The sequence below is a fragment of the Vreelandella rituensis genome, assembly GCF_003336665.1.
Taxonomy (GTDB): domain Bacteria; phylum Pseudomonadota; class Gammaproteobacteria; order Pseudomonadales; family Halomonadaceae; genus Vreelandella; species Vreelandella rituensis.
The window spans coordinates 54,885-106,131 of the sequence record NZ_QPIJ01000006.1; the positions used below are offsets into that span (position 1 = coordinate 54,885).

41 protein-coding genes and 4 tRNA genes (1 of these 45 running past the window's edge) are annotated in these 51,247 nt (G+C 57.8%); 20 read left to right on the plus strand and 25 right to left on the minus strand.

Annotation, left to right across the window (positions count from 1 at the left end):
- From rpoC to DU506_RS04790, 14 genes are all read right to left on the minus strand, one after another.
- On the minus strand, positions 1-1,632 hold the 5' end (the start) of the coding sequence (rpoC, locus tag DU506_RS04725; protein WP_114485794.1) for a DNA-directed RNA polymerase subunit beta'. 2,586 nt of this gene lie to the left of the window's left edge; only the first 1,632 of its 4,218 coding nucleotides appear in the window; the start codon lies at positions 1,630-1,632; its stop codon lies off the left edge, out of view.
- 10 nt (positions 1,633-1,642) lie between these two features.
- Positions 1,643-5,719 carry a DNA-directed RNA polymerase subunit beta gene (gene rpoB / locus DU506_RS04730; protein ID WP_114485795.1) on the minus strand — a complete coding sequence of 1,359 codons (4,077 nt, stop codon included), beginning with the start codon at positions 5,717-5,719 and terminating at the stop codon, positions 1,643-1,645.
- Between the two features lie 214 nt (positions 5,720-5,933).
- Positions 5,934-6,302, minus strand: coding sequence for a 50S ribosomal protein L7/L12 (gene rplL, locus DU506_RS04735; protein WP_114485796.1), 369 nt, complete (start codon positions 6,300-6,302; stop codon positions 5,934-5,936).
- A 98-nt stretch (positions 6,303-6,400) separates the two neighbouring features.
- Positions 6,401-6,904: a 50S ribosomal protein L10 gene (rplJ, locus tag DU506_RS04740; protein ID WP_114485797.1), complete on the minus strand. Its 504-nt coding sequence runs from the start codon at positions 6,902-6,904 to the stop codon at positions 6,401-6,403.
- A gap of 286 nt (positions 6,905-7,190) precedes the next feature.
- Positions 7,191-7,883: a 50S ribosomal protein L1 gene (gene rplA / locus DU506_RS04745; protein WP_114485798.1), complete on the minus strand. Its 693-nt coding sequence runs from the start codon at positions 7,881-7,883 to the stop codon at positions 7,191-7,193.
- Positions 7,884-7,885: 2 nt separating this feature from the next.
- A complete protein-coding gene (gene rplK / locus DU506_RS04750; RefSeq protein WP_114485799.1) occupies positions 7,886-8,317 on the minus strand; it encodes a 50S ribosomal protein L11 in 432 nt (143 codons plus the stop codon).
- Between the two features lie 159 nt (positions 8,318-8,476).
- Positions 8,477-9,010 (minus strand): transcription termination/antitermination protein NusG, encoded by a 534-nt coding sequence (gene nusG, locus DU506_RS04755; protein ID WP_114485800.1) that lies wholly within the window; start codon positions 9,008-9,010, stop codon positions 8,477-8,479.
- Positions 9,011-9,018: 8 nt separating this feature from the next.
- Positions 9,019-9,387 carry a preprotein translocase subunit SecE gene (gene secE, locus DU506_RS04760; RefSeq protein ID WP_114485801.1) on the minus strand — a complete coding sequence of 123 codons (369 nt, stop codon included), beginning with the start codon at positions 9,385-9,387 and terminating at the stop codon, positions 9,019-9,021.
- Between the two features lie 86 nt (positions 9,388-9,473).
- Positions 9,474-9,549, minus strand: a tRNA-Trp gene (locus tag DU506_RS04765).
- 221 nt (positions 9,550-9,770) lie between these two features.
- Positions 9,771-9,845 (minus strand) — tRNA-Thr (locus DU506_RS04770).
- A gap of 10 nt (positions 9,846-9,855) precedes the next feature.
- Positions 9,856-9,929: transfer RNA gene (locus DU506_RS04775), tRNA-Gly, on the minus strand.
- Between the two features lie 134 nt (positions 9,930-10,063).
- Positions 10,064-10,147, minus strand: a tRNA-Tyr gene (locus DU506_RS04780).
- A 137-nt stretch (positions 10,148-10,284) separates the two neighbouring features.
- Positions 10,285-11,124, minus strand: a complete 840-nt coding sequence (locus tag DU506_RS04785) for a type III pantothenate kinase (RefSeq protein ID WP_114485802.1) — start codon at positions 11,122-11,124, stop codon at positions 10,285-10,287.
- Positions 11,121-12,104 carry a biotin--[acetyl-CoA-carboxylase] ligase gene (locus tag DU506_RS04790; RefSeq protein ID WP_114485803.1) on the minus strand — a complete coding sequence of 328 codons (984 nt, stop codon included), beginning with the start codon at positions 12,102-12,104 and terminating at the stop codon, positions 11,121-11,123. Before DU506_RS04790 ends, DU506_RS04785 begins: the two co-directional genes overlap by 4 nt.
- A gap of 274 nt (positions 12,105-12,378) precedes the next feature.
- Between DU506_RS04790 and typA the strand changes: the two genes are divergently transcribed.
- The 6 genes from typA to DU506_RS04820 all read left to right on the plus strand — a co-directional run bounded on the left by typA (position 12,379) and on the right by DU506_RS04820 (position 19,904).
- Entirely contained in the window at positions 12,379-14,229 is a 1,851-nt protein-coding gene (gene typA, locus DU506_RS04795; protein ID WP_114485804.1) for a translational GTPase TypA, read from the plus strand.
- A 240-nt stretch (positions 14,230-14,469) separates the two neighbouring features.
- Entirely contained in the window at positions 14,470-15,915 is a 1,446-nt protein-coding gene (locus tag DU506_RS04800) for a sodium-dependent transporter (protein WP_114485805.1), read from the plus strand.
- Positions 15,916-15,960: 45 nt separating this feature from the next.
- On the plus strand, positions 15,961-16,731 hold the full coding sequence (locus tag DU506_RS04805) for an ABC transporter ATP-binding protein (protein WP_114485806.1): 771 nt from the start codon (positions 15,961-15,963) through the stop codon (positions 16,729-16,731).
- 132 nt (positions 16,732-16,863) lie between these two features.
- Positions 16,864-17,568, plus strand: coding sequence for an ABC transporter ATP-binding protein (locus tag DU506_RS04810; protein ID WP_114485807.1), 705 nt, complete (start codon positions 16,864-16,866; stop codon positions 17,566-17,568).
- A 24-nt stretch (positions 17,569-17,592) separates the two neighbouring features.
- Positions 17,593-18,597 carry a branched-chain amino acid ABC transporter permease gene (locus tag DU506_RS04815; RefSeq protein ID WP_114485808.1) on the plus strand — a complete coding sequence of 335 codons (1,005 nt, stop codon included), beginning with the start codon at positions 17,593-17,595 and terminating at the stop codon, positions 18,595-18,597.
- Positions 18,597-19,904 carry a branched-chain amino acid ABC transporter permease gene (locus DU506_RS04820; protein ID WP_114485809.1) on the plus strand — a complete coding sequence of 436 codons (1,308 nt, stop codon included), beginning with the start codon at positions 18,597-18,599 and terminating at the stop codon, positions 19,902-19,904. Before DU506_RS04815 ends, DU506_RS04820 begins: the two co-directional genes overlap by 1 nt.
- A 110-nt stretch (positions 19,905-20,014) precedes the next feature.
- On the opposite strand, the gene DU506_RS04825 is transcribed toward DU506_RS04820, so the two are convergent.
- The 3 genes from DU506_RS04825 to DU506_RS04835 all read right to left on the minus strand — a co-directional run bounded on the left by DU506_RS04825 (position 20,015) and on the right by DU506_RS04835 (position 23,120).
- Positions 20,015-21,223 (minus strand): ABC transporter substrate-binding protein, encoded by a 1,209-nt coding sequence (locus DU506_RS04825; RefSeq protein WP_114485810.1) that lies wholly within the window; start codon positions 21,221-21,223, stop codon positions 20,015-20,017.
- A 113-nt stretch (positions 21,224-21,336) separates the two neighbouring features.
- Positions 21,337-22,830, minus strand: a complete 1,494-nt coding sequence (locus DU506_RS04830) for an SLC13 family permease (RefSeq protein WP_114485811.1) — start codon at positions 22,828-22,830, stop codon at positions 21,337-21,339.
- A gap of 41 nt (positions 22,831-22,871) precedes the next feature.
- Positions 22,872-23,120: a hypothetical protein gene (locus DU506_RS04835; protein ID WP_114485812.1), complete on the minus strand. Its 249-nt coding sequence runs from the start codon at positions 23,118-23,120 to the stop codon at positions 22,872-22,874.
- Positions 23,121-23,252: 132 nt separating this feature from the next.
- On the opposite strand from DU506_RS04835, the gene DU506_RS04840 reads away from it, so the two are divergent.
- Entirely contained in the window at positions 23,253-24,056 is an 804-nt protein-coding gene (locus DU506_RS04840) for a TlpA disulfide reductase family protein (protein WP_114485813.1), read from the plus strand.
- A gap of 111 nt (positions 24,057-24,167) precedes the next feature.
- Positions 24,168-27,116, plus strand: coding sequence for an RNA polymerase-associated protein RapA (rapA, locus tag DU506_RS04845; protein ID WP_114485814.1), 2,949 nt, complete (start codon positions 24,168-24,170; stop codon positions 27,114-27,116).
- Between the two features lie 5 nt (positions 27,117-27,121).
- Here rapA and DU506_RS04850 read toward each other — a convergent pair whose 3' ends face one another.
- Entirely contained in the window at positions 27,122-28,024 is a 903-nt protein-coding gene (locus DU506_RS04850; protein ID WP_114485836.1) for a TIGR01777 family oxidoreductase, read from the minus strand.
- A gap of 134 nt (positions 28,025-28,158) precedes the next feature.
- Here DU506_RS04850 and DU506_RS04855 point away from each other — a divergent pair, with 134 nt between their 5' ends.
- The 9 genes from DU506_RS04855 to DU506_RS04895 all read left to right on the plus strand — a co-directional run bounded on the left by DU506_RS04855 (position 28,159) and on the right by DU506_RS04895 (position 36,931).
- Complete coding sequence (locus tag DU506_RS04855) at positions 28,159-29,211, plus strand: NAD(P)/FAD-dependent oxidoreductase (protein ID WP_114485815.1); 1,053 nt, start codon at positions 28,159-28,161, stop codon at positions 29,209-29,211.
- Positions 29,212-29,245: 34 nt separating this feature from the next.
- The gene (locus tag DU506_RS04860) at positions 29,246-29,620 is read left to right on the plus strand and encodes a sirohydrochlorin chelatase (RefSeq protein ID WP_114485816.1); all 375 of its coding nucleotides are present in this window, start codon (positions 29,246-29,248) and stop codon (positions 29,618-29,620) included.
- 170 nt (positions 29,621-29,790) lie between these two features.
- Entirely contained in the window at positions 29,791-30,711 is a 921-nt protein-coding gene (locus tag DU506_RS04865) for a MerR family transcriptional regulator (RefSeq protein WP_181870692.1), read from the plus strand.
- Between the two features lie 38 nt (positions 30,712-30,749).
- Positions 30,750-32,162 (plus strand): deoxyribodipyrimidine photo-lyase, encoded by a 1,413-nt coding sequence (gene phrB, locus DU506_RS04870; protein WP_114485818.1) that lies wholly within the window; start codon positions 30,750-30,752, stop codon positions 32,160-32,162.
- Between the two features lie 80 nt (positions 32,163-32,242).
- Positions 32,243-32,677, plus strand: coding sequence for a nuclear transport factor 2 family protein (locus tag DU506_RS04875; protein ID WP_114485819.1), 435 nt, complete (start codon positions 32,243-32,245; stop codon positions 32,675-32,677).
- 39 nt (positions 32,678-32,716) lie between these two features.
- Positions 32,717-33,514, plus strand: a complete 798-nt coding sequence (locus DU506_RS04880) for an SDR family NAD(P)-dependent oxidoreductase (protein ID WP_114485820.1) — start codon at positions 32,717-32,719, stop codon at positions 33,512-33,514.
- Positions 33,511-34,866 carry an NAD(P)/FAD-dependent oxidoreductase gene (locus DU506_RS04885; RefSeq protein WP_114485821.1) on the plus strand — a complete coding sequence of 452 codons (1,356 nt, stop codon included), beginning with the start codon at positions 33,511-33,513 and terminating at the stop codon, positions 34,864-34,866. The genes DU506_RS04880 and DU506_RS04885 overlap by 4 nt, the downstream gene beginning before the upstream one ends.
- Positions 34,863-35,624, plus strand: a complete 762-nt coding sequence (locus DU506_RS04890) for a DUF1365 domain-containing protein (protein WP_114485822.1) — start codon at positions 34,863-34,865, stop codon at positions 35,622-35,624. The genes DU506_RS04885 and DU506_RS04890 overlap by 4 nt, the downstream gene beginning before the upstream one ends.
- Positions 35,624-36,931 carry an SAM-dependent methyltransferase gene (locus DU506_RS04895; RefSeq protein WP_114485823.1) on the plus strand — a complete coding sequence of 436 codons (1,308 nt, stop codon included), beginning with the start codon at positions 35,624-35,626 and terminating at the stop codon, positions 36,929-36,931. The genes DU506_RS04890 and DU506_RS04895 overlap by 1 nt, the downstream gene beginning before the upstream one ends.
- 49 nt (positions 36,932-36,980) lie before the next feature.
- Here the strand turns inward: DU506_RS04895 and DU506_RS04900 are convergent, their stop codons facing one another.
- Positions 36,981-38,843: a putative bifunctional diguanylate cyclase/phosphodiesterase gene (locus DU506_RS04900; RefSeq protein ID WP_114485824.1), complete on the minus strand. Its 1,863-nt coding sequence runs from the start codon at positions 38,841-38,843 to the stop codon at positions 36,981-36,983.
- A gap of 384 nt (positions 38,844-39,227) precedes the next feature.
- On the opposite strand from DU506_RS04900, the gene fabA reads away from it, so the two are divergent.
- A complete protein-coding gene (gene fabA, locus DU506_RS04905) occupies positions 39,228-39,743 on the plus strand; it encodes a 3-hydroxyacyl-[acyl-carrier-protein] dehydratase FabA (RefSeq protein ID WP_114485825.1) in 516 nt (171 codons plus the stop codon).
- 12 nt (positions 39,744-39,755) lie between these two features.
- Positions 39,756-40,973, plus strand: a complete 1,218-nt coding sequence (gene fabB, locus DU506_RS04910; RefSeq protein ID WP_114485826.1) for a beta-ketoacyl-ACP synthase I — start codon at positions 39,756-39,758, stop codon at positions 40,971-40,973.
- 160 nt (positions 40,974-41,133) lie between these two features.
- Here the strand turns inward: fabB and DU506_RS04915 are convergent, their stop codons facing one another.
- The 6 genes from DU506_RS04915 to DU506_RS04940 all read right to left on the minus strand — a co-directional run bounded on the left by DU506_RS04915 (position 41,134) and on the right by DU506_RS04940 (position 50,740).
- The gene (locus tag DU506_RS04915; protein ID WP_114485827.1) at positions 41,134-41,868 is read right to left on the minus strand and encodes a lysophospholipid acyltransferase family protein; all 735 of its coding nucleotides are present in this window, start codon (positions 41,866-41,868) and stop codon (positions 41,134-41,136) included.
- Positions 41,865-42,758, minus strand: coding sequence for a sugar nucleotide-binding protein (locus tag DU506_RS04920; protein ID WP_114485828.1), 894 nt, complete (start codon positions 42,756-42,758; stop codon positions 41,865-41,867). The genes DU506_RS04915 and DU506_RS04920 overlap by 4 nt, the downstream gene beginning before the upstream one ends.
- Positions 42,759-43,201: 443 nt before the next feature.
- Positions 43,202-46,357, minus strand: a complete 3,156-nt coding sequence (locus tag DU506_RS04925) for a type I restriction endonuclease subunit R (RefSeq protein ID WP_114485829.1) — start codon at positions 46,355-46,357, stop codon at positions 43,202-43,204.
- A gap of 58 nt (positions 46,358-46,415) precedes the next feature.
- Positions 46,416-48,446 (minus strand): DUF4268 domain-containing protein, encoded by a 2,031-nt coding sequence (locus tag DU506_RS04930; protein ID WP_114485830.1) that lies wholly within the window; start codon positions 48,444-48,446, stop codon positions 46,416-46,418.
- Entirely contained in the window at positions 48,436-50,154 is a 1,719-nt protein-coding gene (locus DU506_RS04935; RefSeq protein WP_114485831.1) for a class I SAM-dependent DNA methyltransferase, read from the minus strand. Before DU506_RS04935 ends, DU506_RS04930 begins: the two co-directional genes overlap by 11 nt.
- Before the next feature lie 22 nt (positions 50,155-50,176).
- Positions 50,177-50,740 (minus strand): recombinase family protein, encoded by a 564-nt coding sequence (locus DU506_RS04940; protein ID WP_114485832.1) that lies wholly within the window; start codon positions 50,738-50,740, stop codon positions 50,177-50,179.
- Positions 50,741-50,947: 207 nt separating this feature from the next.
- On the opposite strand from DU506_RS04940, the gene DU506_RS04945 reads away from it, so the two are divergent.
- Complete coding sequence (locus DU506_RS04945; protein ID WP_114485833.1) at positions 50,948-51,181, plus strand: hypothetical protein; 234 nt, start codon at positions 50,948-50,950, stop codon at positions 51,179-51,181.
- Positions 51,182-51,247: the final 66 nt, after the last annotated feature.

The following is a 51,247-nucleotide window of genomic DNA, read 5'->3' on the forward strand; positions in this document are numbered from 1 at the left end:
CAGCGAAACGTTCTGGGTGCCGAAAGCGCGCTCGACCTCATTGAGGTTCGAGAACACCATGCCCTCGCCCTTGGCGTTGATCTTTTCGCGGGTCATGTAATACAGACCCAAGACCACATCCTGGGACGGTACGATGATCGGCTCACCATTGGCCGGTGACAGCACGTTGTTAGTGGCCATCATCAGCGCCCGCGCTTCGAGCTGGGCTTCCAAGGTCAGCGGTACGTGGACCGCCATCTGGTCACCGTCGAAGTCGGCGTTATAGGCAGCACACACCAGCGGGTGCAGCTGGATCGCCTTGCCTTCGATCAACAGCGGCTCGAACGCCTGGATGCCCAGGCGGTGCAGCGTCGGTGCGCGGTTGAGCAGTACCGGGTGTTCACGGATAACATCGGCAAGGATGTCCCATACTTCCGGCAGCTCGCGCTCGACCATCTTCTTGGCGGCCTTGATCGTTGAGGCGTAGCCCAACGACTGCAGCTTGGAATAGATGAACGGCTTGAACAGCTCCAGCGCCATTTTCTTGGGCAGACCACACTGGTGCAGACGCAGGGTCGGACCCACGGTGATTACCGAGCGGCCGGAGTAATCGACACGCTTGCCCAGCAGGTTCTGACGGAAGCGCCCCTGCTTACCCTTGATCATGTCGGCGAGCGATTTCAGCGGGCGCTTGTTGGAACCGGTAATCGCACGACCGCGACGGCCGTTATCCAGCAGCGCATCGACCGCTTCCTGGAGCATGCGCTTCTCGTTGCGCACAATGATATCCGGCGCATTGAGATCGAGCAGACGCTTCAGGCGGTTGTTACGGTTGATCACACGACGATAAAGGTCGTTGAGATCCGAGGTCGCAAAGCGGCCGCCGTCCAGCGGTACCAGCGGACGCAGGTCCGGCGGCAGCACCGGCAGCACTTCCATGACCATCCACGCCGGCGCATTGCCGGAGTGGTAGAAAGCTTCCAAAAGCTTCAGGCGCTTGGAGAGCTTCTTGATCTTGGTTTCGGAATTGGTCTGCGGAATTTCTTCGCGCAAGTGATTGATCTCTTCTTCGAGATCGATGTCCTTGAGCAATTCCTGCACCGCTTCGGCACCCATGCGGGCATCGAAGTCGTCGCCGAATTCTTCCAGCGCTTCGAAGTACTGCTCGTCGTTGAGCAACTGACCACGCTCAAGCGTGGTCATGCCCGGGTCGATGACCACGAAGCTTTCGAAATACAGCACACGCTCGATGTCGCGCAGGGTCATGTCGAGGAACATGCCGATACGTGACGGCAGCGACTTCAGAAACCAGATGTGCGCAACCGGCGAGGCCAGCTCGATGTGCCCCATGCGCTCGCGGCGCACGGCGGCCTTGGTCACTTCAACGCCACACTTTTCGCAGATGATGCCACGATGCTTCATGCGCTTGTATTTGCCGCACAGGCATTCGTAGTCCTTCACCGGGCCGAAGATCTTGGCGCAGAACAGGCCGTCCCGCTCCGGCTTGAAGGTGCGGTAGTTGATGGTCTCAGGCTTCTTCACCTCGCCGAAGGACCAGGAGCGAATCATGTCCGGAGACGCCAGGGTAATCTTGATCGCGTCAAACTCTTCGGACTGAGACTGCGATTTGAGGACTTTCACCAAATCTTTCATTCGGAGGCTCCTAGCTCTCTAACTCGATATCGATGCCCAGCGAGCGGATTTCCTTCACCAACACATTGAAGGATTCCGGCATGCCTGCCTGCATGGTGTGATCGCCGTCCACGATGTTCTTGTACATCTTGGTGCGACCTTCCACATCATCGGACTTGACCGTGAGCATTTCTTGAAGCGTATAGGCCGCACCGTAAGCTTCCAGTGCCCAGACCTCCATCTCACCGAAGCGCTGACCACCAAACTGTGCCTTACCACCCAGCGGCTGCTGCGTTACCAGCGAATAAGAGCCGGTGGAACGGGCGTGCATCTTGTCATCGACCAGGTGGTTGAGCTTGAGCATGTACATGTAGCCCACTGTCACCGGACGGTCAAAGAGATCCCCGCTACGCCCGTCGTAAAGTGCCATTTGCCCGGATTCCGGCAGATCGGCAAGCTTCAACAGGTGTTTGATCTCGTGTTCCTTGGCACCGTCAAATACCGGCGTGGCCATGGGAACACCGCCTTTCAAGTTCTTGGCCAGGGCGATGATTTCGTCGTCGGTCAGCGAATCCAGATCTTCGATCCGCGTTCCCGGCGTGTTGTAGACCTGCCCCAGGAAGTCACGAATTTCGGCGACCTGCTGACCACGTGCATCACGCAGCATGGCGTCGATTTTCATGCCCAACCCACGTGCGGCCATGCCCAGGTGAGTCTCGAGAATCTGACCCACGTTCATACGTGACGGTACACCCAAGGGGTTGAGGACCACGTCGACCGGCTCACCGTTATCGTCGAACGGCATGTCTTCGATCGGCATGATGGCCGAGATGACACCCTTGTTACCGTGACGGCCGGCCATCTTGTCGCCCGGCTGAATACGACGCTTGACCGCCATATACACCTTGACGATCTTGAGCACGCCCGGTGCGAGATCATCGCCCTGGGTCAGCTTGCGCTTCTTGTCTTCGAAGCGCTCGTCCATTTCCTTGCGACGATTTTCTAGCTGCTCGTCAGCCTGAGCCAGCAGCTCATTGAACGCTTCATCCTGGAGGCGCAACTTGAACCACTGCTGGCGCGGCAGTTCGTCCAGATACTCATCGGTAAGCACGTCGCCTTTGCCAAGCGCAGGACCACCGTTGACCACCTGGCCTTCCAGGGTACGCTTGAGACGCTCGAACGTCGCATCTTCAGCAATACGGTAGGTTTCCTGGAGATCCTTGCGCACTTCATCGAGCTGCATGCGTTCGATAACAAGCGCGCGGGAATCCTTTTCCACCCCATCACGAGTGAAGACCTGGACATCGATGATGGTGCCCTTGATGCCGGTCGGAGCGCGCAGTGAGGTATCTTTCACATCACTCGCCTTCTCACCGAAGATGGCACGCAACAACTTTTCTTCCGGTGTCAGCTGGGTTTCACCCTTGGGCGTCACCTTACCGACCAGAATATCCCCGGGGCCGACTTCAGCACCGATATACACCACGCCCGCTTCATCCAGTTTGGATAGCGCCGACTCGCCCACGTTGGGAATATCGGCGGTGATTTCTTCAGAGCCCAACTTGGTGTCCCGCGACACGCAGGTCAGCTCCTGGATATGGATGGTAGTGAAGCGGTCTTCCTGGACCACCCGCTCGGAAAGCAGGATGGAATCCTCGAAGTTGTAGCCGTTCCAGGGCATGAAGGCCATGCGCATGTTCTGGCCCAGGGCCAGATCGCCCATGTCGATAGACGGACCATCGGCCAGAATATCGTCACGTGCCACTACATCACCGGGGCGCACGATGGGGCGCTGGTTCATGCAGGTGTTCTGGTTGGAACGGGTGTACTTGGTCAGGTTGTAGATATCCACCCCGGCTTCACCGCCGATGATTTCATCTTCGTTGACCCGTACCACAACCCGGCGCGCATCCACCGAGTCGATCACCCCGCCACGCCGTGCCACGGCGCAGACGCCGGAGTCACGCGCCACGAAACGTTCCATGCCGGTACCCACCAACGGCTTCTCGGCACGCAGGGTCGGCACCGCCTGACGCTGCATGTTGGAACCCATCAGGGCACGGTTGGCGTCATCGTGCTCGAGGAACGGAATCAGGGCCGCGGCTACGGATACCACCTGGCGCGGCGACACATCCATCAGCGTGACCTGCTCGGGACGCATGAAGGTGGTTTCACCCTTATGACGCACCTGCACCAGATCATCGCTGAGCTTGCCGGATTCATCCACGGCAGCCGATGCCTGAGCGATGACGTAATCACCTTCCTCGATTGCCGAGAGATGGACGATTTCATCGTTCAGCTGGCGGTCTATCACCTTGCGGTACGGCGTCTCGAGGAAGCCGTAGCTGTTGGTGTGACTATAGGTGGCCAGAGAGTTGATCAGGCCGATGTTCGGCCCTTCCGGTGTTTCGATCGGGCATAGACGGCCGTAGTGCGTGGCGTGAACGTCACGCACTTCGAAGCCGGCACGTTCACGGGTCAAACCACCCGGGCCAAGCGCCGAGACACGCCGTTTGTGCGTCACCTCGGAAAGCGGATTGTTCTGGTCCATGAACTGCGAGAGCTGACTGGAACCGAAGAACTCCTTGACCGCCGCCGCCACCGGCTTGGCATTGATCAAATCCTGCGGCATCAGGCCTTCGCTCTCGGCCATCGAGAGGCGCTCCTTGACCGCACGCTCGACACGTACCAAGCCCACGCGGAACTGGTTTTCGGCCATTTCGCCGACACAGCGAATACGACGGTTGCCCAGATGGTCGATATCGTCGACATTGCCGAAGCCGTTACGGATGCTGATCAATTCCTTGAGCACATCCAGAATATCGCGACGGTCGAGCACACCGGAACCGGTATCGGTATCGCGGCGCAGGCGACGATTGAACTTCATGCGTCCAACGCCCGACAGGTCGTAACGATCTTCAGTAAAGAACAGGTTGTGGAACAGCGTTTCGGCGGCTTCCTTGGTAGGCGGCTCGCCGGGACGCATCATGCGATAAATCTCCACCAACGCTTCAAGTGCTGAGTTGGTGGTGTCCAGCTTGAGGGTATCGGAGATGAACGAACCGCAATCCAGATCGTTGGTGTACAACGTTTCCAGTTGGGTAATCTTCGCCTGACCCAGACGCTCCAGCAATTCCGGGGTGATTTCGGTATTACATGGGCAGATCAGCTCACCGGTGCTGGGGTCTACCTGATCCTTGGCCAACGTTTTGCCGAACAGGTACTCCATCGGCACGTTCAGGCGCTCAAGGCCAGTTTTTTCCAACTGGCGGATATGCTTCTGGGTGATACGTCGACCTTCTTCGACAATCACGTTGCCATCGGCATCCTGAATATCGAAGGTGGCAGTTTCACCGCGCAGGCGCGAAGGCACCAGCACGACAGAGAAACCGGATTTCTCCACATGGAAGATGCTGGTTTCGAAGAATTCTCCGAGAATTTCCTCGGTGCTCATTCCCAGGGCACGCATCAGTACGCTTGCCGGCAGCTTGCGGCGACGGTCGATACGCACAAAAACGTTGTCTTTGGGATCGAATTCGAAGTCCAGCCAGGAGCCACGGTAAGGAATCACTCGAGCGGAGTATAAAAGCTTCCCCGAGGAGTGGCTCTTGCCCTTGTCGTGATCAAAGAACACACCGGGCGAGCGGTGCAGCTGGGAAACGATGACACGCTCGGTACCATTGATTACAAAGGTGCCGTTCTCGGTCATCAGGGGCATTTCCCCCATGTAGACTTCCTGCTCCTTGATATCCTTGATCGCCTTGTTGGAAGAGTCGCGATCGTAGATGATCAAACGAACCTTCACGCGCAGCGGTGCCGAATAAGTCACGCCGCGCAACTGGCATTCCTTGACATCGAATGCTGGCGTACCAAAGCGATAGCTGACATATTCCAGCCCTGCGCTACCGGAGAAGCTCTCGATCGGGAACACGGATTTGAACGCCGCGTGCAGGCCAATTTCATGGCGCTCGTCGGGCGAACGATCCTGCTGGAGAAAGTCGTAATAGGAATCAAGCTGGATCGCCAGCAAGTAAGGCACATCCATCACTTGGGGCAGTTTGCCGAAATCCTTGCGGATGCGTTTTTTCTCAGTATATGAGTAAGCCATCTGTATTCCCCAGCTTGTTCACCATGGGTGACCGATGCGTAGTCATCGCTGCCCGGCGGGCTTCGTCAGGCACTGACGGCAAGCTCCCTGTGGGGCAGCTCGCCGTCGTAATTCTTGAACGATATATCTTTAACAACAGAAAAAGGCCGACAGCGGGATTTCCCGCCGCCAGCCGTGGAAGCTTACGCAGCGCGTGAAGCCGTGAGCACAATAATTACTTGAGCTCGACGGTCGCGCCGGCGTCTTCCAGTTTCTTCTTGGCTTCTTCAGCGTCATCCTTGGACATGGCTTCCTTGATGGTAGCCGGTGCGCCGTCAACGGCACCCTTGGCTTCCTTCAGGCCCAGACCAGTGATTTCGCGAACAGCCTTGATCACGTTGACTTTCTTGTCACCGGTAGCGGTCAGCACCAGGTCGAATTCAGTCTGTTCTTCTTCAACAGCAGCTTCGCCACCCGGGCCTGCAACCACGGCCGCAGCGGCAGAAACGCCGAACTTCTCTTCCATTGCCTCGATCAGCTCGACAACTTCCATTACGGACATGTCGGCAACAGCGGTAATGATATCGTCTTTGGTCAGTGCCATTTTCATTTCCTAAACTTTGCGGGAGTTTCGACAACGCGAAAACTCAAGGATTCAATGTTCGGCTCGGGCGGTTCAAAACCACCCACGCAGGTACCGATTTAAGCGGCTGCTTCCTGCTTCTGGTCGCGCAAGGCGGCCAAGGTCCGAACCAGCTTGCCGGCGGAGGCTTCTTTCATTACCGACATCAGCTTGGCGATAGCTTCATCGTACGTCGGCAGTGTTGCCAGACGGTCAATGTCGCTTGCCGGGATCAGCTCGCCTTCGTAGGCCAGCGCCTTGACTTCGAAGCTCTTCTCATCCTTGGAGAATTCCTTGAACAAACGAGCGGCAGCGCCCGGATGATCAGTGGAAAACGCCAACAGAGTCGGGCCCACGAAGCTATCGTTCAGGCATTCCCACTGGGTGCCTGACAGGGCGCGGCGTGCCAGGGTGTTGCGCACAACACGGATCTGGACACCATTCTCACGGGCCTGCTTGCGCAGGTCGGTCATCTTGCCGACCGTAACACCACGAGAATCGGCAACTACGACGGAGAGAGCGCCCTTGGCCGCTTCACTGACCTCGGCAACAATTGCTTTCTTGCCTTCAAGTGCTAGTGGCACAATGATCACTCCTTCGTGCCGGAACCTTGGTAGGAAGGCTCCGGTGGTTACCATCTCTTCCCGCCTGTGCTGTGGCGTCGTACGCGTACCGCACACACCGACGGGAAGCCTTGGGGATGGTGCCCACCAGCCTTGGCTAACTGGAGGCGACACCATCTGCGCAGGCGCCTGGGGCGATTAAGCCGCTCGTTCAAAACGAAGAGCGGCACCTGCGGTCTTTGACGGCGCCCCGAACGAATGGCACGGGGACCGCAAAGTTATTGCCTGTTACTCGACCCAGCCTGATTTACACCAGTGCGGAATGGTCGAGGGTCAAACCCGGGCCCATGGTAGAGGACAGGGTCACTTTCTGGAGATAAATACCTTTGGACGTGCTCGGCTTGAGACGCTTCAGGTCGGCAACCAGCGCTTCCAGGTTGCCCTGGATGGCGGCGGCGTCAAAGTCGACCTTGCCCAATGTGGTATGAATGATGCCGTTCTTGTCGGTACGGAAACGCACCTGACCCGCTTTGGCATTCTTCACCGCGGTGGCGACATCTGGGGTCACGGTACCGACCTTGGGGTTCGGCATCAGACCGCGCGGACCGAGGATCTGGCCCAGCTGGCCAACCACACGCATGGCGTCCGGCGAGGCGATAACCACGTCGAAGTCCATCACGCCTTTCTTGACCTGGTCAGCCAGGTCTTCCATGCCCACGATGTCGGCACCGGCTTCTTTCGCGGCGTCGGCATTGGCACCCTGGGTAAAGACGGCAACGCGCACGTCCTTGCCAGTACCATTGGGCATGACGGTGGCGCCACGCACGACCTGGTCGGATTTACGCGGGTCAACACCCAGGTTGATCGCGACATCCAGAGATTCATTGAACTTGACAGTGGACAGAGCGCTGAGCAGTGCCACGGCCTCTTCCAGCGGATAGGCCTTGTTAGTATCGACCTTTTCCTTGATCAGCTGGGCGCGCTTGGATAATTTAGCCATGATCAGAGACCCTCCACGTTAAGGCCCATACTGCGGGCACTACCAGCAATGGTACGCACTGCGGCGTCGAGGTTGCCAGCCGTCATATCCGGCTCTTTGGTCTTGGCGATCTCTTCGAGCTGCTCGCGAGTCACGGTACCGACCTTCTTCTTGTTCGGCTCACCGGAGCCAGACTTGATGCCGGCAGCTTTTTTCAGCAGCACGGCAGCAGGCGGGGTCTTGGTGACGAACGTGAAGCTACGGTCGGAATACACGGTAATCACGACAGGCGTCGGCAAGCCCGGCTCAATTTCTTGAGTCGCGGCATTGAACGCCTTGCAGAATTCCATGATGTTGACACCGTGCTGACCGAGGGCGGGACCTACGGGCGGACTCGGGTTGGCTTTACCGGCTGCAACTTGCAGCTTGATATAAGCCTTTACTTTCTTGGCCATCGTTATGCTCCAGTTGGGTTCAAGCGCCTTGCGGCTCCCCGGTAACATCGGGCCGGCATCGGTTGCCGACCCTCCATGAATTGAGTGCTACTGAACAAACTATTTTCGAACAAACTATCTTTACGGACTACTTCTTACTTACGGGCCATTTCTTGCTGACTACTCTTTTTCCACCTGGGCGAACTCGAGCTCGACAGGTGTTGAGCGACCAAATATCAGCACGCTGACATGCAGACGGCTCTTCTCATAGTTGACTTCTTCCACCACACCATTGAAATCCGCGAACGGCCCATCGGTGACACGCACCGACTGACCCGGCTCGAACATGGTCTTTGGTCGCGGCTTGTCGACGCCTTCCTTGACACGATGCAGGATAGCGTCGGCTTCTTTTTGCGTGATAGGTGCCGGCTTTTCCTTGGTGCCACCGATAAAGCCCATGACACGTGGCGTTTCATTGACTAGGTGCCAGGTCTCATCGTCCATTTCCATCTCGATCAAAACATAGCCGGGATAGAATTTACGTTCACTCTTGCGGCGTTTGCCGTCACGCATTTCAACGACTTCTTCGGTCGGCACCAGGATCTCGCCAAAGCGGTCTTCCATGGCGTACATCTTCACGCGCTCGATCAATGAGCGCATGACGTGCTTTTCAAAACCGGAATAAGCGTGAATGACGTACCAACGCTTGGACATGAAAACTCCTAACCAATGACGCCGGACATTGCCCAGCCAAGAAGGGTATCGATCAACCACAGCATCAAACCGACCACCAATACGGCGACCAATACGATAGCAGTGGTCTGCACGGTTTCCGCCCGGGTCGGCCAGATGACGCGCTGAATCTCTTTCTTGGCGCTTACCGCCAGCTCGACAAGGTCACGCCCTTTGGTCGTGGTAAGCGCAATTAACCCAGCGCCCGCACACAGCACAACAACACCCAACACTCGGTAGAGCAGGGCGACATCGGCAAAGTACGTATTACCTACGACGGCTACCACAAGAAGAGTCGCAACTACCGCCCACTTGAGCCCGTCGCGGCGCGGCTGCTGCACCTCGGCGTTATGTTTCATGAAAACGAGACTCCTCAGGGTACGGCAATCGAATAAGGAATTCTTTGAAGATTTAAGTCTTGAAGCTCTACCAATCTGGGGAAGATTGGCAGGCCAGGAGGGAATCGAACCCCCAACCTGCGGTTTTGGAGACCGCTGCTCTGCCAATTGAGCTACTGGCCTGTATTTTTACCGCTAACATCATTCATCTATCGCTAGCACTGACTGCGCTTGCTATCTTTGCGAAAGCCTACACAATAGCGGGCGCCATTGTAGCGAGCAAAAAACCGCCTGGCAACCCCTTTCCTCGCTGCTTTTCATGATTACGACCAGATTGCCAGCCGACACACATTCAAAAAGCAGTAAAGACAAAAAAGGCGAGCTTCGCTCGCCTTTTTGCAATATGGAGCTCATGGACGGATTTGAACCGTCGACCTCACCCTTACCAAGGGTGTGCTCTACCCCTGAGCTACATGAGCACAACTTAACTGGAGCGGGCAGCGGGAATCGAACCCGCACCATCAGCTTGGAAGGCTGAGGTTCTACCGTTGAACTATGCCCGCATAACCGCATCTGCAAGAAGTGAGCTTAACACACCACACCCTACGCAAACTCTTTTAGCTGACGGAAGCCCAATGGGCAACGCCCGCTTACCGGTTTCTTTCGAGACACTGACGCGAATCACTGCCTTTCAATCTGGTGGAGGGAGAAGGATTCGAACCTTCGAAGCTTTCGCGGCAGATTTACAGTCTGCTCCCTTTGGCCACTCGGGAATCCCTCCAGCTGTGGCGGCACATTATGCCAGCCCCGAAATTCCTGTCAAGCGATACCTGCTTTTAGCTTGATTTTATTCGACAATTCTAACCTGAAACGAAAACGGGTTGTCTTGCCGAGCACCTCGGAACGCGCTGCATTCTTTCAAAGCAGCATTGAAAATGCAAGACCTGCGTGAATTTTTTCCAACGACACCGGCTTGACCACCTTGGGAGCACCGGCCATTTTCCCCGCCCGCTCCGCGAGCGTCAGTGGAAAAGAGGCTTCAAGCCCGCCATAAACCATATCCGGCCAGACAGCATGGGGCACCTGCACACCGCGTGAAATAACCCGCGCATCACCACCGGTAAGCAGCATAGGAAGCGCCACGCCATGCTGGTCGCACACTTCGCAATAGATCCGGTTGATAGCGCTCACCGCCGCCATGTAGATGCCGTGGTTGACGGCTTCAACGGTACGACGACCAGGCTCAAGCAATTCTTCGGCTTCGCTGTCGGGATCGATGGCAACGTTGCGGGTACCCAACTTCAGGCTTTCCTTCATCAAGCGCAACCCCGGAAGGATGTACCCTCCCAGATGTATGCCACCGGGCAGCACGAAATCAACGGTAATCGCACTACCGCAATCTACCGCGCAGCAACCTCCCGCCAATTGATAACCTGCCAATGCGCCCATCCACCGGTCGACGCCCAGTTTGCCCGGCTCCTCATAACCATTTAGCACCCCGAGCGCTTCTGCGGTGGAGCGCGCCACATGCACGGCACCTACTCGATGGCGCAACAACTTGACCGTATCATCGAGCACGGCGGCGCGCGCCACGCTTGAGATACGCACCGCCTCGACGACATCCAAGTCGGGAATGTCCGCCCCCGGTCGCCACTCCTCACGGGTCCACACCGCCCCCCGGGAACGTATCTCACTGCTATCGGCATCCTTGAGACGCCATTTCGACAAGGTATTTCCGATATCCAGATCAAGTATCATAAGGCGCCACGCACGCTGATCTCACCGCCCGCCAGGCGTCTTTCTCGCCCTCCTTCATTGACCCAGAGGTTACCGGTCTCATCCACGTCTCCGGCTACCGCCTCGGTCACTTGCGCTCCCTGAATCACTTTCACCGGCACGTCGGCGTAGGCGTGACGCTGATTCCATGCTTGTTGCCAGCCGGCAAAGCCCGACGCCTCAAAGTCAGCCAACAACGCCAGCAATGCCGCCAGCACCTCGGCCGCCAGCTGGTTGCGCGAAAGCATCGGCAGATGATCATGCAAGGCCGTTACAGGCTGCTCGATACTCGCCCGTAGCGATTCGGGCAATGAAAGGTTCATGCCCATTCCCACCACCACCTCGCAGGGGCCGGCGGCATCCCCGACCACCTCGATCAAGATACCCGCCAGCTTGGCCAGACGCCCTTCGGCGTCGGGCAAGAGCACATCATTGGGCCACTTCAACTTAGGGAAAACCCCATGACTTTCCAGCACCTGGGCAACGGCCACACCCACCGCCAGGCTCAAGCCTTCAAGCGCCGTCACGCCGCCTTCAAAGCGCCACCCCAGCGAAAGCATCAGGCTTTGCCCCCAAGGAGTCGTCCAGGCTCGTCCACGCCGGCCACGCCCAGCGGTCTGCCATTCCACCAGGCAGACTTCGCCGTGCCCTGCGCCCTGGGTGAAGCGCTGGCGAAGGTATTCGTTGCTTGACGGCAACTGGTCTTCCACGAACAGGCGCACTAGATGACGACGCGCCTCGGATGGCAGGCGCGACACGATATCGGCACCCTCCAGCGGCTCCAGCCGCTGCACCAACGAATAGCCCCGACCCTTGACGGCCTGCAACTCGATACCCAACCCCTCGAGTTTTTTCAATTGTTTCCATACCGCGGCGCGGGAAATGCCGAGTGCCTCACCCAGCTGCTCGCCGGAATGGACCTTGCCATCACTCAACAAGCGCATCAGGTTACCGATGGTCATGCTCTTGCCCCAGCTGGGAAAAATGCCATTCTAGCGGATGCGGCTCTACACCGAAAACATTCCCGCCTAATGGACGAAAAGCCACCCGCGAGCGCTGCCGGTAATGGCGCGAGATAAGGAATCCTGCGGCGAGCAATATCAGCCACGGCCAGGTCATGCTAGAATACCCGCTGGACGCAAGCCCCGAGCCAAGGCGGTCGGCATCTGCCCAACCTTGCGCCCCGCATTTTCCGACCCGTGGACGAACGGGTGTTCACAAGAGTTATCTCCCAGCATGCAAAATCAGCAAAATCCTAGCGCAGTCAATAACCTGCGCAATGTCGCCATTATTGCTCACGTTGACCACGGCAAGACCACTCTGGTCGATAAACTCCTGAGCCAGTCCGGCACGCTTGACCGCAAAGCCGAAGGCCAGGAGCGCGTCATGGACTCCAGTGATCAGGAGAAAGAGCGCGGCATTACCATTCTGGCCAAGAACACTGCCATTCAATGGCAGGACCAATCCGGCCAGGATTACCACATCAATATCGTCGATACGCCGGGACACGCCGATTTCGGTGGTGAAGTCGAGCGCGTGATGTCGATGGTCGACTCCGTGCTGCTATTGGTCGATGCGGTCGATGGCCCCATGCCGCAGACTCGCTTCGTGACCCAGAAGGCCTTCGCTCAAGGGCTGAAGCCAATCGTGGTGGTCAACAAGATCGACCGTCCCGGCGCTCGGCCCGACTGGGTCATCGACCAGATTTTCGACCTGTTCGATAACCTCGGCGCGACCGATGAGCAGCTCGATTTTCCGATCATCTATTGCTCGGCGCTGAATGGCGTTGCCGGCATGGACCCGGAAGAACTGGCCGACGACATGACACCGATGCTTCAGTCCATCGTCGACATCGTCGAGCCGCCCAAGGTTGAACTCGACGGCCCCTTCCAGATGCAGATCTCGGCGCTGGACTACAACAGCTATGTCGGCGTTATCGGCCTGGGCCGCATCAAGCGCGGCGCGGTCAAGCCCAACCAGCAGATCAGCGTGATCGGCGTGGATGGCAAGGTGCGCAAGGGCAAGATCGGTCAGGTGATGACTCACATGGGCCTGGAGCGCGTGCAGACCAACGAGGCTACCGCCGGCGATATCGTCTGCGTGACTGGCATCGACGACCTCTCCATCTCCGATACGTTGTGCGACCCGTCCAGGGTCGAGGCATTGCCGCCACTATCGGTGGATGAACCCACCGTCTCCATGTCCTTCCAGGTCAATGATTCTCCGTTCGCGGGCAAGGATGGCAAATTCGTCACCAGCCGCAACATCAAGGATCGTCTCGACCAGGAACTGATCCACAACGTGGCGCTGCGTGTCGAGCAAGGCGAAACCCCGGAGAAATTCAAGGTATCCGGCCGTGGTGAGCTGCACCTTTCGGTGTTGATCGAAACCATGCGTCGTGAAGGCTTCGAGCTTGCCGTGGGCCGCCCCGAAGTGATCATCAGAGAGATCGACGGCGAGAAGCAGGAGCCGTACGAAGAGGTGATCATCGATTGCGAAGAACAGCACCAGGGCGCGATCATGGAAGAGCTGGGTTATCGCAAGGGTGAGATGACCAACATGCACCCGGACGGCAAGGGCCGTGTGCGCCTGGACTTCATCATCCCGGCACGCGGCTTGATCGGCTTTCGCGGCCAGTTCCTGACCTTGACCTCCGGTACCGGCATCCTCACCAGTCGCTTCGACCACTACGGCGAGCTCAAGCCCGATGCCTCCATCGAACGTCGCAACGGCGTGCTGGTGTCGATGGTCGACGGCAAGGCGTTGGCCTATGCGCTGTTTGCGCTTCAGGAACGCGGCAAGCTGATCATCGATCACGCTACCGAAGTTTATGAAGGCATGCTGATCGGGATCAGCAACCGTGCCAATGACATGGTCGTCAACCCGACCAAGGGCAAGAAGCTCGACAACATGCGCTCCACGGGTAACGACGAAAACATCGTCCTGACCCCGCCGGTGAAGTTCAGCCTGGAACAAGCCATTGAGTTTCTTGACACCGATGAGCTGGTCGAGGTGACACCGCACCATATCCGGCTGCGCAAGAAGCTACTCAAGGAAAACGAGCGCAAGCGTTCCAGCAAGAAATAAGCGATACGCTTCCTCAGTGTACCAATCGGGCCCGCCATGTGCGGGCCCGATTGGTATGCGCTCATCCTGGCCTCACAGCCTCAAGCCACATTAGTAAGCACCATCGGCCAACGCAGCCTTAACGCTAGGCGACTGGAAAACCGACGGCTTGTGACGCACAGTGTCGACATCGTTTCAGCTAACCTGCCAAGTATGTTTGCATGCCTCCCCTTTTCAAGCCATCGATACGGATTCTGACTCATGAGTGGTCACAACGTCTGGACACATAAAGGCACCTTCCTGTTGGCTGCGGTCGGCTCGGCGGTAGGCCTGGGTAACCTTTGGCGGTTTCCTTACCTCACCGGTGAAAATGGCGGTGGCGCCTTTATTCTGGTGTATGCAGTGACTATCTTCGCCGTGGGCATTCCCATCTTGATCGCTGAAATCATGCTTGGGCGGGCCAGTCGGCAAAGCCCGATCATGGGCATGCGCCACCTGACCAAGACTCACAACACCTCGAGAGCTTGGGAAACGATTGGCTGGCTGGGTGCTGTCTCGGCATTTCTGATCTTGAGTTTCTACTCGGTGATCGCCGGCTGGGCAATCCATTACACCTGGCTGATGCTGACCGGCTCGCTGGTCGGCGCCGATGCGCAGGCCATTAGCGATGGTTTCGACGCCCTGCTCGCCTCACCGGGCCTTTTGACGCTTTATCACACCTTGTTCATTATCGCCTCCGGTCTGATCGTGGGCATGGGCATCCATAGGGGCATCGAGTCCGGCCTGCGCATCATCATGCCGGCCCTGTTCGCCATCTTGCTGCTGGTGCTGGCGTATAGCGTGATGCACGGCGATATCGCCGCGGCGGCAAGTTTCCTGTTCACCTTCAACCTTGCTGAATTGAGCCTGGAAGGCTGGTTGCAGGCCGTGGGGCAATCGTTTTTCACCCTGAGCCTGGGGATGGGTGCGATCATGGCGTATGGCGCTTACATGTCCAGCACCGCCTCTCTCACGCGTACCGCGATTGCCGTGGCCGCTGTGGATACCGCCGTGGCCATGGTCGCCGGGCTTGCCATCTTCTCACTGGTATTCGGCGCGGGGTTGGAAACCGGCCAAGGACCGGGGCTGATGTTCGTGACGCTGCCCCTGGCCTTTGCCGAAATGCCTTTGGGCGGATTGGTGGGAGGGGTGTTCTTCATTCTGGTGCTGGGCGCGGCGATCAGCTCCTCGATATCGCTGATCGAACCGGTAGCGGCCTTTCTGGTAGAGCGTTTCGACATGACGCGCCCTCAGGCCGTCACCCTGATGGTGATTGCCAGCTGGGCACTGGGGCTGCTCACCGTGGTCAGTTTCAACATCTATGCCGAAGGCACCATCTTCCATACCCTGTTCGGGCGCAGCGCCTTTGATTTCATCGAGCTGCTGACCAATATCTTCATGCCTCTGGGCGGGATATTGATTGCACTGTTCGCTGGTTGGGCGCTGACCCACTCCGAGGTGATGAAGGAAATGCGCACCAACGAAACCTGGTTCAGCATCTGGCGCTTTCTGGTGCGCTTCATTGCGCCAGCAGCGGTGGCGTTCGTCTTCCTGCGCACCATCCCACAAGTCGACGGCTACCTGATTCCAGCTATAGGGGCAGTGCTACTTGTCGGTGCCTTTGCCGCCGGGCGCACCTTTCTGATGGAAAACAGTCAGGAAAAATAACACTAACGCCTGAGGCAGCCTGCCAAGGCCTGACAGGAATTGCTCATGACAGCCATCATTGACGTCCGACACATCAACAAGGCATTCGGTGGGATGCAGGTCATCAACGACTGCTCGATCCATGTCGAAGAAGGCTCTATCACCGGCATGATCGGCCCCAATGGGGCCGGCAAGTCAACCTTGTTCAATCTTATTGCCGGTGCCTTGGCGCCGGACAGTGGCCAAGTATTTTTCAACGGTGAAGATATCACCACACTCAGCCCCAACCAGCGTTTTCAAAAGGGGCTGCTGCGTACCTTTCAGATCGCTCATGAGTTCAGCCATATGAGCGCCCTGGAAAATTTGATGATGGTACCCCCTGATCAAGCCGGTGAAAGCTTGTTCAATGCCTGGTTCAAGCCTGCCCGTGTTCGCGAGGAGGAAACTAAGGTGCGGCGTCGGGCGCTCGAGGTGATCGATTTCATCGGCTTGCACCATGTGCGCAACGAGCTTGCGGGCAACCTCTCCGGCGGTCAAAAAAAGCTTCTCGAGTTGGGGCGCACCATGATGACCGACGCCAAGGTGGTGCTGCTGGATGAAATCGCCGCCGGGGTCAACCGCACTCTCCTGGGTGATTTGGTCGGCAATATCGAGCGCCTCAATCGAGAAATGGGGTATACGTTCCTGGTCATTGAACACGACATGGATATGATCGCCCGGTTATGCGATCCGGTGATCGTCCTGGCACAGGGCAGCGTCATGGTGGAAGGCAGTATCGAGGAGATACAGAACAACCCGGCCGTGATAGAAGCCTATTTCGGCGCAGGCGCCGCTTGACGGCTCGTACTTGAAAATAAATCGGACATAAAAACAAACCGTACTTAAAAAATTGCACTTAAAATGTACTTAAAAACTGCACTTAAAAACCGTAATTAAAAACAAGTTCAAGCTCATTGCCTGGGAACCACCATGCCATTACTCGAGGCACGTGACGTGCACGGCGGCTATGGCGGCATGAATATCCTCAACGGGATCAACATGACGCTTGAAGCCGATGAAGTCGGGGTCATCGTCGGCCCCAACGGGGCCGGGAAATCGACCATGCTCAAGGCGATTTTCGGCCTGCTCCTCGTCAATCAAGGCGAGATATTGTTACGTGGCGAGCCGATCCATAACCTGCCGCCCAATAAACTGGTGCAGAAAGGCATGGGCTTTGTGCCTCAGGAAAACAACACCTTTCCCAGCATGACGGTTCAGGAAAACCTGGAAATGGGCGCTTTCCTCAAACCCGACAGCGTCAAGCCCATGCTCAAGCAGGTCTACGAGGCGTTTCCGCCGCTTTATGACAAGCGCCATCAGCGCGCCGGTGAGCTTTCCGGTGGTCAGCGCCAAATGGTGGCCATGGGGCGTGCCTTGATGGCCGAGCCCAGCGTGCTGTTGCTGGATGAACCCACCGCTGGGTTGTCCCCCCTTTACATGAACGAGATCTTCGCCCGCATCAAAGAAATCAACGCCATCGGGGTGGGCATTCTGATGGTGGAACAGAACGCCAAGCAGGCGCTGGCCATCGCCGACAAGGGCTTCGTGCTGGCGGCGGGCCAGAATCGTTTCACTGACACCGGCGCCGCCCTGCTTGCCGACCCCGACGTCGCCAAAAGCTTTCTCGGTGGCTAGAGCCCGTATCTGGAGAATCTCGTCTTGAATGAATTCATGTTTTTCATCAATAACGTCTTGATTGCCGGCAGTGTATCCGGGTCGATCTATGCGATTGGTGCAGTGGGCGTCACGCTGGTATTCAGTATCATGCGCTTCGCTCATTTTGCCCATGCCGACATGATGACCTTCGGTGCTTTCATGGTACTGGCGCTGACCACCGCCTTCCCGGCGGCGGGAGCGAGTCTCGGGATGCCTACAGCCGTTGTGATGCTCCCCATTGCCATGGCGTTGACGGCGCTTTTGGCCGTGGGGATCGACAAGGCTTTTTACAAACCGCTGCGTGCCCATGGCGTCAAACCGATCGTGCTGGTGATCGGCTCGCTGGGCGTCACTCTGATGCTGCAAGGGGTGATCCGCCTGTTTGCCGGTACCGGCGGGCAGAACCTCTACGTGGACGATCGCAAAGAAATCTTTCGCATGGTGCTGCCCCTCGAAGGGGTCCGGGTGCCGGTGGTGATTACCGAACCGCAGCTTTATCTGTTCATCCTCACCCTCCTGTCGGTGGTGGCGCTGCATCTATTCCTCAACCGCTCACGGCTGGGCAAGGCCATGCGCGCCATGTCAGACAACCCGGAGTTGGCCCAGGCATCGGGAATCAACACCAACACCATCGTGGCGGTTACCTGGGTAATTGCCGGCTCCCTGGCGGCAATCGCCGGTACCTTGCTGTCGCTGGATGTAACCTTCAAGCCTGATTTGAGCTTCTTTCTGCTATTGCCGATCTTTGCCGCCGCCATTGTGGGGGGTGTAGGCCATCCTTATGGCGCGATTGCCGGGGGCTTCGTGGTCGGCTTTGCCGAGACGCTGGCGGTGTTCAACTGGAATATATTGCTGCGTCCTTATCGCGACAGCTTTCCCGACTGGCTTGAATTACCCACTAACCTGGCCTTCGTCGGCACCGAGTACAAGATCGTGGTGCCCTTCTTCATCCTGGTCGCCATCTTAATCTGGCGTCCGACCGGCATCTTCAAGGGCAAGGTGATCTGATGAATACGCCAACTGCATCTCCCAATGAAATCGCCGCTCCCCGCCGCTTTCCTCTACGCGAAGTGGTGCTCTTTGCCATCTTGCTGGTGGCCGTGTTGGGGGTCTATGCCCTCATGGGTGCCGCCTACAGCACCCGCATGCTGGTGGAAGCCGCCTCTTATGCGATTCTGGCCCTGGGCCTGACCATTCAGTGGGGCTATGCCGGCCAGTTCAATGCCGGGGTCATGGGGTTCGTGGCGCTCGGGGGGTTCTGCGCCATGTTCTTCAGCATTCCAGTAAACGATGCGTTCTGGAATACCGAGCTTCCCGGCGAGCTGGGTCGGGTACTGCTGTACCTGATCGGCGCTGTGCTGGTGGTCGTGAGCGTCAGCAAGCTCGACCGCCTCGGTGTCCCCAAGAAACTGCGCAGCGTGCTGACGGTGATTGTCGCCGTGGTGCTTTACATGGTGGTCATCAGTGCATTGCGCGGCGTCACCGGCGAGATCGAATCACGCGCCGGTTTCATCGGCGGGCTGGGGCTGCCCGCCTGGGTAGGCTGGATAGTCGGCGGGGCGCTGGCCGGGGGCGTCGGTTACTTTATCGGCCATGTATGCCTGGGGTTACGCAGCGACTATCTGGCCATCGCCACCCTGGGCATCGCCGAGATCATCAAGGCCTTTCTCAAGAATTCCGACTGGCTGACCCGCGGAACCGCGACCGTCTCGCCGCTGCCCTGGCCCACTCCCGGCCCCGCGGAACTGGGGTTTACCCTAGCGCGTGCGCTGTATCTATCGGTTACCGCCCTCATCATTGCGGTCATCTTCTTTCTTCTGCACCGGGCCTATCACGCCCCCTGGGGACGCATGATTCGCGCCATCCGGGATAACGAAATCTCGAGTGCCGCCATGGGCAAGGACATCAACCGGCGACGCCTGGAAATCTTCGTGCTGGGCTGCATCCTGATGGGTATCGGGGGCGGGGTAATGACCACGTTCAACAGCTTGTTCGACCCCCAGGGTTACTTGCCGCTCAACCATACCTTCCTGGTCCTGGTGATGGTGATTCTGGGCGGACCGGGCAATAACCTGGGCACCATCTTCGGTGCCGTGGCGGTGTACATCATCTGGATCATGTCCGAGCCGCTGGCATTATTTCTGATGCAACTGGCGGTCAGCCTGGGGGAAGGCGTGTTCGGCTGGGACTTTCCCGCCAACATGGAAAGCCGAGCGCTTCAGGCGCGAGTCTTCGTGATCGGCTTATTGATCACGCTGGTACTGCGCTTTGCGCCCAAGGGGCTCTTGCCGGAAAAGATCAAGCACCACGGCTGAGCCGTCTGCATTGATTGGCGAAAAAAAGCCCCGACGGATAACCGTCGGGGCTTTTTCATCGCTCAAGCGTTACTTTTCAATGGAGTATCTTGTCAATAAAGCATTCTCGCTCAGAGATCGACCAATCCCTTGCTGACGAAGCTTCCGTCTTCCACCACCATCTCGACCACCACGCCAGGGACATCGCCATTATCGTCGAACTCGTGGGTACCGGAAGCGCCCTCGTAGTTGATCTCGGTGCCGGCAGCTATCAGCTCCTTCGCCTTCTCCCATTCGCCGGGCAGGACAACCTCGCCGGGCTCCATCGCCACGCTGCGCAGCGCCTCGTTGAGGCCCTCGCGCTCAGCGCTGCCATTTTGTTCGATGGCCAACGCCAACAGGAAGGCGGCATCGTAGGCTTGCGCCGCAAACACTGCACTGGGGTCGATACCCGCTGCTTCGGCCTGCTCGCCGAACATGTCGGTGCCTGGCAGATCCGGGCTTCCCGGACGAGTAGCGATCATGCCTTCGAGCACATCGGCACCAATCGCTTCGACCAGGCTATCGCCGACCATACCGTCGGCGCCCACATACTGGGTGAACATGCCGCTTTCAAATGCTTGACGCAGCACGGTCTGACCCGACGTATCGGCATAAGCCAGCACCACCAGGTTGGGGACACCGGTGGTGGCAAGTGAGCCCAGTTCGGAGCGGTAATCGGCACGGTTATCCTCATGTGCCAGATTCTTCTCCACAGTACCGCCGCCCTGGGTAAAGGCTTCGGCAAAGGCCTCCGACAGGCCACGACCGTAGTCATTATTGACGTAGGTGACCACCACTTCATCGATGCCTTTCTGCAATAACAACTTGGCCAGCATCTCACCCTGGAAAGCATCCGAAGGCACGGTACGGAACACCAGGTCATTATCGTCCAGGTCGGTCACCGCCGGCGCCGTCGATGCCGGGGAGACCATGAGCACACCCCCCGGGATGGCCGCATTGTTGGCCGCGGCAATGGTGGCCCCGGTGCATAACGCTCCCACAATGGCGGTAACCTGCTCGGTATTGACCATGCGGTCTGCAGCGTTCGATGCAGCCGAAGCATCACTGCAGGTGGTGTCACCGCTGGCCATCACCAGTTCCTGGCCGCCGAGAATGCCGCCCTGCTCGTTGACCTGCTGTACCGCCAGTTGTGCGCCATCGAAGATGGGCGGGGTGAGGCTTTCAATCCCTCCGGTAAAGCCCCCCAGAAAGCCAACCTTGACTTCTGCTTGTGCCATGCCCGCGAAGGCCAGTGAAGAAGTCGCTATAGCGACGGCGAGTGCGCGCTTTTTCATCATGTTGTATCGCTCTGCCAGTGAAAAAATAAGCCATGCCCTGACTCAGGGTATAGGGTCAATTTGGAACCCATTGCGCAAAAACACAAGTGGCGCTTTTAACGCTAGGCTTACCGTCACTCTGTCTTCCAGCCAAATCCGAGTATCGGCATGGCTAGAGCAAACACGGCCAGGCTGATCATGAAGATGGCCACGACACTGATCAACGCCCCGGCACGCATCATGTCGATGACCTTCAAACGTCCACTGGCGAACACCACGGCATTCGGCGGTGTTGCCACCGGCAGCATGAAGGCACAAGAGGCGGCCATGGCCACCGGCACTGCCAACAGCAAGGGACTGGCATTCAGGCTGACCGTGAGCGCGGCGGTCAAGGGTAGAATCGCGGCCGCCGTTGCGGTATTGCTGGTCACATGGCTCATCAGCATCACCACCGTGACGACCATCACCACCATGGCCCAGGTCGGCCAACCGCCAAACCCCGCCAAGGCATTGGCGACGACTTCCGCAAGCCCTGAACTTTCGATAGCGGCACCCAGGCTCAAACCACCACCCACCAGAATCAGCACCCCCCAAGGCAGGTTGCGCGCCGTGTCCCAGTCCATCAAGAACTGGCGTTGCTTCCAGCGTGCCGGTACCACGAACAGCAGCAAGGCGCCAATCACCGCGATGCCTCCGTCACTGAGCTGGATTCCCAGCCAACGCTCGAGTAGCGGACGCGTCACCCACGCCAGGGCCACCAAAGCGAACACCACCGCCACCCGGCGCTCGGGGGAGGCCATTTTTCCCAGATCCCGTGACTGCAGTTCAAGCATGTGAGAAATCCCCTGGATTTCATTACGGGGCACTGGATACACCAGTCGGGTCAGCAACCACCAGGCCAGCGCCAGCAATACAAGCGCGGGTGGCACCGCAACCAGCATCCACTGGGCGAAGCCGATCTGGATGGCATAATTGTCGGCCATGAACCCCGCCAACAAGGCATTGGGCGGGGTTCCGATCAAGGTACCCATGCCGCCAATATTGGCCGCCAGAGCAATTCCCAGCAGCAAGCACAGCGCCATGCTGCGATTCGGCCCCATGCTGTCTTCCCGCTCCAGCAGAGCCAGCACGGACAGCCCGATAGGCACCATCAAGGCGGCGGTCGCGGTATTGCTCACCCACATGCTGAGAAACGCCGTTGCCGCCATGAAGCCTCCCACCAAATAATCGGGCCGCTTGCCAGCCACCCTGAGCACCCCTAGCGCGATGCGCCGATGCAAGTTCCAGCGCTGAATCGCCTCGGCCAGCATGAAACCGCCCAGAAACAGAAAAATCAACGGATTGGCATAGGGAGCGGCGGCCTCGTTGATGGGCGTCACTTCCAGCAGCGGCAACACCGCCACGGGCAACAAGGCAGTCACCGCTATGGGTACCGGCTCGAGTATCCACCACAGCGCCATCCAGGCGGTCAGGACGAGCACCTTCCATGCCATGGGCGGCATCTCGGCTGGCGCGCCCATCCCCAGCAGGGCAACCGCGAGCAGCGGCCCGGCCAATAGGCCGACAGTGATCGTTATTCGTTCCCAGCGGGCGGCGTCACTCTTCTGAGCGTCATCCGATTGCAGCATCATGCTTCCTTTTCATGGCTCAGGGCCTTCACTCAAGCTCTTCAAGACTGGCGAGGTTCATCGTCGGGGTCGCTCACGCGCTGGTCCCAGCGTTTGCGCTGCTTGTTTCGCCGGTACAGCCGAGCCAGGGCAATGAGCAAGGCGGCGGCCACCATGGCGCCCAATACCACGCCTTGCCACGGCCGGGCAGTATCCCTCATCACGGTTTCCAATGTGATGATCAAGGTCAGGCCCAGCGCCTGGGAAGCAATCGCCAGGGCGCGCAACATATCGAAGTTCTTGTGGGGCATGCATCACTCCTGCCGGTACGCAATGGATGACAGCGCAGGCCGGCGACAGTAGGCTTGTCGAAAATCGTTTTGCCTAGTGTACCCGCTGCGCCGTGCCTTGTTCCAAGGCCGTCACCAACACCTGAGTCTCTCATGAATGCGATCGCTCTTGGCCCTGTACTGATTTCCCTTCCCCGCCTGTATGCTATCGGCTGCGCGCTGGCACTGCTCCTGGCCAGCCGTTACCTCCTGGGCCTGCCTCGCCACCAACATGGCCGCTGGTTCAATGGGCTGGTGGTCGTGTGGCTGGTGGGCGCGCGCCTGGGTCATGTGGTCATGCAGTTTGAAAGTTATGCGGATGCTCCGCTGGATGCCCTGAAATTCTGGCAACCCGGCTATCACGGCCTTTGGGGCATGGCGGCCGCTCTGGCCTGGACCGCCTGGACCTTGCGCCACCGACCCCTGGCCATGGGCGGCGCCTTGGCCCTGGTAGTGGGCAGTTCGACGTTATGGCTGGTGCTGGTAATGCTGTCACCGCTAGGAGGGCAGCTTCCCGTCGGTGAACTGCCGGACATTACCCTGGAAGATATCGAGGGCCGGGAGGTCCATCTGCCCGCCCTGATTCAGGGTGATCAGCGTATCATCGTCAACCTGTGGGCTACCTGGTGCCCGCCCTGCCTGCGCGAAATGCCGTTACTCGAACAAGCTGCCCAGCGGGAAGACGTTACGGTGGTGATCGTCAACCAGGGGGAAGATCTCTTGCCCATTGTGCGTTATCTGGACGAACAGCAGCTTGAGTTTGGTTACGCGCTGCGCGACCCGCGTCAGCAATTGATGGCTTTATTCGAATCGCCGGGATTGCCGACGACGCTGCTGTTTGACGCCCAGGGGCGGGCCATCGAGCAGCATGTGGGTGAGCTTACTCCTGCTCAGCTCGACAGCTGGCTGAACGATTGAGCCAATCACAGCTTAATCCTCCCGCTCCTTTGGGTTAGAATCGCCCGCCCTGTTGCCGTCGGTGGCTAACCTCCGGCGGTGCGCGCACCGTTTTCCGTATCCCGAGGCATCATGAGCGATTTTTCTCCCGGCCAACGCTGGATCAGCGACGGCGAGGCCGAACTTGGGCTTGGCACCGTGCTTAGCAACGATTTCCGCAGTGTCACCATCTTGTTCAGCGCCAGTCAGGAAACCCGGACTTACAATACCCGTCAGGCACCGCTGACGCGGGTCATGTTCGGTAGCGGCGACCGTGTTCTTTCCGCAGACGGCTGGAAAATGATCGTCGACGAGAGCCGCGAAAGCCAAGGCCTCATCACCTATGTCGGGGAGGACGAACATGGCAACCCGCGTGAACTGCCGGAAGCCAAGCTCGCCGACACCATGCAATTCGATCAGGCGCGTGACCGTCTCCTGACCGGGCAGGTCGACCGCAATGACTGGTTCGATCTGCGCTTTCGCACCCTGCACCATTTTCAGCGCATCGAACGGCATCCGGCGCTGGGGCTTTCCGGCCCACGTATCGACCTGATTCCCCATCAGCTGTATATCGCTGACGAAGTCTCGCGCCGCCATGCTCCCCGGGTATTGCTCGCCGACGAGGTCGGTCTGGGCAAGACCATCGAGGCGGGCCTGATTCTCCACCGTCTGTTGCTCAACGGACGTATCGAGCGCGCCTTGATCCTGGTACCGGACAGCCTTACCCATCAATGGCTGGTGGAACTGCTGCGACGCTTCTCGCTGGATGTCCGGCTGCTCAATGAAACCCAGAGCCAGGCGCACGGCCTCGCCAATCCCTTTGAAACCGCTCAGCTGGTGCTCGCAAGCCAGGACTGGCTGTTCGCTAATCCTCACCGCCAGGAGCAGGCCGAGGCCAGCCAGTTCGACCTGCTGATCGTCGACGAAGCCCATCATCTGGCCTGGTCGGAAGAAGAAAGCGGCGCCAGCTACCAGTGCGTCGAACGCCTGTCATCAAAGATACCCGGATTGTTGCTGCTCACCGCCACGCCCGAACAGATGGGCCTGGCCAGCCATTTTGCCCGCCTGCGCCTGCTCGACCCCGAACGCTACCACGACTTTGCACGGTTCAAGGAAGAAGAGCAGCACTACGGCGAAGTGGCCGGTGCCATCGATGCCCTGGAACGCCTGCCCGGCGATGCCGATGCCCGGGAAGCCATCAATGCCGTGGTGGACGATCGCGATAGTCAGGCGCTGCTGGCCACCCTGGCCAACCCCGAAGCCGACGCAGCCCAGCACGAAAGCGCTCGCGGCCAGCTGCGCGAGGCACTGCTTGACCGCCATGGCACCGGGCGGGTGATGTTTCGCAACAGTCGCCGTCATGTGGGCGGCTTTCCCGAACGTCGTCTGCACAGGGTGTCACTGGAGATGCCGCCGGCCTACCGCCGCGTGGTGCGCAGGCTGGAGCGCGACGAGGATTACCTTGACGAGCTGCTGATCGAAAGCGAAATGGATTATCCCGATGTGCTGATCTACCCCGACGCCATGTACCGGGCGCTGTCGAACGACCCGCTCAATGTGGAGCCCTGGTGGCACATCGACAGGCGCATCAACTGGCTGCTTGAACGACTCAGCGACGATGGCGAGGAAGGCTTCGCCAACGACAAGGTACTGATCATCGCTCATCACCGCGACACCGCCCTGGGCCTGGCCGAGGGGTTGCGGGTACTCGGCGGCATTCATGCCCCGGTGTTCCATGAAGGGCTTTCCCTTATCGAGCGTGACCGTGCCGCCGCGGCGTTCGCCGACGAGGAGGACGGTTCTCAGGTACTGGTGTGTTCGGAAATCGGTTCGGAAGGACGTAACTTCCAGTTCTGTCGCCACCTGGTGATGTTCGATCTGCCTCAACATCCCGACCAGCTGGAACAGCGTATCGGCCGACTTGACCGTATCGGCCAGAAACACGCCATCGAACTGCACGTACCCACCTTCGCAGGCAGCCCTGGCGAGCGCCTTTTACGCTGGTACCACGAAGGCATGGATGCGTTCAGTGCCCCGCATGGCGTGGGCAGCGATCTGTTCGAGGCCTTTGGCGACGCCCTGGCCGATGCCCTGCTCGACGATGACAGCCTGAACGAGATCATCGCCGAAACCCGCACCCTGTTTAGCGCCCGCCTGGCGGAGCAGGATGCCGGACGCAACCGCCTGCTGGAACTCAATGCCTGCCGCCCGGTCAAGGCCGAAGCGGTCATCGAGGCCATCAGCGAGCTCGACCATGACACCGCTCTGCCGCGTTATATCGAACGCGCCCTGGATATTTTCGGGGTAGATAGCCAGGAACTGGGGGCGGGGATCATGCACCTTCAACCCAGCCCGCAGATGCTTGATGGACTACCGGGACTGGTCAAGGGCGAAGAAGGCTTTTCAGCCACCTTCGACCGGGCGCGGGCGCTGAGCCGTGACGATATTCAGCGCCTCTCCTGGGAGCATCCGCTCACCCGCGAAATGATGGGCAGGATCCTCGACGGCACCATGGGCAACACGGCATTGGCCCTGTTGCGCCATCCCGCGATTTCCAGCGGGCGCCTGATGGCTGAGCTGGTGTTTCGCACCCACTGCCCGGCCCCTCGCTCGCTGCACCTGAACCGCTTCTTGCCACCGACCGCCGTGCGGGTGCTGCTCGATGAGTCGGGTGCCAACCTGACCGGCAAGATTTCGTTCACTGGGCTTTCCCAGAACCTGCAGAAGGTCAACAAATCGTTGGCCCGCGACCTGATCAAGAGCCGCCACGACCAGCTACGTGAATTGCTCACCCAGGGTGAAAGCGAGGCCGAATGCGAATTACCCAGCATTATCGAAGCCGGTGAAAAGCGCATGCGCGAGCAACTCGACGGGGAACTGGCGCGCCTTCAGGCCTTGGCCGAGCACAATCCGGCGGTACGTGACGTCGAAATCGACGCCCTGAGCCGGGAGCGCCAGGCATTGTCCGATGCCATGGAAGTCACCCGCCTACGCCTGGATAGCGTGCGGGTGATCATTACTGCGGATCCCAAAGGACGCTAAGCAGCTTAGAGAATATCGGCTAACGCCTTATCCAGGGTGGGGAAATTGAAGCTGAACCCGGCGTCTTCCAGGCGCCGCGGGCGCATGTCGGCCCCGGTAAGCAATAGCCGCGACATCTCGCCGAATATGGTTTCCAAGGCGATGGCGGGTACCGGAAGCATGGCGGGACGCTTGAGCTTATGCGCCAAGGTCTGGGTGAATTCCGCATTGGTCACCGGATTAGGCGCACTGCCGTTGAAAGCACCTTCGAGATCATCACCCTCCAGCAGGAAAAGCATCGCTCGTACCAGATCCTCACGATGAATCCATGGCATGTACTGCTTGCCATTGCCGAAGCGCCCTCCGAGGCCGAGCTTGAACGGCGGCAACATTTTCTGCAGCGCACCACCGCCCTCATCCAGCACCAGGCCAATGCGCACAATTGCCAGGCGTACCCCGTAGGCTTCCACCTCTTGTGCGGTTTTCTCCCAGCGTTGACACAGCCGATGGGCAAACTCGTCGTGAGGCGGCGTCGCTTCGGTGACCACCCGGTCACCCTGGTCGCCGTAGTAGCCCATGGCGGAACCCGAGATCATCACCTTGGGCACGGCTTCTCCCTTGTCGCGCAAGGCAGCGCACAGCGATACTAGATCCTGGGTGATACCCACCCGTGACTCGATCAGCTTGGCTTTTTGCTCCGAACTCCAACGCTTACCGGCAATCGATTCACCGGCCAGGTTGATCAGTGCGTCGGGTGGCGTATCAATGAACGCCATCACACTGTCGCGGATATCACAATTATTCGGCAGACGGTCGCGGACGCCTTCCGGGTCACGTGACACCACCTGCACCTCATGACCTTGCTCGACAAGGCGTCGGCACAGGCGTTGCCCGACAAACCCACTGCCTCCGGTTATCAATATGCGCATCGTCATTTCTCTCCTGCTGCCGTTAAACCGCCAGAGTGAGACGGATTTATGTTATACAGATATTGTACGCATCTGCTAGTCTAGAGGAAACTAAACGATTCCAACTCATTTTCCACTAACCATGTGAACAGTGTATGCCTAACACACACTCACGCACGCCCTCTACAGCGGCTACCGCGATTATCGGGGCAGGTATTGCCGGACTGGCTTGCGCTCAGCGGCTCAACACCGCCGGCAAGGCCGTGCAGCTATTCGAAAAGGCTCGCGGCCCTGGGGGACGCATGTCCAGCAAACGTCGTCCGCAAGCGATAGTCGATCTGGGAGCCCAGTACTTCACGGCCAGAGACGCCGAGTTTCAAGAGGCAGTGGCACGCTGGCAGCAAGCCGGTTGTATCGCGCCATGGCCGGAAAGGCTCTGGCAAGCGAGTCCCTTGGGCTGGGAGGCCCGACATGACGGTCAATTGCGCTACGCCGGAAAACCCCGCATGAGCGCCCTGCCTCGCCACCTCGCCCAAGGGCTGACTATCCACTCAAAGACACCTATCGAGACCCTTGAGCGTGACGGCAGCCAATGGTGGCTGATCGATAGTAACGCCCGGCGGCATGGGCCTTTCGCCCAGGTAGTGATCAGTACACCAGCGCCCCAGGCCCAGGTATTGCTGGGAGAATGGGCGCCACGGCTGAGTGAAATTTGCCGCGCAACGCCCCAGCGCGCCTGCTGGGCAGGCTGGGTAACCTTTACCCAGCCGCTGCCGGTGTTACCCGGTGTACCGGAAACCTGGCAAATAGCGCGCTTGGCGCATCCCGCCCTGCGCCTGATTTCGCGTAACCAGACCAAGCCCGGCCGGGAAGAACAGGGCGAAAGCCTGAGCCTGATCGCTCACCTCGACTGGAGCGAAGTGCACCTGGAATCCTCTGCCGACGAAGTGGCAAACTTTCTGCTGGATGCCTTGCGCAGCGTATTCCCCTCACCCACGCATCTTCCCGACATCAAGGATCTGGGCGCTCACCGCTGGCGCTATGCGCAACCCGCCGAGTTTGCGTCGACTCAAGATCCAAAGCACTTGACTGACTTTTATCTGGAAAGCAACGGCCTGGCATTATGCGGTGATGGCTGTCGAGGTGGCCGCGTGGAAGATGCCTGGCTTTCCGGCCATCACCTGGGCCAGGTCTTAGCCAAGACATGAGCCACTCTCCCTTTCATCTCAAGGAGCGCCTTACATGGCCTATCATCTGGTATTGCTTGCGCATGGTTCCAGCGACCCCAAGTGGCGCGAGCCTTTCGAAAGCTTCCATCACAGCCTACGCCAGCGCTTGAGCACCCCGGTACATCTGGCGTACATGGAGCTCAGCGAGCCCTCGCTGGAAACCACAGTGGCCGCACTCGAAGCTCAGGGGGCCCACAAGGTGGAGGTTCTGCCGCTGTTCTTTGCCGCCGGACGCCACCTGCGCAAGGACGTACCCGGCCAGATCGAGGCACTCACCCGCCTCCACCCCGGCCTGGCATTAACCCTGCTGCCTCCCGTAGGAGAGCATCCCGCCTTTGTCGACGCCCTGGCGGCGGTGATTGCTGAACAGGCCGGGGAAGCTGGATAGAGATACGCAACGGCTGGTTGTGATGGACAGTTGCGATGGCAAAGCACAGGTTGTACAAAGTATCTTTGTCCAACATGCTATTGCAGTGACGTTGCATAAAGATTCGGCTTACCGACAACTGTTAGATATTTCACCAAGTAGCACAGACAACTTAAGAGGCACTGGCGCCCATGAGCAACAAGGCGACCCATCCACCCGATACCCCGCTTTACCCCATTCGGGAAGTTTCCCGGATAACGGGTGTGAATTCGGTCACCCTACGCGCCTGGGAGCGTCGTTATGGTTTGATTCGCCCCCAACGCACCCCCAAGGGTCATCGTTTGTATGCGCAGGATGATATCCAGCGCATCGAACGTATCCTGCAATGGCTCAATCGTGGCGTTCCGGTCAGCCAGGTGGTGGACCTGCTCGATCAACCCACCGCACCGGACACACCCACAAGCAACGCCAGTGACTGGAATAGCCAACGCCTACAGCTGCAAGCCGCCATTCAGTCGCTGGATATGCTCAAGTTGGAAGCGCTCTATCACCAGAGTCTAGCGCTGTATCCTCTCAGCATCAGTATCAACGAGCTGTGGCAACCGGTGATTCATAGCCTGGAAGCCCAATGGAAGGCCCAGCCTGACGACCTGGTACGGCGCACCCTGGAAGCCTTCCTGCGCAGCCAGGTGGGCATGCGCCTTTATTACGCTAACCAGGCAACTCGCGGTCCGTTGATACTGCTCAGCACAATGCCTGACGACCCTGGTCCCCTGTGGATGTTGATGGCCGCCTTGATGGCCAGCGAACAAGGTTATCGGGTCCAACTGCTGGATGCTCCCCTGGCACTGGATGAGCTACCGCGGGCCGTTTCGCGGTTGCATGTTTCCCTGGTGCTGCTGGCCAGTGGCCAAGCGGAAGATTCAACCTTCATTCAGCAGGCGTTACCCCAGGCCGCTGCCGGGTTGAAAGTCCCGTTAGGGATTTGTGGTGAGGTCGCCCGGCTGCGTGCCGCCGACTTGCAGGACAGTGAGGTGCACGTTCTTGGCAATGACCTGACCCAGGCCATTTCCCGCCTGCGCCCCTTATTGCGTGAGTCCGGCGTGCTGTAACGCACCGGCCAATTCACTAACATCGAGCTCGAGACACCATGGCCCTGCAGTTGATCTGGCTACGCAGCGATCTACGCATTCATGACAATAGCGCCCTTGCCGCCGCAGCCGAAAATGGCCCGGTGGTGGCGGTGTTCCTGCGCAGTCTCGCCCAATGGCGGGTTCATGGGCATGGCACCAACAAGCTGGATTTCTGGATGCGCGGCGTCGCCGCTCTGAAAGATGCCCTGGAGGGGCTTAACATTCCGCTGTTGCAGTGCGATATCGACAGCTTCGACCAGGCGCCAGCCGCCTTGTTAGCCATCGCTCGGGAACAGGGCATCGAGCACTTGCACTTCAATCATGAATATCCACTCAACGAAAGCCAGCGCGACCAGGCCGTGATGGCGGCTTTCGTTCAGGATTCTCGCCGTGCTACCGGCTATCACGACAGCATCGCCTTTGCTCCCGGCAGTTTGCGCACCGGCAAGGGCGATTATTACGGCGTTTTCACGCCTTTCGCCAAGGCCTGGCATAAACAGCTGCAACCCGAGCAGTTGGCATTGCGCGACACACCCTCGCCACAGCAGCGCCTGAGCATTGTCAGTGACGCCATGCCCGAGCCGCCCACCCATGAAAAGCCGGCTGTCGACGCCCGGCAGTGGCCCGCCGGGGAAGAGGCCGCCGCAGACCGCCTGGAGCGTTTCCTGCATTTTCGCGGGCGTCATTACCACCAGCAGCGTGACGTTCCCGCCATTCGCGGCACCAGTGAACTTTCCCCCTACTTGGCGCTGGGGATGATCTCCTATCGTCAGTGCCTGCAGGCAGTACTGGCGCACAACGACGGCTCTCTCGCCGAGGGCGATGCGGGGCTGACCACTTGGGTCAACGAACTCATCTGGCGGGAGTTCTACCAGCACGTGGCCGTAGGTTTCCCCAAGGTATGCCGTCGCCAGCCGTTTCAAGACCATACCCAAGCCCTTGCCTGGCGGGAGGATGAGAAAAGTTTTGCTGCCTGGTGCGAGGGGCGCACCGGCTACCCCCTGGTGGATGCCGCCATGCACCAGCTAGTCGAAACCGGCTGGATGCATAACCGCTTGCGCATGGTCAGCGCCATGTTCCTGTCCAAGCACCTGCTGATCGACTGGCGCCGTGGCGAGGCATTTTTTCTGCACCATCTCGTCGATGGCGAGTTCTGTGCCAATAACGGTGGCTGGCAGTGGGCGGCCTCCACCGGCACCGATGCCGCTCCCTACTTTCGCATCTTCAACCCGACCACCCAATCCACCCGTTTCGACCCCCAGGGGGAGTTTCTTGCCCGATGGATACCGGAACTTGCCCAGCTTCCGGCCAAGGCGCGCCATGCACCCCCGCGTGATCTATTGAGCCAACTCGATTACCCGGCACCCATCGTGGAGCACAAATTCGCCAGACAGCGGGCGCTGGACGCCTTTAAAGCCCTCAACCCTTAATCTCTCAACTTCTAAGCTCTTAACGGCAACTGAGCTCGCTTCAGTAGATTCAGCGAGAAAGCTTCATTGAGGATTTCGTCATGTCTCATGCTGCCCTGGAGGCCTTTTGCGCCTTCTTTAAAAAACTAGACAAAACATGTACAGATGATATTTACGAGGTATATACTGAGGACGTTATTTTTGTAGACCCCTTGCATCACATCGAAGGACGCGAAGCACTCAAGAGTTACTTTGCCACCCTTTATGACAACGTCCAGGAATGCGGTTTTACGTTCCACCAGAAGCTCTGCCAGGGCGACAGCGCCTTCGTGACCTGGACCATGCATTTTTCCCATCCACGCCTGGGTGGGGGGAAACGCATCGAAGTAGAGGGCTGTAGTCGGCTGCAGTTTGCGGATGACGGCAGTGGCCGAGTAACCCGCCACCGAGACTACTTCGACGCCGGGGCCATGCTTTACGAACATTTGCCGCTAATGGGCGGCACCATACGTTGGCTGAAACGACGCTTGAACTGACTTTGGACAGAGCGACGGAACAGGCCGCAGGAGAGCTTCATGAGCACTTGGAGTACGCCACAACGCATCTGGCTGACCGGCGCCACTTCCGGTATCGGTAAGGCACTGGCCACCAGGCTGTTGGCCGAAGGGCATCAGCTGGCATTGAGCGCGCGCAATGCCGATGCCTTGGCCGAGCTGAGTGAAGGTTTTCCGGACGCTCTGGTCTTGCCGCTGGATATCAGCGACCACCAGGCGGTGCTCGCCGCCGGCAGGCGTATCGAAGCACGCTTCGGCGCGCTGGATCTGGCCTTGTTCAACGCCGGCACCTGTGAATATCTCGACGCGCAAAACTTCGATATGGCACTGATAGAGCGCGTTTTCACCCCTAACGTATACGGCACCTTGTATTGCGTGGAGGCCGCCCTTCCGCTACTGCGCCGGGCCCGGGGCGAAGGCCACCCGGCACGCCTGGCGGCGGTTTCGAGTGCTTCCGCCTATCTACCTTTGCCGCGTGCCGAAGCTTACGGGGCCTCCAAGGCAGCGCTGGGCCATTTTCTGGAATCGCTGCGTCTGGATCTGCATGGGGAAGGCATCGCGGTCAGTGTGATTCACCCAGGCTTTGTCAAAACCCCGCTGAGCGATCGCAATGACTTTCCGATGCCCATGCGTATCAGCCCGGAACAGGCCGCCGAGGCGATTCTTGCAGGTCTGGCGCGTGGGCGTCTGGACATTCACTTTCCACGCCGTTTCACCTACCTCGTCAAGCTGCTAGGCATCTTGCCGGCAACGCTTCGCTTACGTATCGGATTGCGCATGGTGCGTGACACAAGCTCTACCCAGGAGAAGCGCTCATGAGCACCCCCGCTCGTCAACGCATTGCTGTGATCGGCAGCGGCATCAGTGGAATGGCTGCCGGCTGGTACCTTTCTGCGCAGCATGAGGTCACGCTGTTCGAAGCCGATACTCGCCTGGGCGGTCACACCGCTACCATGGATGTCAGCGTAGCGGGACAGGATTACGCCATCGACACCGGCTTCATCGTCTTCAATGATTGGACCTACCCGCATTTCCTGCGCCTTCTGGCCCATCTGGACGTCCCCATCCAGGCCACGGAAATGAGCTTTTCCGTGCACGAGACCGATGTCGACTTCGAATATAACGGCCATACGCTGGGATCGCTTTTTGCCCAACGACGCAACCTTCTGCGCCCGGCCTTTTACCGCCTGCTGGGCGAGATTCTGCGCTTCAATCGCGAAGCAACTCGGGACCTGGCCCAACAGCGTCTGGCGGACGCGATGACACTCGGCGACTACCTGGACGCTCATGGCTATAGCGCTGCTTTTCAACGCCGCTATCTATTGCCCATGGGAGCTGCCATCTGGTCGGCCAGTATCGAAGATTTGCGTACTTTTCCGCTGACTTTTTTCGTGCGTTTTTTCCGCAATCACGGTCTGCTTTCGATCAGCAACCGTCCGCAGTGGTACACCCTGGTGGGAGGTTCGAGATCCTACATCCCCGCCTTGACGGCGCCTTATCGTGAGCGCATTCGCCTGAATACGCCGGTCACTGCGCTCAGGCGCGATGCGACGGGCGTCACGCTGACTACCGCGTCAGGCCAGGAACGGTTCGATCAGGTGGTGCTGGCCTGCCATGCCGACCAGGCACTCAAGCTGCTGCAAGATGCCACGGTCGAAGAACAGGACGTTCTCTCGGCCATGCCTTACCAGGACAACGAGGTGGTGCTGCATACCGACACCCAGCTGTTGCCGCGCAGGCGCAGAGCCTGGGCCAGCTGGAACTACCGCTTGGACAAGCGCGATGAACAGGCTCGGGTATCGGTCACCTACAACATGAATATTCTTCAACGGCTCTGCGAAAAGGTACCTACTTTCTGCGTCACGCTCAACGACAGCCAAAGCATCGACCCAAGCCAGGTGCTCGGGCGCTACACCTATGCGCATCCTCAGTTCACCCTGGCGGGCCAGGCCGCTCAAGCACGCCACTCGGATATCTCCAGCCCTGCTCGACGCACGCATTTCTGTGGGGCATATTGGCGCAACGGCTTCCATGAAGATGGCGTCTGGAGCGCGCTTCGTATAGCACGCACATTAGGCTGTGACGAGCCTTGCGAACTTCCTCGTCCCGAGCCCGCGCTGCCCGCCGCCCAGGATCTGTTGACGCCCAATCATACGGAGGGGCTGGGATGATCAAGGCTCCTCGCTCGCGCATTTATCGGGGTGTGTTGCGTCATCGGCGTTTCACACCGCACAAACATGCCTTTTCTTATCAAGTCTGGATGGCATGGTTGGATCTGGACGAATTGCCCGAACTCTTTGACGGCGTGCCGGGCTTCAGTGCCCGAGGCCCGGCGTTGATTCGGTTCAAGCGTGAGGATTACCTCGGTCCCACTGACCGCCCGCTGAAGACCGCCGTGCGTGAAGCGCTGATTCGCCATCTAGGCACTGCACCGGATGGCCGAATCTATGTCCTCACCCAGCTGCGTACCCTGGGCATGATATTCAATCCGATTACGCTGTATTACGCCTATGACCAATACGGCCGCCTGGCAGCCGTACTCAGCGAAGTGACCAACACCCCCTGGCAAGAGCGCACCCAGTATGCCTGTCAGGTAACCCCTGAGCGCCATAGCCATCGTGCAAGCTTTACCAAGAACATGCATGTTTCTCCCTTCAATCCCATGGACATGACTTATCACTGGCGTTTCAACACGCCCGATGAACGGTTACTGCTACACATGGAAAACTGGAAGGAAGAACACTGCCATTTCGATTCCACCTTGACACTCGATGCCGTACCCGCCACCCGCAAGCAGCTGTTACGCGTCCTCAGGCGCCATCCCTGGATGAGCCTGAAAACGGTTGCCGGTATTCATTACCAAGCGCTGCGCCTGTGGCTCAAGCGCGTTCCGATCCACTCTCATGCCAAGCGCAAGGAGACTTCTTAATGAGCACCCTGCGTCCTGTTCCGCCTTCGTCTCTACCGCATTCCAGCTCCCGCACCTCTACGCCACAGGCGCCTGACTTGCAGCAGGATCGTCTCACGCGTTTTTTGAAACCGCGCCTGCTGGCTCAGCTGGATACCTTTGAACAAGGCAGTATCACGCTGTTGGAAGGCAACGAATGCCACCATCTAGGCCAAGGTGGCCCCTTGGAAGCCAAGGTGGTGATTCTCAATTCGCGCGCTTGGAAACGCATGGCGCTGGGCGGCACGGTGGGCGCAGCGGAGTCCTACATGGACGGTGACTGGGACACGGATGACCTGGTCGTGCTGGTACGCTTGTTCGCCGCCAACCTGGAGCATGTCAACGGAACCATGGAAAACGGCAGTGCACGCCTGGCGCGCTGGTTGCTGGGGGCGGCTTATCGCTTTCAACGCAACAGCAGGGATGGCGCCAAGCGCAACATTGCCGCCCACTACGATCTGGGCAACGACCTGTTTTCCACTTTTCTGGATCGTGAGCACTGGATGTATTCGAGTGCGGTGTTTCCCTCTCCTGAGGCGAGTCTGGAGCAGGCCTCGACCTACAAGCTCGACCTGATGCTGGAAAAGCTCGACGTGCGTCCTGAACATCACCTCCTGGAAATCGGCACCGGCTGGGGTGGCCTGGCCATTCATGCCGCCAAGACACGGGGTTGTCATGTCACCACGACCACCATTTCCGAGGCTCAGCATGCCCACACCGCCAAACGCATCCGCGAGGAAGGCCTGGAGTCGCGCATTACGCTACTCAAGCAGGATTACCGTGAACTCGACGGCCATTACGATCGTTTGATTTCGGTAGAGATGATCGAGGCGGTAGGCCATCATTACCTGGATACCTACCTGGCCAAGCTCGACAGCTTACTCAAGCCAGACGGTATCGCCATGCTTCAAGCGATCACCATTCGGGATCAGCGTTTCGAGGCGGCCAAACGCGAAATGGATTTCATCAAGCGTTATATCTTCCCCGGCGGCTTCCTGCCCTCGCATCACGCGATTCTGGATAGCATCAGGCGCAAGACATCGTTCAATCTGTTGGCGCTGGATGAAATCGGTACGCATTATGCCCGTACGCTGCGCGAATGGCGCAAGCGCTTCGAGGCCAGTCTGGAGCAGGTGCAAAAGATGGGTTACGACGAGCGTTTCATTCGCATGTGGCGCTACTACCTGTGCTACTGCGAAGGTGGCTTCCTGGAACGCAGTATCGGTACTTGCCACGTGCTGATGGCCAAGCCCGGCGCCAAGCGTGCTCCCCTTACCGGTGCCCTTTGAGAACCATGCGAGCCGGGAAGAAGCTGGAGATAGGAACAGGAAGATAGCGTTAACTCGGCTGCTGTAACGCTTCTTCCGGCTCACGCAAAGACGTATCTACCGGCAGCCAGCGTTTCTCAAGCTCTTCCGGGGGCAGCGGACGGGCAAACAGGAAGCCTTGAATCATGGTGCAGCCGGCATCTATCAAGAATTTACGCTGTTCTTCGGTTTCGACGCCCTCGGCAATCACCTCAAGTCCCATGCCTTTGGCCATGGCGAGTACGGCGGTCACAATCGCCGCATCGGCACGGTCATCCGGCAGCGCACGGATAAAGGCGCGATCCAGCTTGACCTTGTCAACCGTCAAGCGCTTGAGGTAGGCAAGTGACGAGTAGCCGGTACCGAAATCATCGATGGCAATCGGGTGGCCCTGCGTATGCAGGGCTTCCAGCCGTGGCGACATATCCCCAGCGCGTTCATCCAGAAGCACCGACTCGGTCAACTCCAGGCCGATTTGCGATGCCTTGAGGCCGAAGCGTTTGAGGCAACCGGCCAACTGCGCCTCCAGATCTCCCTGGAACAGCTGCAAGGCGGAAATATTGATCCAGATGGTGACCTTGGGCATGCCACTGTTCATCCAGTGGGCCTGCTGAGCGCAGGCTTTTTCAATGACCCAGGTTCCCAGCTGTGCCATTAACCCATGACGTTCGGCCAGCGGAATGAAGTCGCCCGGCGAGATCATGCCGTCGCGCGGGTGACGCCAGCGCAACAAGGCCTCCATTCCCACCAACTCCTTGCTCTTGGGGTGGTGCTGGGTCTGGTAATGCAATTCCAGCTGGTCTCCGGAAACCAGCGCCGAGCGTAAGTCGCTGACCAGGGCCAGCTGGGGGTTATCCTGTTTGTCCAGCGCCGGGCGAAAACGCAGGCTCTGATTGCCCCCCAAGCGCTTGGCGCTATACAGCGCGGACTCCAGCCGCTGGAACAAGACGCCGGAGTCACGCCCATCTTCCGGTGTACGGCAGCTGCCGATCGTCATTCCCAGCCGCAAGGGTTGATCGTTAATGTCGAAGGGATGGCTGAGATGGTCGCGCAAGTTGCTGATCCACTCACTGTGGTCATCGAAGGTGGTGGTACGAATCACCATGAATTCATCACCCCCCAGGCGCCCGACCACGCCACCCGCCGCGTAGCTGGTCAGGCGCTGAGCGAAGCGCGCCAGCAGTTTGTCACCTTGTTCCACCCCGAGACTGTCATTGACCGACTTGAGCCCGTCAATGTCGATCAACGCCATGTCCAGGCTTTCCCCGGCACGCAAATGGCGCAACCTCGACCCGAGCAGGTCATGCAGTCGCCTGCGGTTGGGTAACCCGGTCAAAGGGTCTTCATAACCGATACGCCGCAGATCCTGCTCCCGGGCTTTTTGCGCTGAAATATCGGAAAACAAGCTAATGTAGTGGGTAATTCGGCCACGGTTGTCGGTCACTGCGCGAACTTTCAGCCATTCGGGGTATTCATCGCCGTGTTTGCGCCGGTTCCACATTTCCCCTTCCCAGCGTCCGGTATTTTTCAGGGCACTCCAGAACACCTGAAAAAAGGCTTTGTCATGGCGCGGTGCCGCTAATGTTTCCAGACTACGATCGCGTATTTCACCACTCTCATAACCGGTAATTTCGGTAAAGGCGGGATTCACGGCCATCACATGGTTGCGAGCGTCGCTGATCACGATCGCATCCCCCGCCAGGCCCACGGCGGCTTCGGCCAGACTCAGGCGTTGCTGCTGCTTGCGCACCTGACGCCAGGCATCCGTCATGCTCACCGCAACCAGGCTGGCAGCCACGATGCGCAGCATTGTGTCGGGAAGCCAGATACAGGCGGGCAGGGCAATCAACCCCATCCATACCAAGGGTCGGTTCAAAGAAGCAGAAGGCCACATGTAAGTCGTTTTACCCCCAATAAAGAAATGATGTCGCCTTACTTTATGCCTCTCGTCGGCGCCTGAAACCTAGCCTTTGGCTGTAACGGGATTACTGAACGATAACCCTGAATCACAAACACGACACTCTAAGTATACAATGCCGTATTTTGCGACGGCCAGTTCTATAGAACAAGAACAGTTGACCCAAGAACGGATATTAAAGGATTTATCGGCTGTTGAGGCTCAAACTGTAGTCATTGGTCGCTCAAGGCTCAGGCAACGTGCATTCATGGGTTTCGGGAAGTAGACTAGGCAAAACGTCTCGCGGGCCGTACTCGCTACGCTACCCGGGAATACGCGCCGTAAACGGCAAACCACTATCTCGACTCTCGGAACGATTCAGTGACCAAGCAACATTCCTTTGATCGCAAAGAACTGCTGGCATGCTCGCGCGGCGAGCTGTTCGGCCCCGGAAACGCTCAGCTTCCGGCACCCAACATGCTGATGCTTGACCGCATCATCCATATTCATGAAGAGGGCGGCGACCACAGCAAGGGTGAGTTGATTGCTGAGCTGGATATCACCCCAGACTTGTGGTTCTTTGACTGCCACTTCCCTGGTGACCCGGTAATGCCCGGTTGTCTAGGGCTGGATGCCATGTGGCAACTGGTCGGTTTTTACCTGGGATGGCTAGGCCACCCCGGCCGTGGAAGAGCGCTCGGCTGTGGTGAGGTCAAGTTTTCCGGGCAAATTCTTCCCGAGGCGGATAAAGTGACCTACCGCATCAATATCAAGCGGATAATCACACGGCGCCTTATCCTGGGAATTGCCGATGGTACGGTTTGCGTCGATGGACGCGACATTTATCAGGCTAATGATCTGCGTGTTGGCCTATTCACCTCCACAGCAAATTTTTAACAGGAGGCTCCCATGCGACGAGTGGTAGTCACTGGGCTCGGCATTGTGTCCTGTCTGGGCAATGACCAGCAGCAGGTTCTCGAAGCGCTCAAGAGCGGCCGTAGCGGTATCCGTTTCAAGGAAGAATACGCCGAACGCGGCTTTCGTAGCCATGTGGCCGGCAGTGTCGACATTGACCTGGATGCCTTGATCGACCGTAAGCTGCGCCGTTTCATGGGCGATGCAGCGGCCTATGCCTATGTCTCCATGGCGCAAGCCATTGAAGATGCCGGCCTTTCGGAAGACCAGGTTTCCAATGAACGTACCGGCTTGATCGCCGGCTCCGGCGGCGCCTCCAGTGCCAACCAGGTCGAAGCCGCCGACGTGCTGCGTGAAAAAGGCTTGCGCCGGGTAGGCCCTTACCGGGTCACACGCACCATGGGCAGTACGGTATCGGCGTGCCTAGCCACACCGTTCCGTATCAAGGGCGTCAATTACTCCATCTCTTCCGCCTGTGCCACGTCCGCGCATTGTATCGGCAGTGCCATGGAGCAGATCCAGCTGGGCAAGCAGGATGTGGTGTTTGCCGGGGGTGGCGAGGAAGAGCACTGGACATTGTCCTGTCTGTTCGACGCCATGGGCGCCCTCTCGACCCACTACAACGACACCCCGGAAAAAGCCTCACGGCCTTATGATCAGGCGCGCGATGGCTTCGTGATCGCCGGCGGCGGTGGCATGCTGGTACTTGAGGAACTCGAGCACGCCAAGGCCCGTGGCGCAACAATCTACGCTGAGCTGGTCGGTTATGGTGCCACGTCCGATGGACACGACATGGTGGCACCGTCCGGCGAAGGTGCCGTGCGTTGCATGCGTCAGGCCATGGCCACGGTAGAAGGCGATATCGACTACATCAATACCCACGGCACCTCCACCCCCGTAGGTGACGTTGCCGAGCTCAAGGCAGTACGTGAAGTCTTCGGAGACTCGCCTCCGGCAATGAGTTCGACCAAATCATTGACGGGGCATTCACTGGGTGCCACTGGCGTACAGGAAGCCATCTACTCGATATTGATGATGGAAAACGACTTCGTCACCGCCTCGGCCAATATCGATCAACTCGATGAGCAGGCCCACGGTTTCGATATCGTTACCACTCGGCGGGATAACGTCAAACTCGAACGGGTATTGTCCAACAGCTTCGGTTTCGGCGGCACCAACGCCTGCCTCGTGTTCCAGCGCTACCAGAGCTGAACGAGTCAAGACCCATCGTTTTAGCACTACCACAACAAACGGCGCCCCAAGGGGCGCCGTTTGTTGTGGCTTGCGGCTAGCTGTCCAGAACCAATTATTCAGAACCAATCATTCAGAACCAGTTATCCAGCCAGAAAACAGGCACTTTCGTTACGCAGTGTCAGGACACCTTTGGGCGTGGCACTTCGGAAATTTCCTCGAGTTGCTCTTCAATCCAGGCTTCAACTTCCTTGAGTACTTCATCGGGAAGCCGCCCTTGGGTGTCTATCGGCGCACCGATACGCACGCGCAGCACACCGGGATTTTTCACCCAGTGGCGCCCAGGCCAACGCTCTCCGGCATTATGTGCCACCGGTAACACCGGTACCCCGGCTCGACAGGCGATCACAGCACCACTTTTGTTGTAGCGCTTGCGAACGCCCGGGTCGACTCGGGTGCCTTCGGGAAAGATCAGCACCGAGAGCCCGCCCTCCAGACGCGTAACGCCCTGGGTCAACACCTGTTTCATGGCTCGAGCGGGTCTTGAACGGTCCAGGCTAATCGGCTTCAGCAACCGAAGCGCCCAACCGAAGATGGGAATACGCAAGAGTTCCTGCTTGAGCACGGTGCATACCGGCGGCTTCATTATCTGTAGAAAAACGGTTTCCCACTCGCACTGATGATTGGCCTGGATGACGCATGGCCCTTCAGGCAGGTTTTCCTGCCCCTGGATGTCGTAACGCACACCGCATGTCCAGCGGAACCACCTCATCAGAAAGTGGTTATATAAATTGAGCAGCCCGTAGCGCCGCTCAAGCGGTAGAAACGGTGCAACGGGCAACAAAAAAAGACCTGATGCCAATAGGGCCACAAAATAGCCCACGTAAAACAACACACTGCGCAACACGTTGATCAAGATGTCGACTCGCTTTTGCCTTCTTCCGACGCATTGTCACGGACCAGACACCAAGCATCCAGCATTCGCCCTACTTCCAGCCGCCAGGCTTTCTGATGTACACCGAAGACGTCCAATACACGCCGACAGTTGAGTACACGACGCAGTTTCTGGTCGTGATGGTGATTGAGCGCCTTGACGTCCCCTAATGCCACCTCTTCACCACGCCCTTCCAGATGAGTGGCCAACTGTGTGCGCACCATCGAGGTGAACGTGAAGGCACTTACCGGTTCAGTGCCGGCAAGGTGATAGGCCCCCCAGGAATCGGCGCCACATTGCTGCTGAAGCAGCATGCCCACCAACGCCCGAGCGACTGCATCCGCCGAGGTGGGACAGAAGATAACGTCTTCCGTGGCGCGCACTTCCTGCCCCATGACCAAACTATCGATGATCTCGTTGAGCCAGGCATGGCTGCCTTCCAGCGCAAACAACGGCCCCAGACGCACGATCAAGTGCCGATGATATTCGGCCCGGATCCGATCCCCCACCAGCACCAGGCGTCGCAATGATTCATCGCGTGGGGCCGGCACCAGATGCTCGTCAATCGCCACCTCGAAGCCATCTTCATAAAGCTGGTCGGACACACACCAGACCAGAGCGACTCCTTGGGCAAGGCAAATCTCCAAGCAAGCTTCCACGGCATCGGCATGCGCCATGACCGCCGCCGGCGCCATATTCAAGGGATGAGCCAAGGGAGGAATGATCACCGCATCCGGTGCGATCGTTTTCAGCCTATCGCTATCTAGCGACATCCCGGACTCGATCACAAGCTCAGTATCCGAACGTCGACTGGCTTCTCGGGCCAAGGCCAGACTCAGACAATGGCCGGCATCCAGAATCAACAGCTTCACAAGCGCATCCTAGTGGTTAGCAATCATGGGCACTTTTTCAAAAGGTGCTGACTAAAAGTCAAGTGTATACCAAATCCTGCTCTCCTTCTGGGTGGGTTAGTTGCAGAGCCCATTAGGTAAGCGATCCCGCCTCTCCCCTAGCCAAAACGGACTCAATAGATACAGACCCAAGTATAGATAAGGTATTTTGTGCAGTGTACAACAGATAAAAAGCAGGCACCATTTGTACAGTTACAACTATACAGCCAGATTCGGAAGGCACAGATACTATTTGACGCTCTGCCTTACGGTGGAACGCTGGTGACTGACAAAGGCTTTGGCTACGAGCGTATTCGTAACCTGCCCTTGCTTGAGACCAGTTAGTTAATGACCTCAGAAGAACCTACCTCTTCTTGAGACAAGCAGACCTGTAAGTCGCCGAGATGCGCAACTAAAGGTATGAATTACTGACTCCACCCGTTCGACAGCACCTCGGCTTGCTTGAGTATCAACTCCACCGCCTCTATGGCCTTGTCAGGCGGGTACTTGTAGCGTTGCAGCGTGCGCCGTACCAGAATGCGCAGCTTCGCGCGCACGCTTTCGCGTACCTGCCAGTCGACTGTGGTGGACTTGCGTAGCTTGTCGGTGATTTCGACCGCGATCTTTTTCAGGGTATCGTCGCCGAGTTCACGTACGGCGCTTTCGTTATTGGCCAGCGCATCGTAGAAGGCGACCTCGTCCGGGGTCAGGCCCAAAGCCGCGTCGCGTTCCAGTTCCGCTTGGAACTGCTTGGCCATGGCGATCAGCTCTTCGATCACCTGGGCAGTCTCGATACCCCGGTTGTTGTACCTGCGCAGCGTTTCCTGCAGTCGGTCGCCGTACTTCTTCTCTTGTACAACGTTGCTGCGGGTCTTGGCCTTGATGTCGTCTTTCAACAGTTTTTCCAGCAGCTCGACCGCGAAATTTTTGTAGGGCATTTGGCGGACGTCTTCGAGAAACTCGTCGGATAGCAGGCCGATGTTGGGCTTGTGGAGACCACACAGCGCAAACACGTCAGTGACACCTTCGGAAACCAGTGCGTTGTCCAGAATTTGCTTGAGTGCCGTGTTCTTTTCTTCCTCGGTGAGCTTGCGGTCAACGCTGGTGAACTTGGTAATGGCGGCCTTCATGGCGGAGAGGAAGGCGATCTCTTTGTGCAGGTCACGAGCTTCGTCGAGGGTGCTGCACAAGGAGTAAGCCTTGTTCATGGCCAGCACGGTGTCGAGGAAACGTTTCTTGCCATCTTCCAGTCCCAGTATGTAGTTGGCTGCCGGTACCAGCAGCTTGTTGGGGTGCTCTTCAAAGCTGCTGTAGTCGAATCCTTCGCCCTTCGGACCTTTGGCAAACATGCCGTGGATGATGTCGAGCTTCTCCAATAGCACGGCATAGGCCTCTTCCGCGCTGTGGGCGGGCTGACCTTTGCCTTTGGCATCGGTGTAGGTCTTCAGCGCCTGTTTCAGCTCATTGGCAATACCGATGTAGTCGACCACCAAGCCGCCCGGCTTGTTCTTGAACACTCGGTTCACGCGGGCAATGGCCTGCATCAAGTTATGGCCCTTCATGGGCTTGTCGATGTACATGGTATGGCAGCAAGGTGCGTCGAAACCGGTCAGCCACATATCCCGCACAATCACTAGCTTGAGCGGGTCATCAGGGTTTTTAAAACGCTTCTCCAGCCGCTTCTTGGTCTGCTTGTTGTAAATATGCGGCTGTATCAGGGGTTTATCCGACGCCGAGCCGGTCATGACGATCTTGATAGCGCCTTTTTCCGGGTCGGCGTCGTGCCACTCGGGCCTAAGTGCGGTGATTTCGTTGTACAAGTGAGCGCAAATGTCCCGGCTCATGGCCACGATCATGGCTTTGCCTTCGATAGACGCACTGCGCGTCTCGAAGTGATTGACCAGGTCAGCGGCGATCTCTTTTAAGCGCGGTTCGGCGCCGACCAGCTTCTCCAGCTGGCTCCACATGCCTTTGGCGCGCTCACGCGAGCCAACGTCTTCCTCATCCTCGAAGACCTCTTCGACTTGGTCCGACAGCGCTTCGATATCTTCGCGGTTGATGTCCAGCTTGGCCAAGCGCGACTCGTAGTAAATCGGTACCGTTGCCCCGTCATCGACGGCGTCTTGTATGTCGTAGACTGAGACGTAGTCGCCGAACACCGCGCGGGTATCCTTGTCTTCGCTCGCGATGGGTGTGCCGGTAAAGCCAATGAACGACGCGTTAGGTACGGCGTCACGCATGTGCTTGGCATAGCCGAATTTGTAGCTGCCGTCCTTTTTGAGCGTAGCCTTCAAGCCGTACTGGCTGCGGTGGGCTTCGTCGGAGATCACCACGATGTTGTGGCGGTCGTTGAGGATGGGGTGCCCAACTTCTCCTTCTAGCAGCGCGAATTTCTGCACGGTGGTAAAAATAATACCCCCCGACTCGCGCTCGGCAAGCATTTGGCGCAGCTCATCCCGGTCGTGGGCCTGAACCGGTGTCTGCTTCAGCAGTTCCTTGGCGTTGCTGAACGTGGCAAATAGCTGGCCGTCGAGATCGTTTCTGTCCGTGACGATAAGCAGCGTCGGGTTGTGCATTTCCGGCTGCTGCAACAGTTTCCCGGCGTAGCAGCACATGGAAATGCTCTTGCCGGAACCTTGTGTGTGCCAGACAACCCCGGCTTTCTTGCTACCCGGTACCACTTCATCGCCGTAGGACGCGCGCTTCTCGCCCTGTGTATTGTCCTTTGGTGCTTCAGCCGCGATCACGGTGGCACGCACGGCTTCGCGCACGGCATGGAACTGGTGGTACCCGGCGATTTTCTTAATGAGCCGGTCAGCGTCGGTTTCAAACAGCACGAAGTAGCGGATGTAATCCAGCAGCCGCTCGCGGTCGAAAAAACCGCGCACCATGGTTTCCAACTCCCACTCCAGCAGTGGCTTGTCGTCTTCGTGCTTGATGGTGCGCCATGGCATGTAGCGTTCTTGACTGGCGGTCAATGAGCCAACACGCGCATTGAAGCCGTCGCTGATCACGGTGGCTTCGTTGTACACAAACAGCTCGCTGACCTCGTCCTTGTAGGTCTGAATCTGGTTGTAGGCATCCCAGATATCGACGTTTTCCGCATTGGGGCTTTTCAGCTCCAACACCGCGAGCGGCAGGCCGTTGATGAAGCACACGACGTCAGGCCGACGTAGTTGTTTGGTGCCTTCAATGGTGAACTGATTGATCGCGCGGAAGCGATTTTCACCGATATGGGTGAAGTCGATCAAAAACGCCCGGTCATGCACCTCGTCATCGCCATCTTTATACTTCACCGGCACGCCATCGAGCAGCAAACGGTGGAAAGCGCGGTTGCTAATGATGAGGTCAAGGCTTTCGGGTTTGCTGACCTGAGCGATCACCTGTTCCAGCGCATCCTCGGGTAGATGAGGGTTGATACGCTTCACGGCCTGTTCGACGTCGCCTGGCAGCAGCACCTGCCGGTAATCACGGCGCTCCGGTTGCACCCCGTCAGGGGCAATGTCCGGCCCGTTGGCGACTTCCCAGCCGTTATCGGCGAACCATTCGAGGCACGCCTGCTCCAGTTGGTCCTCGGTCATTCCTTGCTCCCTGTTTTGTGGCTTCGGCTTTACTTCCACGCTCTTTCGCCTACATCCCTTATTCGTTTCCGCTACTTAGTTTCAAGGCATTCTGGCGCCTTCGAGCTTTTACATCATTGAAGTGCTGGTTGATGGCTTTCAGGGGGACGTGTAGGGCGTTTTCTAGCTTTGTCATGTGGGTAACCATCCAGTCGATCATTTCTGGCCAGTTAGCCCTGTCATAACTATCTATGTCCCTTGTGTGCTGAAGTCGGAATGCTAATCTGCAGTTCAATTGCCACCAGACCAATGGGTAGCCATAGGATGCCTCGATCTCATTTTTTTGCTCATTTAAGCGTTCATATACATAGTTATTGGCCTCTTCTTCGTTTTTCTGAAGGCACAAACCGACGCCGATCTCGTTTTTGTCAAAAATCAGGTGATAAGCTATTCCTTTAATGCCGGAATCCATACTCAACCAGTGAATTTTGGACGGCCTTACATTGTTGTACAACGAACTGCTGCAGTTGCTGAAGGCGTCCAGCACCTTTTCCCAGAACATTAAACGCAAGGTGGGTCGATGTGTTTGCTGGGTGTCAGCGCTTTGCTTTTTGGCTTTCTTGATGACCATGGAATCGGTGAGATTAGGTGCAGGGATAATCTGGTCGACATCGTGAAAGTGGGCCACATCCTGCGGTTCGGCATGCGCCTCGTCGTTGACGTCTGGCAGTGTCAGCTCACCGGAAAGGAGCTTGGGCAATAGTATGTCCCTTGTACTAGATAGAGATGAAGATTCCGAATGGAGAATTAGCTTTTGCTGTAGTAATGGTTCAATAAGTTCTGAGAATCGTTGAACTATTGAGTCGATCGGAATCGTCAGTGGATATTGGGAGATTGCCTTACCACTGACATTAGCCTGAGCGCTACCATGTGCCTGCCCTTCAACATACTGTTTGAAAGCGGAGTCTCGCGCATTGCAGTAGAGTAGAGCCTTTTGATAGTACTGCTTGGGTTTTAGTCGGCCCACTCGTTGATTCAGAAACATCCTGTTCTCTGTAATTGGGACTAGTCCTGTTTCACCAGGATAACCGGTCATGCCAATCAGCAAGTCACCACCGTAGAGCTCAAATCGTTCGAGGCCAGCGACCGTTTCTTCTTGTACGTAGCTGCAAGATTGAGTGTCCACAAATGCAGGTTTTACTGAACCTATTTTGACTACTGGGAACCCAGAATCTGACCAGTCTTTACTTTTAAATGCATAGCCATTCTGGAAGTCGCAAATGTCACTCAGGTAGCCTGACTCCCACCCCTCCGGTATCTCGTTCAGCTCGCTGTCCTGCATCGCTGAGGGGAATAGCTCAGCAGTGGCACGAAGCTCGGCGTGGCGCTCGGACTGCTCGATGCTTAGTGTGGCCAGCTGGTCCGCCGTTTTGCCTGACACTGTCTCCATGGCAGCGAGCAGTGCATCCTCTTCGCTGCCGCCCGCTTCCAGCGCAGCGACCTTGGCCTTCACCGGCTCAAAGTCGACAAACCAACTTTTGAACAGGGTTTGGGCCATCTTTTCAAGGGTTTGGTTGATCTGATGGTTGAGCTGGATTTTTCTCTCTAAGCCATCAAGTATGGTCGCTACCGCGTTTTGAAAATCAATCGAATATACAGGGACCTGTAGGTTTGCTAGGTCAGAGCCTCTGATACCAGCCGCACCGGCCCCTTGCTCTATTATGGTATCCATAGCCTGCTTCCCTAAGGGGCTATCGAAATAGTAAAAATAAAACAAGGGGTTATAATCGTTATGGTTGAGCCTGCAGCGAATCAGGTGAGACTCAAAACATACAGGCTCTTTGTCATCCAAAAATATAGAGCATTTACCCGCGCCTTCACGTACAAGGGACTGTCGAGCAAAAAGTAAGTCACCTTTTTGAAGCAAGGAAATGGCTAGTTCCTTATCGGTAAGCGGAGCTCGATCCATCGGGACGTTATCAATGCGAGGGTGCTTAAAAAGCTCCCCCATATTGACCATTTTTATGCCCTCGCCGCGAATTTTTTTAGGCTTTGTAAGTCCGTTACGAAGTGGTACGTCCAGCAAGTCCGAGAAAGGCTTAAACCTCATAACCTAGCCCCCCAAGGTTGCGTTTGATCTCTGCTTCCAGCCGGTCGCTTTCGTTGAACTGCTCACGTAGCTGCTCGGTCAGCAGTGCCATTTTGTCTGCGAAGGGCACTCCGTCGTCTTCAAGTTCCGCTGCACCCACGTAGCGCCCCGGCGTTAGCACGAAGTCGTGCTTCTGGATCTCGGCGAGCGTGGCGGACTTGCAGTACCCGGCGACGTCTTCATAGTTCTCGTCACGCTGCCACGCGTGGAAGGTGTCCGCGACCTTGGCGATGTCATCGGCGGTGAAGTCGCGTATCACGCGGTCCTTCATGTAGCCCAGTTGGCGAGCGTCGATGAACAATACCTCACCCTTGCGGGAGCGCTTTTTCACGCCGTTAGGCGATAACCCGCCAGTCTTATCCTTGGTCAGGAACCAGATACACGCGGGGATTTGCGTGTTGGTGAACAGCTGGCCCGGTAGCGCGACCATGCATTCCACCAGATCCTCTTCCACCAGCCGCTTGCGGATCTCGCCTTCGTTGTTGGTATTGGAACTCATGGATCCGTTGGACAACAGCAGTGCCATGCTGCCCGCTGGACGCAGGTGGTACAGCATGTGCTGCAGCCAGGCGAAGTTGGCGTTATTTTTCGGCGGCGTGCCGTACTTCCAGCGCGCATCGTCAGCGAGCGATTCGCTCCACCAGTCCTTCATGTTGAATGGGGGGTTAGCCATCACAAAGTCAGCGCGCAGGTCGGGATGCTGATCGTTCAGGAAGGTGTCGGCGTTTTTCTTGCCGAAATTGAAATCGAGCCCCCGAATGGCCATGTTCATGGCCGCCAAACGCCACGTGGTGGGGTTTGACTCCTGCCCGTAAACCGAGATGTGCTTGCGCTGCTCAGCAGCGTCGTAGTGCCATTCTTTGGCGTGTTCCTCGATGAACTTGTCATTGGAAACGAAAAAGCCCCCCGAGCCCATGGCCGGGTCATACACGCGTCCGCTGTAGGGTTCGAGCATTTCCACGATCAGCGAAACGATGCTCTTCGGCGTGTAATACTGCCCGCCTTGCTTGCCTTCGGCCAAGGCGAACTGCCCGAGGAAGTATTCGTAGACGTGGCCGAGAATGTCCTTGCTTTGCAGGCTGAGCTTTTGTCCTTGGTACTCAGGCGTGGAGAACGAGGTGTTGGAAAATGAATTGATCAGGCCGATCAGCTTGTCATCCTCAACCTGAAAACGGCTGATGCTGTTCAAGATGCCCTTGAGCTTGGGGTTGGAGTGCTCGATTGCTTCCAGCGCATTGTCGATCAACCACGACACCGAGCGCAGCTTGACGTCATTGCCGTTGGCATCCTGCCAGAGCACGGAGCCGGTAGGCAGCGCCACCTTCGATTTGAGCGTATTCCATCGCGCCTCCTTGGGCACCCAGAACACGTTGGCTTCGCGGTAGTAGTCGAGCACCTCCAGCTCTTCATCCATTGCCTGCTGGTACTCGTTGTCACTGTCGAAGTCTTCACGCGGCAAATGGTAGATGTTGTCGTCGCTGTCGTGCTGGAACAGCTCGCGCAGCTCACGCTGGCGTTCCTCGAAGGCGTCGGAGACGTACTTCAGGAAGATTAGCCCCAGTACCACGTGCTTGTAGTTCGCCGCGTCGAGGTTGGCTCTGAGCTTGTCCGCCGCCTTCCAGAGCTTGTCGTCCAGCTCCTTGAGGAATTGCTGTTCCGTGGTGTTCATAAACTCTCTCTTGGGATAGGCATTACAAAGAGAAGCCTTCACGTTTCAGCGAGGCATTCAATGTTGTTCGGCTTACTTTAAAATGCTCGGCAACTTCAGCCTTTGTCATCATCGGGTCAGCTAGCATTGCAGCTGCTTTTTTCGTATCAGATGGCGTCATCGCCGGTCGCCTGCCACCTTTGCGACCACGCGCACGTGCGGCAGCGAGACCCGCCTTGGTGCGTTCGGTAATCAGACTGTGTTCGAACTCGGCCAGCGCACCGAAAATGTGAAACACCAGCTTGCCGCCCGCATTGGTCGTATCAATCGCTTCCGTCAGTGAGCGAAACCCTATGCCGCGTTGCTGAAGGTCTTCGATGATTTCAACCAGGTCTTTAAGGGATCGGGCCAGTCGATCCAACTTCCAGACAACAAGGGTATCGCCTTTGCGCAGGGTGGATAAACACTGCGTTAGCTGGGGGCGCTCCCTGAGCTTACCCGTGAACTTTTCTTCAAATACTTGCTCGCAGCCGGCCTCGCTCAGAGCATCTAGCTGAAGCTCCGCGTGCTGATCCTGGGTACTGACCCGTGCATAACCGATGATCATAAGAAAAGGTACCTAAACTGTTCATAGATAGTTGTACGGGTTTACGATCACTAAAACAAGCGGATTGAGGCTTTTTGAGGGCATGGCGGCGTCGTTCAACAAACGGTCGTTTTCTTTGCACTCTATGCCCTATTTACTGGACAATCATAAATATTCAGCTATTGGAGAAGGTAAACTGTCGTTAACTTATTTTTGTAGGAGAGAGTTATGGGTCAAAACGATCTACAGTCTAAGGATTTTAATAAAGCTGACAATGATAAAGCGCTGAACAAGCTGAAAGGCTCAGTACGCAATTATGAGCAACCCTTTGATCCAATTGGAAATGATGACTGGGAAACCCTGCTGCTGGAAGGCCTTACGCCCGGCACCACCCACGCAGATGAGCTCGAGTTATTGTCAAATCTGGTGTACGACGGTCAGGCGGCGTTCCTGTCTGACTGATCGATTACTTGCTCTCCGTCCTGGAACTTGACGTTGTTGATGACCAGTTCCAGTTTCTGGAAATGC

Excerpts from the sequence above, each read along its gene's own strand:
- DU506_RS04830 (WP_114485811.1), bottom strand. The coding sequence starts at position 22,830 with ATGCTGCAATCGGATGACGCTCAGAAGAGTGACGCCGCCCGCTGGGAA.
- rapA (WP_114485814.1), top strand. The coding sequence starts at position 24,168 with ATGAGCGATTTTTCTCCCGGCCAACGCTGGATCAGCGACGGCGAGGCC.
- DU506_RS04790 (WP_114485803.1), bottom strand. The coding sequence starts at position 12,104 with ATGACCATCGGTAACCTGATGCGCTTGTTGAGTGATGGCAAGGTCCAT.
- DU506_RS04810 (WP_114485807.1), top strand. The coding sequence starts at position 16,864 with ATGCCATTACTCGAGGCACGTGACGTGCACGGCGGCTATGGCGGCATG.
- DU506_RS04885 (WP_114485821.1), top strand. The coding sequence starts at position 33,511 with ATGAGCACCCCCGCTCGTCAACGCATTGCTGTGATCGGCAGCGGCATC.
- DU506_RS04890 (WP_114485822.1), top strand. The coding sequence starts at position 34,863 with ATGATCAAGGCTCCTCGCTCGCGCATTTATCGGGGTGTGTTGCGTCAT.
- rplL (WP_114485796.1), bottom strand. The coding sequence starts at position 6,302 with ATGGCACTGACCAAAGACGATATCATTACCGCTGTTGCCGACATGTCC.
- DU506_RS04850 (WP_114485836.1), bottom strand. The coding sequence starts at position 28,024 with ATGCGCATATTGATAACCGGAGGCAGTGGGTTTGTCGGGCAACGCCTG.
- fabB (WP_114485826.1), top strand. The coding sequence starts at position 39,756 with ATGCGACGAGTGGTAGTCACTGGGCTCGGCATTGTGTCCTGTCTGGGC.
- typA (WP_114485804.1), top strand. The coding sequence starts at position 12,379 with ATGCAAAATCAGCAAAATCCTAGCGCAGTCAATAACCTGCGCAATGTC.
- DU506_RS04865 (WP_181870692.1), top strand. The coding sequence starts at position 29,791 with ATGAGCAACAAGGCGACCCATCCACCCGATACCCCGCTTTACCCCATT.
- rpoB (WP_114485795.1), bottom strand. The coding sequence starts at position 5,719 with ATGGCTTACTCATATACTGAGAAAAAACGCATCCGCAAGGATTTCGGC.
- DU506_RS04855 (WP_114485815.1), top strand. The coding sequence starts at position 28,159 with ATGCCTAACACACACTCACGCACGCCCTCTACAGCGGCTACCGCGATT.
- DU506_RS04880 (WP_114485820.1), top strand. The coding sequence starts at position 32,717 with ATGAGCACTTGGAGTACGCCACAACGCATCTGGCTGACCGGCGCCACT.
- phrB (WP_114485818.1), top strand. The coding sequence starts at position 30,750 with ATGGCCCTGCAGTTGATCTGGCTACGCAGCGATCTACGCATTCATGAC.
- DU506_RS04925 (WP_114485829.1), bottom strand. The coding sequence starts at position 46,357 with ATGACCGAGGACCAACTGGAGCAGGCGTGCCTCGAATGGTTCGCCGAT.
- rplK (WP_114485799.1), bottom strand. The coding sequence starts at position 8,317 with ATGGCCAAGAAAGTAAAGGCTTATATCAAGCTGCAAGTTGCAGCCGGT.
- DU506_RS04900 (WP_114485824.1), bottom strand. The coding sequence starts at position 38,843 with ATGTGGCCTTCTGCTTCTTTGAACCGACCCTTGGTATGGATGGGGTTG.
- DU506_RS04800 (WP_114485805.1), top strand. The coding sequence starts at position 14,470 with ATGAGTGGTCACAACGTCTGGACACATAAAGGCACCTTCCTGTTGGCT.
- DU506_RS04860 (WP_114485816.1), top strand. The coding sequence starts at position 29,246 with ATGGCCTATCATCTGGTATTGCTTGCGCATGGTTCCAGCGACCCCAAG.
- DU506_RS04820 (WP_114485809.1), top strand. The coding sequence starts at position 18,597 with ATGAATACGCCAACTGCATCTCCCAATGAAATCGCCGCTCCCCGCCGC.
- DU506_RS04895 (WP_114485823.1), top strand. The coding sequence starts at position 35,624 with ATGAGCACCCTGCGTCCTGTTCCGCCTTCGTCTCTACCGCATTCCAGC.
- DU506_RS04805 (WP_114485806.1), top strand. The coding sequence starts at position 15,961 with ATGACAGCCATCATTGACGTCCGACACATCAACAAGGCATTCGGTGGG.
- DU506_RS04875 (WP_114485819.1), top strand. The coding sequence starts at position 32,243 with ATGTCTCATGCTGCCCTGGAGGCCTTTTGCGCCTTCTTTAAAAAACTA.
- DU506_RS04940 (WP_114485832.1), bottom strand. The coding sequence starts at position 50,740 with ATGATCATCGGTTATGCACGGGTCAGTACCCAGGATCAGCACGCGGAG.
- secE (WP_114485801.1), bottom strand. The coding sequence starts at position 9,387 with ATGAAACATAACGCCGAGGTGCAGCAGCCGCGCCGCGACGGGCTCAAG.
- DU506_RS04835 (WP_114485812.1), bottom strand. The coding sequence starts at position 23,120 with ATGCCCCACAAGAACTTCGATATGTTGCGCGCCCTGGCGATTGCTTCC.
- DU506_RS04935 (WP_114485831.1), bottom strand. The coding sequence starts at position 50,154 with ATGAACACCACGGAACAGCAATTCCTCAAGGAGCTGGACGACAAGCTC.
- nusG (WP_114485800.1), bottom strand. The coding sequence starts at position 9,010 with ATGTCCAAGCGTTGGTACGTCATTCACGCTTATTCCGGTTTTGAAAAG.
- DU506_RS04785 (WP_114485802.1), bottom strand. The coding sequence starts at position 11,124 with ATGATACTTGATCTGGATATCGGAAATACCTTGTCGAAATGGCGTCTC.
- DU506_RS04825 (WP_114485810.1), bottom strand. The coding sequence starts at position 21,223 with ATGATGAAAAAGCGCGCACTCGCCGTCGCTATAGCGACTTCTTCACTG.
- DU506_RS04840 (WP_114485813.1), top strand. The coding sequence starts at position 23,253 with ATGAATGCGATCGCTCTTGGCCCTGTACTGATTTCCCTTCCCCGCCTG.
- DU506_RS04945 (WP_114485833.1), top strand. The coding sequence starts at position 50,948 with ATGGGTCAAAACGATCTACAGTCTAAGGATTTTAATAAAGCTGACAAT.
- DU506_RS04930 (WP_114485830.1), bottom strand. The coding sequence starts at position 48,446 with ATGAGGTTTAAGCCTTTCTCGGACTTGCTGGACGTACCACTTCGTAAC.
- rplA (WP_114485798.1), bottom strand. The coding sequence starts at position 7,883 with ATGGCTAAATTATCCAAGCGCGCCCAGCTGATCAAGGAAAAGGTCGAT.